General features: G+C 72.0%; 54 protein-coding genes (1 of these 54 running past the window's edge). 39 read left to right on the plus strand and 15 right to left on the minus strand.

The window, feature by feature from the left end:
- Positions 1-138 precede the first annotated feature (138 nt).
- The 6 genes from ABT095_RS30935 to ABT095_RS30960 all read left to right on the plus strand — a co-directional run bounded on the left by ABT095_RS30935 (position 139) and on the right by ABT095_RS30960 (position 5,198).
- Positions 139-1,008 carry a JmjC domain-containing protein gene (locus tag ABT095_RS30935; RefSeq protein WP_350532863.1) on the plus strand — a complete coding sequence of 290 codons (870 nt, stop codon included), beginning with the start codon at positions 139-141 and terminating at the stop codon, positions 1,006-1,008.
- A 25-nt stretch (positions 1,009-1,033) separates the two neighbouring features.
- Positions 1,034-1,906, plus strand: coding sequence for a JmjC domain-containing protein (locus ABT095_RS30940; RefSeq protein ID WP_350532864.1), 873 nt, complete (start codon positions 1,034-1,036; stop codon positions 1,904-1,906).
- A 129-nt stretch (positions 1,907-2,035) separates the two neighbouring features.
- Positions 2,036-2,428: a RidA family protein gene (locus ABT095_RS30945; protein ID WP_350532865.1), complete on the plus strand. Its 393-nt coding sequence runs from the start codon at positions 2,036-2,038 to the stop codon at positions 2,426-2,428.
- Positions 2,429-2,569: 141 nt separating this feature from the next.
- Positions 2,570-3,271, plus strand: a complete 702-nt coding sequence (locus ABT095_RS30950; RefSeq protein WP_350532866.1) for a scabin-related ADP-ribosyltransferase — start codon at positions 2,570-2,572, stop codon at positions 3,269-3,271.
- Positions 3,272-3,329: 58 nt separating this feature from the next.
- A complete protein-coding gene (locus ABT095_RS30955; protein WP_350532867.1) occupies positions 3,330-4,139 on the plus strand; it encodes a DUF817 family protein in 810 nt (269 codons plus the stop codon).
- Between the two features lie 72 nt (positions 4,140-4,211).
- Positions 4,212-5,198, plus strand: a complete 987-nt coding sequence (locus ABT095_RS30960) for a quinone oxidoreductase family protein (protein WP_350532868.1) — start codon at positions 4,212-4,214, stop codon at positions 5,196-5,198.
- 1 nt (position 5,199) lies between these two features.
- Here ABT095_RS30960 and ABT095_RS30965 read toward each other — a convergent pair whose 3' ends face one another.
- Positions 5,200-6,165 (minus strand): ArsR/SmtB family transcription factor, encoded by a 966-nt coding sequence (locus ABT095_RS30965; RefSeq protein ID WP_350532869.1) that lies wholly within the window; start codon positions 6,163-6,165, stop codon positions 5,200-5,202.
- A gap of 381 nt (positions 6,166-6,546) precedes the next feature.
- On the opposite strand from ABT095_RS30965, the gene stsA reads away from it, so the two are divergent.
- The 5 genes from stsA to ABT095_RS30990 all read left to right on the plus strand — a co-directional run bounded on the left by stsA (position 6,547) and on the right by ABT095_RS30990 (position 10,410).
- On the plus strand, positions 6,547-6,666 hold the full coding sequence (gene stsA, locus ABT095_RS30970) for a StsA family sactipeptide RiPP (protein WP_350532870.1): 120 nt from the start codon (positions 6,547-6,549) through the stop codon (positions 6,664-6,666).
- Between the two features lie 149 nt (positions 6,667-6,815).
- A complete protein-coding gene (stsB, locus tag ABT095_RS30975) occupies positions 6,816-8,294 on the plus strand; it encodes a StsB family radical SAM/SPASM domain sactipeptide maturase (RefSeq protein WP_350532871.1) in 1,479 nt (492 codons plus the stop codon).
- A 10-nt stretch (positions 8,295-8,304) separates the two neighbouring features.
- Entirely contained in the window at positions 8,305-8,595 is a 291-nt protein-coding gene (locus tag ABT095_RS30980; protein ID WP_350532872.1) for a PqqD family protein, read from the plus strand.
- Between the two features lie 91 nt (positions 8,596-8,686).
- Complete coding sequence (locus ABT095_RS30985) at positions 8,687-9,577, plus strand: ABC transporter ATP-binding protein (RefSeq protein ID WP_350532873.1); 891 nt, start codon at positions 8,687-8,689, stop codon at positions 9,575-9,577.
- The gene (locus ABT095_RS30990) at positions 9,574-10,410 is read left to right on the plus strand and encodes an ABC transporter permease (RefSeq protein WP_350532874.1); all 837 of its coding nucleotides are present in this window, start codon (positions 9,574-9,576) and stop codon (positions 10,408-10,410) included. Before ABT095_RS30985 ends, ABT095_RS30990 begins: the two co-directional genes overlap by 4 nt.
- A gap of 6 nt (positions 10,411-10,416) precedes the next feature.
- On the opposite strand, the gene ABT095_RS30995 is transcribed toward ABT095_RS30990, so the two are convergent.
- From ABT095_RS30995 to ABT095_RS31005, 3 genes are all read right to left on the minus strand, one after another.
- Positions 10,417-11,847, minus strand: coding sequence for a glycosyltransferase (locus tag ABT095_RS30995; RefSeq protein WP_350532875.1), 1,431 nt, complete (start codon positions 11,845-11,847; stop codon positions 10,417-10,419).
- Between the two features lie 215 nt (positions 11,848-12,062).
- Positions 12,063-12,602, minus strand: a complete 540-nt coding sequence (locus tag ABT095_RS31000; RefSeq protein WP_350532876.1) for an immunity protein CdiI family protein — start codon at positions 12,600-12,602, stop codon at positions 12,063-12,065.
- Positions 12,603-12,846: 244 nt separating this feature from the next.
- Positions 12,847-13,275, minus strand: a complete 429-nt coding sequence (locus ABT095_RS31005; RefSeq protein ID WP_350532877.1) for an arsenate reductase ArsC — start codon at positions 13,273-13,275, stop codon at positions 12,847-12,849.
- A gap of 93 nt (positions 13,276-13,368) precedes the next feature.
- On the opposite strand from ABT095_RS31005, the gene ABT095_RS31010 reads away from it, so the two are divergent.
- From ABT095_RS31010 to ABT095_RS31020, 3 genes are read left to right on the plus strand one after another with little or no spacing between them, the layout of a single operon-like run.
- Positions 13,369-13,680 carry an ArsR/SmtB family transcription factor gene (locus ABT095_RS31010; protein ID WP_350532878.1) on the plus strand — a complete coding sequence of 104 codons (312 nt, stop codon included), beginning with the start codon at positions 13,369-13,371 and terminating at the stop codon, positions 13,678-13,680.
- A gap of 46 nt (positions 13,681-13,726) precedes the next feature.
- Positions 13,727-14,494, plus strand: a complete 768-nt coding sequence (locus ABT095_RS31015) for an aquaporin (protein WP_350532879.1) — start codon at positions 13,727-13,729, stop codon at positions 14,492-14,494.
- A complete protein-coding gene (locus ABT095_RS31020; protein ID WP_350532880.1) occupies positions 14,491-15,540 on the plus strand; it encodes an ArsO family NAD(P)H-dependent flavin-containing monooxygenase in 1,050 nt (349 codons plus the stop codon). The genes ABT095_RS31015 and ABT095_RS31020 overlap by 4 nt, the downstream gene beginning before the upstream one ends.
- A 92-nt stretch (positions 15,541-15,632) precedes the next feature.
- Here the strand turns inward: ABT095_RS31020 and ABT095_RS31025 are convergent, their stop codons facing one another.
- From ABT095_RS31025 to ABT095_RS31035, 3 genes are all read right to left on the minus strand, one after another.
- The gene (locus ABT095_RS31025) at positions 15,633-17,438 is read right to left on the minus strand and encodes a CocE/NonD family hydrolase (protein ID WP_350532881.1); all 1,806 of its coding nucleotides are present in this window, start codon (positions 17,436-17,438) and stop codon (positions 15,633-15,635) included.
- A gap of 175 nt (positions 17,439-17,613) precedes the next feature.
- On the minus strand, positions 17,614-18,117 hold the full coding sequence (locus ABT095_RS31030; RefSeq protein WP_350532882.1) for a GNAT family N-acetyltransferase: 504 nt from the start codon (positions 18,115-18,117) through the stop codon (positions 17,614-17,616).
- Positions 18,118-18,153: 36 nt separating this feature from the next.
- Complete coding sequence (locus ABT095_RS31035; protein ID WP_350532883.1) at positions 18,154-18,516, minus strand: metalloregulator ArsR/SmtB family transcription factor; 363 nt, start codon at positions 18,514-18,516, stop codon at positions 18,154-18,156.
- Positions 18,517-18,638: 122 nt separating this feature from the next.
- Here ABT095_RS31035 and ABT095_RS31040 point away from each other — a divergent pair, with 122 nt between their 5' ends.
- On the plus strand, positions 18,639-20,009 hold the full coding sequence (locus ABT095_RS31040; protein ID WP_350532884.1) for an NAD(P)-binding domain-containing protein: 1,371 nt from the start codon (positions 18,639-18,641) through the stop codon (positions 20,007-20,009).
- 72 nt (positions 20,010-20,081) lie between these two features.
- Here ABT095_RS31040 and ABT095_RS31045 read toward each other — a convergent pair whose 3' ends face one another.
- A complete protein-coding gene (locus ABT095_RS31045; RefSeq protein WP_502885066.1) occupies positions 20,082-20,690 on the minus strand; it encodes a hypothetical protein in 609 nt (202 codons plus the stop codon).
- Positions 20,691-21,006: 316 nt separating this feature from the next.
- On the opposite strand from ABT095_RS31045, the gene hemL reads away from it, so the two are divergent.
- The 7 genes from hemL to ABT095_RS31080 all read left to right on the plus strand — a co-directional run bounded on the left by hemL (position 21,007) and on the right by ABT095_RS31080 (position 27,912).
- Entirely contained in the window at positions 21,007-22,347 is a 1,341-nt protein-coding gene (gene hemL, locus ABT095_RS31050; protein WP_350532885.1) for a glutamate-1-semialdehyde 2,1-aminomutase, read from the plus strand.
- Between the two features lie 23 nt (positions 22,348-22,370).
- Positions 22,371-23,021 (plus strand): histidine phosphatase family protein, encoded by a 651-nt coding sequence (locus tag ABT095_RS31055; RefSeq protein ID WP_350532919.1) that lies wholly within the window; start codon positions 22,371-22,373, stop codon positions 23,019-23,021.
- A 141-nt stretch (positions 23,022-23,162) separates the two neighbouring features.
- Positions 23,163-23,762 (plus strand): TlpA family protein disulfide reductase, encoded by a 600-nt coding sequence (locus ABT095_RS31060; RefSeq protein WP_350532886.1) that lies wholly within the window; start codon positions 23,163-23,165, stop codon positions 23,760-23,762.
- The gene (locus tag ABT095_RS31065) at positions 23,759-24,535 is read left to right on the plus strand and encodes a cytochrome c biogenesis CcdA family protein (RefSeq protein ID WP_350532887.1); all 777 of its coding nucleotides are present in this window, start codon (positions 23,759-23,761) and stop codon (positions 24,533-24,535) included. Before ABT095_RS31060 ends, ABT095_RS31065 begins: the two co-directional genes overlap by 4 nt.
- A gap of 2 nt (positions 24,536-24,537) precedes the next feature.
- Positions 24,538-26,235, plus strand: a complete 1,698-nt coding sequence (resB, locus tag ABT095_RS31070; protein WP_350532888.1) for a cytochrome c biogenesis protein ResB — start codon at positions 24,538-24,540, stop codon at positions 26,233-26,235.
- A gap of 3 nt (positions 26,236-26,238) precedes the next feature.
- Complete coding sequence (ccsB, locus tag ABT095_RS31075) at positions 26,239-27,372, plus strand: c-type cytochrome biogenesis protein CcsB (protein ID WP_350532889.1); 1,134 nt, start codon at positions 26,239-26,241, stop codon at positions 27,370-27,372.
- Between the two features lie 132 nt (positions 27,373-27,504).
- A complete protein-coding gene (locus ABT095_RS31080; RefSeq protein WP_350532890.1) occupies positions 27,505-27,912 on the plus strand; it encodes a hypothetical protein in 408 nt (135 codons plus the stop codon).
- A gap of 57 nt (positions 27,913-27,969) precedes the next feature.
- Here ABT095_RS31080 and ABT095_RS31085 read toward each other — a convergent pair whose 3' ends face one another.
- The 3 genes from ABT095_RS31085 to ABT095_RS31095 all read right to left on the minus strand — a co-directional run bounded on the left by ABT095_RS31085 (position 27,970) and on the right by ABT095_RS31095 (position 30,561).
- A complete protein-coding gene (locus ABT095_RS31085; protein ID WP_350532891.1) occupies positions 27,970-28,173 on the minus strand; it encodes an acyl-CoA carboxylase subunit epsilon in 204 nt (67 codons plus the stop codon).
- Between the two features lie 71 nt (positions 28,174-28,244).
- Positions 28,245-29,846 (minus strand): acyl-CoA carboxylase subunit beta, encoded by a 1,602-nt coding sequence (locus tag ABT095_RS31090; protein WP_350532892.1) that lies wholly within the window; start codon positions 29,844-29,846, stop codon positions 28,245-28,247.
- A 433-nt stretch (positions 29,847-30,279) separates the two neighbouring features.
- Positions 30,280-30,561, minus strand: a complete 282-nt coding sequence (locus ABT095_RS31095; RefSeq protein WP_350532893.1) for a PLDc N-terminal domain-containing protein — start codon at positions 30,559-30,561, stop codon at positions 30,280-30,282.
- A 116-nt stretch (positions 30,562-30,677) separates the two neighbouring features.
- Between ABT095_RS31095 and ABT095_RS31100 the strand changes: the two genes are divergently transcribed.
- The 5 genes from ABT095_RS31100 to ABT095_RS31120 all read left to right on the plus strand — a co-directional run bounded on the left by ABT095_RS31100 (position 30,678) and on the right by ABT095_RS31120 (position 35,214).
- Complete coding sequence (locus ABT095_RS31100) at positions 30,678-32,135, plus strand: menaquinone biosynthesis decarboxylase (RefSeq protein ID WP_350532894.1); 1,458 nt, start codon at positions 30,678-30,680, stop codon at positions 32,133-32,135.
- Positions 32,132-33,025 carry a menaquinone biosynthesis prenyltransferase MqnP gene (mqnP, locus tag ABT095_RS31105; RefSeq protein WP_350532895.1) on the plus strand — a complete coding sequence of 298 codons (894 nt, stop codon included), beginning with the start codon at positions 32,132-32,134 and terminating at the stop codon, positions 33,023-33,025. The genes ABT095_RS31100 and mqnP overlap by 4 nt, the downstream gene beginning before the upstream one ends.
- 37 nt (positions 33,026-33,062) lie before the next feature.
- Positions 33,063-33,434, plus strand: coding sequence for a VOC family protein (locus ABT095_RS31110; protein WP_350532896.1), 372 nt, complete (start codon positions 33,063-33,065; stop codon positions 33,432-33,434).
- A gap of 105 nt (positions 33,435-33,539) precedes the next feature.
- Positions 33,540-33,896 carry a YciI family protein gene (locus ABT095_RS31115; RefSeq protein ID WP_350532897.1) on the plus strand — a complete coding sequence of 119 codons (357 nt, stop codon included), beginning with the start codon at positions 33,540-33,542 and terminating at the stop codon, positions 33,894-33,896.
- Positions 33,897-33,966: 70 nt separating this feature from the next.
- Positions 33,967-35,214 carry an RNA polymerase sigma factor gene (locus tag ABT095_RS31120; protein WP_350532898.1) on the plus strand — a complete coding sequence of 416 codons (1,248 nt, stop codon included), beginning with the start codon at positions 33,967-33,969 and terminating at the stop codon, positions 35,212-35,214.
- Here the strand turns inward: ABT095_RS31120 and ABT095_RS31125 are convergent.
- The gene (locus tag ABT095_RS31125) at positions 35,200-35,907 is read right to left on the minus strand and encodes an MOSC domain-containing protein (RefSeq protein ID WP_350532899.1); all 708 of its coding nucleotides are present in this window, start codon (positions 35,905-35,907) and stop codon (positions 35,200-35,202) included. The two genes, ABT095_RS31120 and ABT095_RS31125, sit on opposite strands and share 15 nt — an antisense overlap.
- A 67-nt stretch (positions 35,908-35,974) precedes the next feature.
- Positions 35,975-36,721, minus strand: coding sequence for a cyclase family protein (locus tag ABT095_RS31130; RefSeq protein ID WP_350532900.1), 747 nt, complete (start codon positions 36,719-36,721; stop codon positions 35,975-35,977).
- A 60-nt stretch (positions 36,722-36,781) separates the two neighbouring features.
- On the opposite strand from ABT095_RS31130, the gene ABT095_RS31135 reads away from it, so the two are divergent.
- The 6 genes from ABT095_RS31135 to ABT095_RS31160 all read left to right on the plus strand — a co-directional run bounded on the left by ABT095_RS31135 (position 36,782) and on the right by ABT095_RS31160 (position 42,473).
- Positions 36,782-37,459, plus strand: coding sequence for a UbiX family flavin prenyltransferase (locus ABT095_RS31135; protein ID WP_350532901.1), 678 nt, complete (start codon positions 36,782-36,784; stop codon positions 37,457-37,459).
- Between the two features lie 118 nt (positions 37,460-37,577).
- Positions 37,578-38,039, plus strand: a complete 462-nt coding sequence (locus tag ABT095_RS31140) for an Lrp/AsnC family transcriptional regulator (RefSeq protein ID WP_350532902.1) — start codon at positions 37,578-37,580, stop codon at positions 38,037-38,039.
- Between the two features lie 64 nt (positions 38,040-38,103).
- Positions 38,104-39,006 carry a threonine ammonia-lyase gene (locus tag ABT095_RS31145; protein WP_350532903.1) on the plus strand — a complete coding sequence of 301 codons (903 nt, stop codon included), beginning with the start codon at positions 38,104-38,106 and terminating at the stop codon, positions 39,004-39,006.
- A 52-nt stretch (positions 39,007-39,058) separates the two neighbouring features.
- Complete coding sequence (gene mqnE, locus ABT095_RS31150; protein WP_350532904.1) at positions 39,059-40,222, plus strand: aminofutalosine synthase MqnE; 1,164 nt, start codon at positions 39,059-39,061, stop codon at positions 40,220-40,222.
- Positions 40,223-40,622: 400 nt separating this feature from the next.
- A complete protein-coding gene (locus ABT095_RS31155) occupies positions 40,623-41,393 on the plus strand; it encodes a L,D-transpeptidase family protein (protein ID WP_502885067.1) in 771 nt (256 codons plus the stop codon).
- A 138-nt stretch (positions 41,394-41,531) separates the two neighbouring features.
- The gene (locus ABT095_RS31160; RefSeq protein WP_350532906.1) at positions 41,532-42,473 is read left to right on the plus strand and encodes a beta-ketoacyl-ACP synthase III; all 942 of its coding nucleotides are present in this window, start codon (positions 41,532-41,534) and stop codon (positions 42,471-42,473) included.
- Between the two features lie 114 nt (positions 42,474-42,587).
- Here the strand turns inward: ABT095_RS31160 and ABT095_RS31165 are convergent, their stop codons facing one another.
- Entirely contained in the window at positions 42,588-43,229 is a 642-nt protein-coding gene (locus ABT095_RS31165) for a TetR family transcriptional regulator (protein WP_350532907.1), read from the minus strand.
- Positions 43,230-43,655: 426 nt separating this feature from the next.
- Between ABT095_RS31165 and ABT095_RS31170 the strand changes: the two genes are divergently transcribed.
- From ABT095_RS31170 to ABT095_RS31190, 5 genes are all read left to right on the plus strand, one after another.
- Positions 43,656-45,902 (plus strand): outer membrane protein assembly factor BamB family protein, encoded by a 2,247-nt coding sequence (locus ABT095_RS31170; protein WP_350532908.1) that lies wholly within the window; start codon positions 43,656-43,658, stop codon positions 45,900-45,902.
- 139 nt (positions 45,903-46,041) lie between these two features.
- The gene (locus ABT095_RS31175; protein WP_350532909.1) at positions 46,042-47,667 is read left to right on the plus strand and encodes a glycosyltransferase; all 1,626 of its coding nucleotides are present in this window, start codon (positions 46,042-46,044) and stop codon (positions 47,665-47,667) included.
- 157 nt (positions 47,668-47,824) lie between these two features.
- Positions 47,825-50,716: a bifunctional glycosyltransferase/CDP-glycerol:glycerophosphate glycerophosphotransferase gene (locus tag ABT095_RS31180; protein WP_350532910.1), complete on the plus strand. Its 2,892-nt coding sequence runs from the start codon at positions 47,825-47,827 to the stop codon at positions 50,714-50,716.
- Positions 50,713-51,858 carry a glycosyltransferase gene (locus tag ABT095_RS31185; protein WP_350532911.1) on the plus strand — a complete coding sequence of 382 codons (1,146 nt, stop codon included), beginning with the start codon at positions 50,713-50,715 and terminating at the stop codon, positions 51,856-51,858. The genes ABT095_RS31180 and ABT095_RS31185 overlap by 4 nt, the downstream gene beginning before the upstream one ends.
- Positions 51,859-52,240: 382 nt before the next feature.
- Positions 52,241-53,353: a S1C family serine protease gene (locus ABT095_RS31190; protein WP_502885069.1), complete on the plus strand. Its 1,113-nt coding sequence runs from the start codon at positions 52,241-52,243 to the stop codon at positions 53,351-53,353.
- A 65-nt stretch (positions 53,354-53,418) separates the two neighbouring features.
- Here the strand turns inward: ABT095_RS31190 and ABT095_RS31195 are convergent, their stop codons facing one another.
- On the minus strand, positions 53,419-54,621 hold the full coding sequence (locus tag ABT095_RS31195) for a sensor histidine kinase (RefSeq protein WP_502885070.1): 1,203 nt from the start codon (positions 54,619-54,621) through the stop codon (positions 53,419-53,421).
- A gap of 320 nt (positions 54,622-54,941) precedes the next feature.
- Here ABT095_RS31195 and ABT095_RS31200 point away from each other — a divergent pair, with 320 nt between their 5' ends.
- Positions 54,942-55,334, plus strand: partial view of an NADH-quinone oxidoreductase subunit A gene (locus ABT095_RS31200; RefSeq protein WP_350532912.1) — the 5' portion only. The gene runs 15 nt beyond the window's last position; only the first 393 of its 408 coding nucleotides appear in the window; it begins with the start codon at positions 54,942-54,944; its stop codon lies beyond the right edge, outside the window.

Consider the following 55,334-nt stretch of genomic DNA (forward strand, 5'->3'; position numbering starts at 1 on the left):
CGGCCACGTGACCACGGACTCCTGCGGCGAGTGCCACCCGGACGTGATCTGACCGTCCCCCGCGTGGGCCCCGGCGGGCGTGCCGCCGGGGCCCACCTCCCCACCTACCGAGCTGCTTCCGAGAGGAGTCGAGGCGCCATGGACTGGCTCGCCCGCTGCATCCCCGACCTGGAGAACTTCCTCCGCCACCAGTGGCGTCAGGGCCCGGCCCTGCTGCGCCCGGCCGACCCGCCGGTCGAGCTGCTGACCCCCGCCGACCTGGAGGCGCTGCTCGACAGCGGCACCCTCCGCACCCCGTACGCGGGCCTGTTCACCGTGGGCGGCAATGTCGCGGAGGAGCGGTACTGCACCCCGCGCACCGTGGCCGGCCTGCCGGTGTACGGGTACCCCGACCCGGTCAAGGTGCGGGGGCTGATCCGGGAGGAGTCCGCCACCCTCCAACTGCGCTACCTCAACCACTGGCACCCGGGCGTGCGGTCGCTGACCGAGGACCTGGGTGAGCAACTGGGCCGCCTCAGCGAGGCGTTCCTCTTCCACTCGCAGCCCGGCCGGCGCGGCCCGGTGCACCGCGACGACGGCGACATCCTGGTGCTCCAGCTCTCCGGCGCCAAGCACTGGGAGGTCTACCCGGGCCCGACCGACGCCTCCTGGCAGCCCGTCCGCGAGGAGCAGCCCGGCGCCCCGCTGTTCGAGGGCGTCGTCCGGACCGGTGAGGTGCTCTACGTGCCCAACGGCTACGCCCACCGGGCCTGGGCCACCGAGGACGGCCCCTCCCTGCACCTGACCGTGGTGCTCCGCGAGGCCGGCGCCGGCCACCTCCGCGCCCAGCTCAAGTCCCGGCTCGCCGAGGGCCTGACCCTCCCCGCTCGCCCGCTGGACGACGCCGACCTGACCAAGGCCGCTGCCGAACTCCTGGACCACCTGCGCGACCGACTCGACGAGCTCACCCCCGCCGAACTGGTCTCCGCCGCCCGCCGCAACGCCCACAGCAGCCGCCCGACCGCCTGAGCCCCTCGCAGGAGAGTGACCCACCATGACCGCCACCTGGCTCCGCCGCTGCGTCGAGGACGAGCACCACTTCCTGACCGAGCTCTGGCGCACCCGCCCCGCCGTCCTCCGCCCCACCGACCCGCCGGTAGAGGCCGTCACCTACGCCGAGATCGAACAGCGCCTGGAGGACGGCCTGTTGAAGGTCCCGTACATCGGCCTGGTGCAGCGCGACGCGCACCTGCCCACCGAGCGCTTCTGCCGCCCCCGGGTGGTGCTCGGCGAGGTGTTCGCCGACTACGCGGACGCGTTCCAGGTCCGGGCCTTGATCCGGGATGAGGATGCCACCGTGCTGCTCCGGTACGTGGACCAGTGGCACCAGGGGGCAAGGGAATTGGCGCGTGGACTAGGCGCGGAGCTGGGCCGGCAGGTGGAGGCGTTCTTCTTTCGCACCCCGCCCGGCACCCAGGGCCGGCCGGTGCACCGGGACGACGCCGACGTGCTTGCCGTCCAACTGACAGGCAGCAAGCGCTGGTTGGTTCACGGCGGCCCGGCCGACGGCCACTGGGTGCCGGACCGGGAGGACGGCGATCCGGGCGACGTGCTGCTGGACACTGTGCTCCAGCCCGGCGAAGTCCTGTACATCCCTAGGGGTTTCGCGCACAGCGCGACCGCCGTCGGCGACGAGCCCTCCACCCACCTCTCGCTGACCATCCGCGAGGCCGCCACCGCGAACCTCTACGCCTTCGCCCAGGCCGTCCTCGCCGACACCTCCTACCTGCCCGGTCGCCCGCTCGACGACCCGGCCCTGCAGGCCGCCGCCGACGACCTGCTCAGCCACGCCCGCCTCACCCTCGACTCGCTCACGCCCGAGGACCTGGTGGCCTGCACCCGGGAGGCGATGCGGCAGAGCGCCTGACACGCGGAGGCTTTCGTCGCCCAGGCCCTCGCCGTCCTGCAGGCCGCGCCCGAGAGCTGACCTAGCATCATGGTCATCGGCCCGGAGAGAACCGGGCCGGTGGCCGTGTTCGGCGTTCAGGGGGAGCAGATGCAGCACTTCGTCCGGCCCGAGGGGGCCTCGCCGGTCAACGGCTACAGCCACGCCGTGCTGTTCTCCGGCCCGACGGTCGCCGTCTCGGGCCAGGTGCCGGTGGACGCGGCCGGGCAGCTGGTGGGGGAAGGGGACGCCGAGGCCCAGATCCGCCAGGTCTTCGCGAACCTGGCCACCGCGCTCGCGGCGGCGGGCACCGACCTCGCCCATGTGGTCAAGCTGACCGTCTTCCTGACCGACCTGGCGGACCTGCCCGCCTTCCGCAAGGTCCGCGACGAGCACCAGGACGCCGAACGGCCCCCGGCCTGCTCGCTGGTGCAGGTCGGGGGCCTGGTCCACCCGCTCTGGCGGGTGGAGGTCGACGCCCTCGCGGTGCTCCCGGCGGCGTAGCAGGGCGGGTCGGACCTGGATGGTCAGTATCGGTACGACTTATCCACTCCTGCGGGTGATGACGGCGTATCGCTCCGGGCGTGCCCCGGTCGACCCGGCTATGAAGAGCGTGTCCTGTTGATCAACTGATGGGCTCTCACCATGCTGCAGGCCGCGCTGCGGATGCTCGCCGCTGTCACCCTCGTCTCGACCGTCGCCGTCACCCCGGCTGTCGCCGCACCAGCGGTGCCGGCCGCACGGGCGGCAGTCGCCGACGACCTGACCACCCCGTGCGGGCCGGTGGTCGACTACCGGGCCTGGGACTGGTGGCGGACGACCACCGAGCCGCAGATCGCCCAGACGGTCGCGGCCAAGGCCGCCGAGGAGCACTGGCAGTGGCGCAACGACGTCAACACGCTCTGGCGCGGCGACACCCGGGAGAACGTGGAGGACATCTTCCGCACCGGCTTCACGCCCCGCGGTGACCAGGTGATCCCCCTGGACCAGTACATCGTCAAGGGCGGGGGGCAGAGCAGCGCCCACCTGAGCACCAGCTGCGCGATGTGGGTGGCCCAGAAGTTCGCCACCTACGGCACGGCCAAGACCGGCTGGGTCTACGAGATCTACGCCCCCGGCGGCATCGACGTCAACGCCACCGCCCGGCTCAACGGCTACCAGTCGCCCTACCTGTGGAACAAGGAGATCGACTTCCCCGGCGGGGTCGACGGCAAATACCTCAAGGGCGCTTGCAAGTACCGCCTGACCGCCACCGACCCGGACACCAAGGTCAGCACCTTCGAGAACCTCGGCTGCAAGTCCAACCCCGATTTCGCCCCGTACCAGGCCACGGCGGCCACCCCCTGACCGAACCGGTCCACCGAGCGCGGGGAACCGGCACCGGCTCCCCGCGCATCCAGTCCGTATGGACTCGATGATCGACCACGCCCGCGGCTTCGCGGGCCAGCTGCTGCGCTTCGCCTGGCTCGAGACGCTGAGCTGCGGCTACGCCGTCGCCCTGTTCGCCGGCATGGCCGCGATCGAGCTGCTGCCGACCGCCCCGGTCGCGCACTACGACCTGCTGCTGGGGTTCGGGCTGCTGCTGACCGGGGTGGCCTGGGCCACCGGCTGGGAGCGGGGGCGCGACGTCGCCGCCATCGCCGGCTGCCACCTGCTGGGCCTGGTCCTGGAGTTGGTGAAGGTGCGGGCGGGATCCTGGAGCTACCCGCACCCGGCCCTGACCAAGCTGGGCGGTGTCCCGCTGTACAGCGGTTTCATGTACGCCGCCGTCGGCTCCTTCGTATGCACCTCCTGGCGGTTGCTGGGCCTGCGGCTCAGCGGGTACCGCCCGGCCCTGATGGTGCTGCTCGCCGCGGCCGCCTACACGAACTTCCTCACCAACCGCTGGTGGCCGGACCTGCGGTGGCCGATAGCGCTGCTGCTGGTGCTGGCCACGGCCCGCACCACGGTGCACTTCACGGTGGGGGCCCGGCGGTACCGGATGCCCTTGGCCCTGTCCTTCACCCTGATCGGCTTCTTCCTCTGGCTGGCCGAGAACCTCGCCACCGCCCTGGGCGCCTGGCGCTACCCGTACCAGCTGCACGTCTGGCACCCGGTCTCGGTGGCCGTCTGGTCCTCCTGGGCGCTGCTGATCGTGGTGGTCTTCGTCCTGGTCACCCCGGGGGCCGTCCGCCGCCGGGCCTCGGCGCGGTACACCGAGGCCCCCGCCGCCTGACCCGAACTGGCATGCGAGACCCGCCGGTTGTACTAGGTTCGGGGGCGAAGTCCATCGATGGGGGAGAGCGACATGCGCGCACTGGTCATGACGGCGCCGGGCGGTTCGGAGAACTCGCTGGTCCGGGAGGTCGAGGAGCCGGCTCCGGGCCCGGGCCAGGTCTCGGTCGAAGTGGCCTACGCGGGGCTGAACTTCGTCGACGTGATGGCCCGCCGGGGAGACGCCGGGTACGTGACGGCCTGGCCGTACCTGCCGGGCAAGGAGGTCTCCGGCACGGTCCGTGCGCTCGGCGCGGGCGTGACCGGGCTGGCGGTCGGCGACCAGGTGGTGGCCGCGCCGGCCGGCGGCGGGCTGGCGGAGGTGGTGGTGGCCGAGGCCGCGCTCACCGTGCCCGTCCCGGCCGGAGTGGCGCTGAGCAGGGCGGCGGCCGTGCCGCTCGGGCTGGCCACCGCGATGCTGCTGCTCACCGAGTCGGGCCGGTTCGCGGCGGGGGAGACCGTCCTGGTCCACTCGGCAGGCGGCGGGATCGGCCGGGGGATCGCGGAGCTGGTGCCGCAGCTCGGCGGCGGCCGGCTGATCGGCACGGTCGGCCGCCCGGAGAAGGCCGCGGCGGCCGTAGAGGCCGGTTACGACGCCGCGTTCGCCCGGGACGAGAAGCTGGCCGAGGCCGTCCGCGAGGCGGCCGGGGGCCGGGGTGTCGACCTCGTCCTCGACCCGCTGGGCACCGAGGCGCTGGAGCTCGACCTCGAGCTGCTGGCCCCCGGCGGCCGGGTCGTCCTCTTCGGCAACGCCGGGGGCGGCGAGGTCACCCCGCTGCCCCCGGCGGCCCGCCTGCTCGGCGGCAACCTCGGCATCACCGGCTTCAGTCACCGGGGCCTGACGGTCGGCGCTCCGGAGAAGGTCGCCCGCGCCGTCGCCCGGGTGCTCGCGCTGCTGGCCGAGGGCCGGCTGGACGTCCCGGTCACCGAGCTCCCGGGTCTGTCGGCCGCGCCGGCCGCCCATGACCTGCTCGCGGCCGGCCGTGGTGAGGGCAAGTACGTGGTGGCGGTGGCCGGTTGAGTCAGCCGGCTGCGGTGCGCAGGTGCCGCGCCGGGTTGCTGTGCAGCAGGTCGTGGCCGAGCTGGGTGAGGGAGTGACGGACCTGCCGCCCCTCGCGCTCGGTGGTGATCGCACCGGCCGTGCGCAGGGCGGTGGCGTGCGCGGAGGCGGAGGGGGAGGTGACGCGGAGGCGCTCGGCCAACTGCGTCGTGGTACAGGGGCCTTGGCTGATCGCGCGTAGGGCGCGGGCCCGCGGGGCGCCGATCAGGTGGGCCAGTCCGTCCGTCCGGGGCGGCGCCTGCTCGGCGGGCCGGGGGGTGACCGGGTAGTTCAGCACGGTCGGGTTTCGCCGGCTGGGGACGGCGGAGAGGCAGTCCTGGAGGAAGAAGCTGGGGCGCAGTTCGAGACCGCGGCCGCCCAGGTCGAAGGTGCCGTCCCAGTCGGGTGAGGCGTACCGCAGGACTCCGCTCTCGTGCCAGGAGAGCCGCGGGTGCAGCTGGTTCAGCATGGTGCTGGCCCCGGCCTCGGCCGAGGTCCGCGCGCGGCCTGCGATCTCGGCCTGCAGGAGGCGCAGGATGTCGGGCCAGTACGGTGCGAGGCAGGCCCGGAACAGAGCTCGGACGGCGTCCGTGAACCGGGGTAACGCCGAGGTGCCGCCCTCGCGTAACTCGGCCACGATGCGCGGCAGTTCGGGCTCCTGGTCGTAGAAGGAGAGGTCGCGGTAGAACGTCGCGTCGGAGATCTCGAGCATGGCGTCGAGTTCGTCGCCGAGCTGCTGCCCGCGGGTGGCCAGGACGAAGGCGGGCACGCCTCTGAGACTGGCATTGACCAACTCGAACACCGGCGCGGCCTGGGCGGGTACGTGCCGCCTCGCCTGGCGCCACCACCGGTCGCGGTTGACCGAGACGCCGACGCAGGAGTGCTCCGCCCGGGCCACACCACTGATCACGTGGAACAACGGCGAGATGCCGAAACGAACATTTGCCATGTCGGCCACACCGAAGTCGAGTTCGAGCACAGCGCCCCCCAGCTCCCCTGATGAGCCCCCGCGACCTTGATGGTGCCATGAACGAGATGTGAAGGCGATAGGTCGGGACGTTTCGCAACTATTAGCCCCAGGGACGAACTGCTGGCGTACCGAACGGCCCCTCGCAACCATGGGAACTGCTCGACAGTTCGTCACATCGGTTGCCGACAGCCCCTGGAGCACCGCTCGGTCCGGTTCGGTCCGGCTCGGCCGGGGAGCCGGAGTCCCTCCCTCCGCCACGGCGGCGCGAGCCGGCCGGAGCTCCGTTCCCGCTGCCTGCCGGCAACCCGTGTCCGCCTGTCCGTAGCTGCAGATCCGTCGCTTCGAACGAAGGGAATCACCATGAGGAACACCTGGTCCAAGCCGCAGATCGTCCCCACCGACCTCGAGGTCATCGACGGCTGCGCCTGTGCCTGCTCGGGTGGCGCGGGCGCCGGCGCCGGCAACAGCGCCGAGGCGTAAGTACGGCCCTGAGGGTCGTCACGTACGACGCCGGCTCCTCCCGCTCCGCAGGGCGCGGGAGGAGCCGGACACGGCGGCGCCGATGGCGCCGCCGGTTCCGTGGGCCCGCTGCCGCGGTCCGCTGCACCTCCCGACCTCCAAGGTGGAACGTGAAACTGCTGGAACAGTGGTCCGATCTGGTCGTACCCGATGACTTGGTCTACTTCACGTACGGCGAGCGCCGAATGGTCGCCAACCCCGAGATCTCCTCCTGGTGCGAACTCGGCGGTGCCGAAATGGCGGTGCTCGGCCGCCTCTCCCGCCGCGAGGGCCCGCCGCCCGGCTTCGACCAGGACCCGCGCGCGCTGGAGCGCCTGATCGGCAAGCTGGTGCTGAACTGGCTCGCCTACCTGCCCGGCCGCCGTCCGGTCCTGCGCGAGCCCGACCCGCCGCTCAAGCTCGCCTACTACGCCATCACCGACGGCTGCAACCTGCGCTGCCCGTACTGCTACGCCTCCTCCGAGAAGGCCCTCCCGGGTGAACTGACCCACGAGGAGTCGATGGACCTGGTGAGCCAGATCGCGGCGATGGGGGCGAACACCATCGTCTTCACCGGCGGCGAGCCGATGCTCCGCCGGGACTTGCTGACCGTGGCGCAGCACGCCAAGGACTCCGGGCTCCACGTCAACATGATCACCAACGGCACGGTGATCCGTACGCCCGAGACGGCCAAGAAGATCGCCGACATCTTCAGCCTGGTCACCGTCAGCATGGACGGCGGCACGGCCGAGCTGCACGAGAAGACCCGTGGCAAGGGCACCTTCGCCCGGACGTCCAAGGGCCTGCGGCTGCTCAACGAGGCCGGCGTCGTCCCGATCATCAACCACGTGGTGACCGAGGACAACGTGGACGCCATGGAGCAGATGTGCGAGTTCGTGGCCGGCTTCCAGGTCCGCATGGTGCGCCTGATGCAGCACTCCGACCTCGGCCGGGCCAACACCGACACCTACGACTTCGGGTGGACGGAGTACCAGAAGACCACCCGGTTCACCTGGACCAACGCGGCCGCCGCCAAGCTGCTGCCGGACGGCCCGCGGCCCGCGAAGCCCTGCTCGGTCAAGGGCAACTGCGGCATGGGCGGCAACGAGATCTACATCAACTCGCTGGGTGACGTGTACCCCTGCAAGCTGGTCACCGAGCCGGCGCACAAGGTGGGGAACGTACGCGAGAAGAGCCTCGCCGAGCTGTTCGCCTCGCCGCTGCTGGCGGACCTGCGGCGGAACAACGTGTTCAGCGGCACCAACCTGGAGGACTGCCGCCGGTGCTACATCCGGGGCGGCTGCGGCGGCGGCTGCCGCGGCTACCACATGGCGGAGACCGGGGACATCCACCGCAACGGACGCCACCTGTGCCGGATGCTGCGGCACAGCATGATCACCAACTACTGGCGTTCGCTCGGGGTCACCGGCCCCGAACTGGACGCGAACCAGGCCGAGATGTTCATCCCGCACCTGGTCTCAGACGACAGCATCCACCCGGTCTACGAGGACTGGAAGACCGCCGGCCGCCGGCAGCTGCCGGTCACCGTGACCACCACCGGCCGCCAGCTGCCGGGCACCGGGCGGCAGTTGCTGCCGATCGCCGACTGAAGGGCACCCCATGCGTTACGAGATCAGCGAGGACGTCGTCTGGACGCCGGGTTTCGACGAAGTCCGGCTGTACGACTCCGAGTCGGGGGAGTTCCAGACCCTCAACAGCACGGCGGCGCAGATCTGGACGCTGCTCGCCGACGGCAAGGACGTCGAGGGGATCGTCGCCGAGCTGGGCGCCGAGCACACCGACGGCAGCCCGGAGGCGCTGGACATGATCGGCTCCGACATCCGCGGGTTCCTCGCCGAACTCGCCGCCCGGGGCGTGCTGGTGGCCGAGACGGCCGCCAGCGCGTCCTGACCCTCCGCCGCCCGAGCCCGTCGCCGAGGAGCGCGCCATCACCACCGCACCCGCAGCCGAGATCGAGGATCTCGTCAAACGCTACGACGGCATGGACCGCAACGCCGTCGACCACCTCTCCTTCACGCTCGACACGGGCTCGGTCGTCGGGCTGCTCGGGCCCAACGGCGCGGGCAAGTCCACGCTCACCAAGCTGGTCTGCGGGATCGCCGTCCCCGACAGCGGCACGGTGCGGCTCTTCGGGCGCCGGCCCGACGAGCACGGCGGCCGGGCCAAGGCCGAGCTCGGGGTGGTGCACCAGTCCGCGCCCTTCGACATGATGCTGACCGCCTCGGACAACCTGCGGATCGCGACGGCCTTCAAGGGGCTGAGCTGGCGGGCCGTACGGCCGTGGGTGGACGCGAGGGCCGAGGAGTTCGGCATCGCGGGCAAGCTCTCCCAGCTGGTCTTCACCCTCTCCGGCGGCGAGCGCCGGCGCCTCCAGCTGATCCGGGCCCTGCTCGGCGGCCCGCGCCTGCTGCTCCTGGACGAGCCCTCGGCCGGGCTGGACGTGGCCGGCCGGCGGCAACTCTGGCAGCAGCTGGACCGGCTGCGCCGCGAGCGGGACACCACCGTGCTCTGGACCAGCCACTACGTCGAGGAGCTGGAGCGCAACTGCGGGCGGATCCTGATCGTCGACCGGGGGCGCCTGGTCGAGTCCGGCACCCCGCGCCGGCTGGCCGACACCTTCGGCCGCCCGAGCGCGGTCGTCCGGCCGGCCACCCCGCGCGACACCCAGGCGTTGGCGGCCGTCCTCGACCGGTACGGCCTGACCTCCGTCCGCGGTGAGGAGACCGTCCAGGTCACCGGGGTGGACGTCCGCGAACGGATCCGCGAACCGCTCGACCAGGCCCGGGCGGCGGGCATCACCATCGCCTCGGTCGAGTACCAGGCCGCATCGCTGGAGGACGCCTTCATGGAACTCGTGGGGGAGCGCGCATGAGCACCACCACCGAACCCGATCTCGCGGACGGCCGGTTCTGGACTTCGGCGGCGGTCCCCGGCGGCCGCCTCCCGCAGGACCTGGTGGCCACCCTGCACCGCGAGTACCGGCTGCTCACCCGCAACCGGACCAACCTGCTGCTCGCGGTGGTGCCTTCGGCCGTCTACCTGCTGCTCTTCGCCACCTCGCTCTCCCGCCTGGTGGGCACCGTGGAGTACGCGGGCCGTCGGACGACCTACTCGGAGTTCTCGCTGCCCGCGATCCTGCTCTCCACCATGCTGGCGGCCGCCACCACGGCCGGCGCCTCGCTCTTCCAGGAGCGCCTCGGCCAGATGGACCTCGAACTCTGGTCCTACCGGCTGCGGCGCAGCAGCTACGTCCTCGGCAAGCTGCTGGCGGGCACCATCCTGGTGCTGGCCCAGAGCCTGGCGGCGACGGCGGTCGCGCTGACGGTCTTCACCTTCTCCTGGCCGGCCACCCACTGGATCGCCCTGCTGTGCGCGATCGTCCTGGCCTCGGTGGCCTTCAACGGCCTCTACCTGCTGCTGGCCACCCGCTTCGAGGACTTCCAGCGCTTCACCGTGACCATCAACGTGCTGGCCCCGGTCCTGCTGTTCGCCAGCCCGTCGTTCTACCCCGTCCAGCAGATGTCCCCGGTGCTGCGCGTCCTGACCTGGGCCGATCCCGTCACCTACGGCATCCGCTGCCTGCGCGACGCGGCCCTGCTCGGCTTCTCCGGCGCCTGGCCGTGGATGCTCCTGCTGGCCGCCACCGGCCTGCTCACCTGCTCCCTGATCGGCCGCTCCCTGCTCAGCCGCGCCCGGCACCTCTAGCCGCCTCTAGCCGGCCTCGCCGTGCGGCGTCTTCTCCCAGCTGAACGGCGACACCACCAACTGGTGCACCGCCCGCCAGGCGGCCACCGACCACAGCACCGAGTACACCGGGGCGAACACCGCGGACCAGGGCGCCGCCAGCCCGGCCCGGCGGGCGGCCGCGTACGTGATGCCGATCCAGCAGGCGATCGACACCCCCTGGGCGAGGAGGACCGGCCCCACCAGGCTCGAGCCGCCCACCAGCGCGAGCAGCGTGAGGACGGACGCCACCGGCTGGACGGCCGAGGTGACCGGGGCGCTCGCGACCACACCGAGCAGCGACAGCAGCCCGGACGCCCGGAACCGGCGCACCGTCCGCCCCGGGCGCCGGGTGTGCACCGCCGCCGTCAGCAGGAACCCCTTGAACCACCGGGTCCGCTGCCGTACCCACGGGCCGAGGCGGTCGATCGCCTCCTCCCAGGTCACGGCCTCGATCATCTCGACCCGCTTGCCCAGTGCCGCGCACCGCATGCCGAGATCGGCGTCCTCGGTGACGTTCCAGGCGTCCCAGCCGCCGAGCTCGCGCAGGGTCTCGGTGCGGAAGTGGTTGCTGGTGCCGCCGAGCGGGATCGGCATCCCGAGGCGCACCATCCCGGGCAGCACGAACTTGAAGCGCAGCGCGTACTCCAGCGCCGACTGCCGTGTCAGCCAGTTCACTTCGGCATTTCGGAACAGCAACTGCGCCTGTACGCAGGCCAGTCGCTCATCGCTTGCCGCGAACCGCGCCGCCACCCGCCGCAGTTGGTCCGGCTCCGGCCGGTCCTCGGCGTCGAAGATCACCAGCAGCTCGCCGCGCGCCAGCATCAGCCCCAGGTTCACCGACCGGGGCTTGGTCTGCGGCGGTCCGGGCGGCAGCCGGACGATCCGGACGAACGGCGGCGGGCTTGCCGCCTGCACCGCCCGCAACGTGTCCGGGTCGTGCCGCTCCACCAGGACCAGCACCTCCAGCCGATCCGCCGGATAGTCCAGCCTGGCCAGCTGCCGCACCGTGTCCCCGATCACCGCCGCCTCCCGGTAGGCGGGCACCAGCACGGTGTAGAACGGCAACTCCCCCTCCGGCAACGGCCGGTCGGTTTCGGGTTCTTCTGCTCGCAGCCCGGCCACGGCGATCACGCCGTGCAACAGGCTGTACGCCGTCGAGAGCACCGTGAACACCGGCAGCGCCACCACCGGCGCGACCACCACCCCTACCGCCCCGGCCACTCCTGCCGCGGCAGCCGCCCACACCTGCCACCGCGCGAACCCCGACTTCGCCGCCAACTCCGGCTGCGCCCCGGCAAACCCGTCCGCCATCACCCCGGCCACCTCGGCCGACCGCTCCACCAGGATCCGGTCCTGCTCCGCCGCGTCCGCACCCCGCAGCGCCTCGACCACATCCGTGCCGACAATCCCCGCCATGACCAGCTTCCCTGACCCATCGTCGAATACCAGCCCGACGATTGTCATGGCCGGGCCGGCCGACGGGGGTGGGTCACCCTTCTCGTGATCATGACCTGCATCACGCCGCGGCCCGGCCCTCGCCAGAACATCGGGGTGATGGGCAGCGGCGGGCGCGGGTAGAAGTCGACGCCCGCGCCGAAGCAGTCGTAGTACCGGGTCGAGCTCGCGGGGTGTCAGTCGTCCAGCGCGTCGTACTCCACGGCCCACCTGGGGTCGAGCTCCTCGGTCAGCTGCTGGAACAGCAGCCTCCCCTGCGCAGCCGACTGCTGCCTCTCCGTCGCTGTCAGGTCATGCCGACTGTCGATCGCCTCGTCCAAGCCCTTGGCCCAGGCGTACAGCCGGTCGACCAGTTCGTCCGTCAGGCCGAGCGCGACCACGGGGTCGTCGGGAGCGAAGTTCACCCCGTCGTGCTCCCCGCCCACGAACCGCAGCGGGTAGCACTGGAATTCCAGCTTCAGCCGGACGGTGCGCGACCCGACCAGGGGCTCGTGCGCGTCCCGTCGCCAGTGGAATCCTCCGCAGGCCCAGCAGACGCAGTTCTCGACTCCGCGCACCACGTCGTGACAGAGCACCACCCACGACGGCCCGAGCTCGGCTGCCAGCCGAGTGGCCAGCTCGTACCCCCGACGCGTGGCCGTCCGGGCATCGTCAGGAGGGTACTCGGCACCCCAGGCGCGCAGATCGGCGGAGAGGCCGGCGGACAGCCCCAGCACCGGGTCGTCCGGCGAGAGTCCCCCCGGTGCTCCCTGCGCGGGACGGAGCGGACTGCTGGTGCCATCGGCCTGGACCCGAAGGATCCGGGGGGCAGGGTAGTTGGTGCCTGTCATACGAGGTTGGCTCCCATGAGAAATCCGCTTCCTCCGACAGTAATTGCCACCTGCCGCTCAACTCCATCGAAGATCACCCGGTAGATCGGCCTCCCGGGACCGCTCATGCCCCGGACGCCAGTCGCCAGGGTCAGTCCCTCTGTTCCGTGGTGGCCTTGGCGTCGATCTCGGCGATCAGGCCCTCGATCAGGGTCTTGATCGCGTCGCGGATCGGGCGGACGGCCTCGACGCCCTGCCCGGCCGGGTCGTCCAGCTTCCAGTCGAGGTACGTCTTGCCGGGGAAGTACGGGCAGGCGTCGCCGCAGCCCATGGTGATGACGTAGTCCGACGCCTGGACGGCCTCGGTGGTGAGGATCTTCGGCTGCTGGCCGGAGATGTCGATGCCGAGTTCGGCCATCGCGGCGACGGCGGACGGGTTGACCTGGTCGCCCGGCATCGAGCCGGCGGAGCGGACTTCGACGCGGTCCCCGGCGAGGTGGGTGAGGAAGCCCGCGGCCATCTGGGAGCGGCCGGCGTTGTGGATGCAGACGAAGAGGACGGAGGCGAGCGGCGCGGTCATGCGGGTGTCCTTCGGTGGGCGGGTGTGGGCCGGTGCCCGGTGGCGGGGGCAGGGCTCGCCAGGCGCCCCGAGCACCCGGTAACGTATCAGCCCATGGTGACGTCAGTCGACAGTGATGTATTGAAGGTCTTGGCCGACCCGCTGCGGATGCAGATCGTCCAGCTCCTCGCCCGCGAGGCGCTGTGCACGACCCACCTGGTGGAGGAGACCGGCGCGAAGCAGACCAACCTCTCCAACCACCTGAAGATCCTGCGCGAGGCCGGGCTGGTGGACACCGAGCCCTGTGGCCGCTTCACCTACTACTCGCTGCGGCCCGAAGCCCTGACCGGCCTGGCCGCCGAGTTCACCCGACTCGCCTCCGCCGCACGGCTGACCGCCGAGGCCGGCTTCAAGCGGTCCTGCTGACCACCCTTTCACCCCTGCCCCGCCCCCGTACGAGGAGCACCATCCGTTGAGCGCCACAGACGAAGCGAGACCTGAGACCACCGAGGCCGAGCCTCTCGCCGTCGAGCCCCCGGTGATCCCGCTGGTGAACCGCATCGCGGCCGAGCTGGTCGGCACCGCCGCCCTGGTCGCCGTGGTGGTCGGCTCCGGCATCCAGGCCACCGAGCTCACCAAGGACGTCGGCCTGCAGCTGCTGGCCAACTCGCTGGCCACCGTCTTCGGCCTCGGCGTGCTCATCCTGCTGCTCGGCCCGGTCTCCGGTGCCCACTTCAACCCGGTCGTCACACTCGCCGAGTGGTGGTCCGGCCGCAAGGCCCCCAAGGGCCTCGGCCTGCGCGAGGTCGCCGCCTACCTCCCGGCACAGGTCGCCGGGGCGATCGGCGGCGCGGTGCTCGCGGACGCGATGTTCGGCAAGGCGCTGGTGAAGTGGTCCACCCACGACCGTTCGGACGGCCACCTGCTGCTCGGCGAGATCGTCGCCACCGCCGGCCTGGTCCTGCTGATCTTCGGCCTGGGCAAGACCGACCACCTGCGGTTCGCCCCGATCGCGGTCGCCTCCTACATCGGCGCCGCGTACTGGTTCACCTCCTCCACCTCCTTCGCCAACCCGGCCGTCACGATCGGCCGCGCGTTCACCGACACCTTCGCCGGGATCGCCCCCGCCTCCGTACCGGGCTTCGTCGGCGTCCAGCTGGTCGGCGGTGTGGTCGGGCTGGCCCTGGTCGTGCTGGTCTTCGACGCCCCCCGCACGGCCACCGGGGCCGGTTCGAAGTGAGCGGCTTCCGGCGCACCCAGGTCCTCGTGATCGGCGGCGGCCAGGCCGGTCTCGCCGCCGGCTACCACCTGCGGCGCACCGGACTCGACTTCGCGATTCTCGACGCCGCCCAGGCTCCCGGCGGGGCCTGGCAGCACTACTGGGACACCCTGCGGCTGTTCTCGCCCGCCGCCTACTCCTCGCTGCCCGGCCGCCCCATGCCCGCTCAGCCCGGGCACGACGCGCCGGATGCCGCGCACGTCGCGGCCTACCTGGCGGAGTACGAGAAGCGCTACGAGCTGCCCGTCCACCGCCCCGTCCAGGTCCGCACCGTGGTGGATGCGGGGGACGGCGGGCTGCTGGCGACAACCGACGACGGCACCTGGCACGCCCGCGCGCTGATCAGCGCCACCGGCTCCTGGACCCGCCCCTTCCTCCCCGCCGTCCCCGGCCGGGAGGTGTTCGGCGGGCGCCAGCTCCACACCACCGGCTACCGCGACGCGACCGAGTTCGCCGGTCAGCGAGTCGTCGTCGTGGGCGGCGGCAACTCCGGCGCCCAGATCGCCGCCGACCTGGCCGGGCACGCCGCCGAGGTGCGCTGGGTCACCCGCCGACCGGCCCGGCTTCTCCCGGACGAGATCGACGGCCGGGCCCTGTTCGAGATCGCCACCCGCCGCGTCAACGACGGTGGCCCGCGCATCTCCGACCTCGGCGACATCGTCGCCACCGCACCCGTACGCGCCGCTCGTGTCGCCGGGCTCCTCGCCGACCACCACATGTTCGACCACCTCGACGCCGACGGCCCGGTGTGGACGGCCGGCGAACGGTGGCCGTGCGGCACCGTCATCTGGTGCACCGGCTTCCGCCCCGCCCTCGGCCCGCTCGCCGGCCTCGGCCTACGCGACGCCGACGGCCGCATTCCCACCGACGGCACCCGCGCTGGCGCCGACCCCCGCGTGCACCTGCTCGGCTACGGCGACTGGACCGGCCCCGCCTCCGCCACCCTCATCGGCGTGGGCCGCACCGCCCGTGCGGCCGTCACCGAACTCGCCGAGCTGCTGGGCTGACCCGCTGTCGTACGGCCCCGGCGACACCCGTGCGGCAGCCCGCCGTACACCGATCGGCGGGCTGCCGCACGGGCCGTGGAGCCCTGGGGCTGTCAGCCCAGCGGCAGTTCCAGCCGGGCCTCGCTCCCGGTCACGGAGCTGACCGTGGTGGTGCTGAGGGCGGGGAGGTCGGATCCCGCGTAGGAGTACAGCGGGTCACGGCTGTTGACCACCAGGGCGAGCCGGTGGCCGTCCGGCAGGTCGTAGGAGGCGGCCTGGAGGTTCCAGCTGACGGTGGTGTTGACCCTCGGGGTCAGGTCGGTGACCGTCAACGGCTCGTGGGTGATGATCCGGGCGGTGCCGTCCGGGGCGACGTCGTACAGGTAGGCGATCACGGTGGCGGTGTCGACGCTGCTGCGCACGGTGAGCTGCACGGTGGCGGTGCCCCGGATCCGGCGGGCCACCTTGTCGGAGCCGGTCAGCGGGTCGGTCGACCAGACCAGCAGCTGACCGCGCTCGAACTTCGCCGGCTCGTAGGACTTGGGGTTGCCGAACCACTCCTGCTGCCCGGTCTTGAGCAGCTCGCCCGCGACGGAGGAGGTCAGGGCGCCGGCCTCGAAGTCCCGCGACCACCCGACGGTCGGCTTGTCGGTGAGCGTGCCGTCACCGCCGTCGTCGGCACCGGTGAGGTACCAGGCCTCGCTGCCGGTGGTGACCTCGTGCCAGGACCCGTACGTCTCGCGGCGCGCCGGGACGGTGATCAGCTTGGTGCCGCCCGGGATGGGGACCGTCCGGTAGGTGAACATGCTCTGGCTGTTCACGGCCGGCCAGTTCGGCACGTCGTTGTCCGCGCCGAGCAGGAAGTGGTCCAGCCAGTCGTAGGCCTCCCGCGTCGGGACCGCCAGCCCGGGGAACGGCGCCCCGAGCACCAGCCCGGCCAGGCCGGGGCCCTCGGGGGCGCCGTGGTCGCCGATCCACAGGTTCAGCCGCTTCGGGACGGTGAGCCGCTCGAAGAGGTCGACCACCGGGTTGACCGGGAACAGCGTCTCGTGCCAGGTGTTCGAGATGAACGTCGGGATGCCCCGCTCGTTCGTCCGGTCGACGTGGGTCTCCGGGGAGCGCGGGGTGCCCCACTCGACCACCTCGTCGAGGTCCCGGCCGCTGAGGAAGTTCTTGAGGATCCGCTGGGTCTCTTCGTCGAACTTCTCCTCCAGCGGGCCGCCGGTGAAGTCGATCAGCGCCTGCACGGCCTCCAGGTGCCGGGTGCCGTTGTTGTACAGGCTGGTGGCGAGGTTCCCCCAGGTGCTCAGCGCGACCACGGTGGAGACGCGATTGCCCGGGTCGTTCGCGGCGACCAACTGGCTGATCCCGGAACCGTACGACTCGCCGAGGAAGCCGATCCGGCTGGGCTCAAGGGCCTCCTGCGCGTAGTCGATCACGGACGAGCCGTCGGCCCAGTCCTCGGGCCCGGCCACGTTGACGAAGCCCTCGGAGGTCGACAGCCAGCCCTTGATGCCGATGCCACGCGGGGAGTAGGCGAGGACGTGGTAGCCGCGCTGCGCCAGCTTGAGGTACGCGTAGAGGAAGGGCAGCCAGCCGTACGGGTTCCACCCGGCGGGCACGATCACCACGGGGTGCGGGGCGCCGTCCGTCAGCTTGATGCTGAACGCCGACAGCCGGACACCGTCGTTGGCGGTGATGCGGGGCAGTGCGATCGTGGCGATCCGCTGGACTTCGGCCACCAGCTCCGAGAGCTCCGGCGGGAGTTCGACGCCCTCCTCGCCCTGCAGGGAGGCGAGCAGCGCCCTGGACACGTCGACGACGGCCTGGCTGACGCTGTGGCCGGGGCCCCAGATGCCGTTGGTGGCGATGTCGGTGAGCGTTGCTTCGGTGACCGACGAAATCGGGTCACTGGTCATTCGGAACCACCTTCTCTGTATACGGACGCTGACCGCCATCCTGATCAGAGCGGGGGAAAGTAAACTGATGCACCGTCAATGTTCATCAGAAACAGTGATGTTGGGGTGACGGACACTCCCGCACGTCACGCTTGTGCTAAGTGGTCCGGAGCGCCGACGCGATCCGAGGAGCCGGTCAGTGGATGACGGGGCTGCGGCGCTCGATCAGCAGCACGTCCCGCCAGAGGCCGCGATGGCGGCCGATGCGCTCGCGGGTGCCGATCACCCGGAAGCCGGCCTTGGCGTGGACGGCGAGGCTGGCGGCGTTCTCCGGGAAGACGCCGGACTGGATCGTCCAGATCCCGGCCGCTTCCGTCGAGGTGATCAGCTCCCGCAGCAGCAGGCCGGCGATGCCCCTACCCTGGGCGTCCGGGTGGACGTAGACGGAGTGCTCCACCACCCCGGCGTACGCGCACCGGTCCGAGACCCGGCTCGCGGCGACCCAGCCCAGTACCCGGCTGCTGCCGTCGAGAGCGACGAAGCGGTGCTCCCGCAGCCTCCCGGTGTCGAACGCCTCCCAGGTAGGCGCCGCGGTCTCGAACGTGGCGTTGCCGCCGTCGATTCCGGCCTGGTAGACCGCCAGCACCTCCTCGGCGTGGTCGGCGGTCATCGGCGCGACAGTCGCGGCGGACTCGGGCATGAGGGGCGGGCTCCAGGGCGGGGCGGCGGGGCGGGGTCAGCCGGCGGCGGTGAGCAGGGCGGCCAGGCCGGCCAGCACCCCCGGCGCGACACGGTAGTAGACCCAGGTGCCGCGCCGCTCGGAGGTCAGCAGCCCGGCCTCGCGGAGCTTCTTCAGATGGTGGGAGACGGTCGGCTGCGAGACGCCCACGTCCTGGATGTCGCACACGCACGCTTCGCTCCCGGTGTGCGAGGCGACCTTGGAGAACAGTCGCAGCCGCACCGGGTCCGCGAGCGCCTTGAACATCGCCGCCATCTTCACCGAGTCGGCCTCCGACAACTCGGCGGAGGTGAGCGGCGGGCAGCACGGCACAGCCTCGGGCTCGATGACCGGCAACTCTGCCCTCTGCGGATTCGACATGCGCCTATATTGACATCTGTCGATACTGGCGGCAAGCTCGGCATCACATCAACAAACGTCGAATCAGCGGGTGGATGCAGAGGCAGCCACTGTCCGCAGTCTGACCAGCTCGGAGACCTGAGATGAGCGAGAACACCCCCGTCGGCCTGCCCGTCGTCGTCATCGGCGCGGGCCCCGTCGGCCTGGCCGCTGCCGCCCGCCTGATCGAGCGCGGCCTCGATCCGCTCGTCCTGGAGGCCGGTCCCGCCGCCGCCACGGCGGTGCGCCAGTGGAGCCACGTCCGGTTGTTCTCGCCCTGGGCCGAGCTGGTCGACCCGGCCGCCGAGAAGCTCCTCGCCCCGACCGGCTGGACCCGTCCGGACGGGGCGGCCTGTCCGTCCGGCGGCGACTGGGCCGAGCTGTACCTCCAGCCGCTGGCCGACGCGCTCGGTGACCGGGTGCGCTACGACACCCGGGTGACCGGCGTCGCCCGCGCGGGGCGTGACCGCATCGTCGACTCCGGTCGCACCGAGCAGCCCTTCACCGTCCACCTCGAGCACTCGGACGGCACCGAGGGGCGGATCGCGGCCCGCGCCGTCATCGACGCCTCCGGCACCTGGTCCACGCCGAACCCCCTCGGCGCCGACGGCCTGCCCGCCCTCGGCGAGCGCGCCGCAGGCGACCGCATCACGTACCGCATCCCCGACCTGGCCGACCCGGCCGTCCGTGAGCGGTTCGCGGGCAGGCGCACAGCCGTCGTCGGTACCGGCGCGTCCGCGTTCACCGCCCTGGCCTACCTCGCGGACCTGGCCGAGGACGAGCCCGGCACCCACACCGTCTGGGTCCTGCGGCGCGGCATCACCGGCAGCACCTACGGTGGTGGCGAGGCCGACCAGCTCCCGGCGCGCGGAGCATTGGGCCAGCGCGCCAGGAAGGCCGTCGAGGACGGCCACGCCAGTGCGCTCACCGGCTTCCGCACCGCCGCGGTCGAGGCCGACGGCGAGCGCCTGGTCCTCGTCGCCGAGGACGGCCGCCGCAGCGAACCCGTCGACCGGATCGTGGTCCTGACCGGCCTGCGACCGGACCTGTCCATCCTCTCCGAGCTCCGCCTCGGCCTCGACGAGCGTCTCCAGGCCCCGATCGCGCTCGCCCCGCTGATCGACCCCAACCAGCACTCCTGCGGCACCGTCTACCCCCACGGCGCCACCGAACTCACGCACCCAGAACGGGACGTGTACGTGGTCGGCATGAAGTCCTACGGCCGCGCCCCCACCTTCCTCGCCATGACCGGCTACGAGCAGGTCCGCTCCGTCGCCGCCGCCCTCGCCGGTGACCAGGAGGCCGCCGCCCGCGTCGAACTCACCCTCCCCGAGACGGGAGTCTGCGGCGGGGCCGGCCTCTTCGACGAGCCCGAGACCGCCCAGGACGGCGGCTGCTGCTCGACGCCGACCGGGCCGCAGCTGATCACCCTGGCCGGCCCCGCGTCCGGTGCGTCCTGCTCGACCACCGGGTAGGGGAGTTGGGGAGCGCTCCAGACCGGCGCCGGCGGTGAACGGTGATGAGCGGGGTGCCAGCCGGCCCGGCGGTCAGGGCCAGACCAGGCAGTACAGCTGGTGCCCCGCGTCGTGGAGGCGGTTCGCGAAGTCCTGCCACTCGTGGAGCATCGTGTAGATGACGAAGGCGTCGCGCGGGCCCCGGCGGTCGGGGACGGTGGACCAGATGAAGGCGGCGGCGCCGAGTTCGGTCTCGTCGGCCTTGCGGAGGGGCTCGACCACGGTGTGGGGGAGCTGGACGACGGCGTAGTCGGGGTGGAGGACGACCAGCTCCAGCGGCGGGACCTGGTGGAGGGGGACGCCGGTGATGCCGGTGAGGACCATGGCGCTCATGGTCTCCGGCTTGATCTTGGTGGAGAGGTGGCCGCCGAGCGATCCGCTGGTCTCCATCAGGTCGCCCAGGCGCCCCAGGGTGCCGAGCTCGCCCGCGTCGAGGCCGAGGCCGCCGGGGCCGAGCGCGGTGGGGACTCTCGCGGCGGTGGCCCGGTCGGGTGCGCCGAAGTACTTGTAGGTCACCCCCACGCGTCCTTCACCCCGCTTTCCCCTGCCCGAACCAGCTCCCCCGCCAGCAGCGCCGGTGGGCCGCCGGGAAGTACCCGCGGCCTCCTCGAAGCCGTCCTGCGCCTCGGACACTCGGACCATCCTCACCGGAATTCGCCGGAATCGACAGACCCCCGCACGCTCGGTGTCCCTCCGAACGTGCCCATTACCCCGTCTAGTGCAGCTGTAACACGTACTGCTGGCACACCTCACGGCCCACTGTGCCGCCACCGCGCACCACAGCCGTCCACGGACAGTCTGACTGATCCGTCAAGCGGATGAGAACAAGCGGATGAGAACGCGAGCGCAGGGAGCGAGGCGAGGAGCGAGCAGGTAGCACGACAGTACTCGGATCATCGTTCCAGATGTTCGGGTCCGACATGCGGAGGTGAAGGACACGATTTGAGACCATGTGCGGGTGACGAACCCCAAGAGCTACCCGTACGAGGCCCCCAAGTCCCAGTCGCTGTTCGACCGAGCCTCGGTCGTGACCCCCGGCGGCGTGAACTCGCCGGTGCGCGCCTTCCGCGCCGTCGGCGGCACGCCGCGCTTCATGGTCTCCGGCAGCGGCCCCTACCTGACCGACGCCGACGGCCGTGAGTACGTCGACCTGGTCTGCTCCTGGGGCCCGATGCTCCTGGGCCACGCCCACCCGGCCGTGATCGAGGCCGTGCAGCAGGCCGTGACCCGCGGCACCTCCTTCGGCACGCCCGGCCAGGGCGAGGTCGAGCTGGGCGAGGAGATCGTCGCGCGGGTCGCGCCGGTGGAGCAGGTCCGCCTGGTCTCCAGCGGCACCGAGGCCACCATGTCGGCGATCCGGCTGGCCCGCGGCTTCACCGGCCGCGCCAAGATCGTCAAGTTCGCCGGCTGCTACCACGGTCACGTGGACGCGCTGCTCGCCGCCGCCGGTTCCGGCGTGGCGACCTTCGGCCTGCCCGACACGCCGGGCGTGACCGGCGCCCAGGCCGGCGACACCATCGTGCTGCCGTACAACGACCTCGAGGCGGTGAAGCGGGCCTTCGCGGCGCACCCCGGCCAGATCGCCTGCGTGATCACCGAGGCGAGCCCCGGCAACATGGGCGTCGTCCCGCCGCTGCCCGGCTTCAACAAGGGCCTGGCCGAGCTCTGCCAGGCCGACGGCGCGCTGTTCATCTCGGACGAGGTGATGACCGGCTTCCGCGTCTCCAGGGCGGGCTGGTACGGCCTGGAGGCCGCGAACGAGGGCTGGGCGCCCGACCTGCTCACCTTCGGCAAGGTGATGGGCGGCGGCTTCCCGGCCGCGGCCTTCGGCGGGCGGGCCGACGTGATGGCCCACCTCGCCCCGGCCGGCCCGGTCTACCAGGCGGGCACCCTCTCCGGGAACCCGATCGCCACCGCCGCCGGCCTCGCCCAGCTGCGGAACTGCACCGACGAGGTGTACGCCACCGTCGACCGCGTCTCGGCCGAGATCTCCGGCCTGGTGAGCGACGCGCTGACCAAGGAGGGCGTGGCCCACCGCCTGCAGACGGCGGGCAACATGTTCTCGGTCTTCTTCACCGAGGCGCCCGTCACCAACTACGACGAGGCCCGCACCCAGGAGGCGTTCCGCTTCAACGCCTTCTTCCACAGCATGCTCAGCCAGGGCGTCTACCTGCCGCCCTCCGCCTTCGAGTCCTGGTTCGTGTCGGCCTCGCACGACGAGCGCGCGGTCGAGTGGATCGCCGCCGCCCTGCCCGCCGCCGCCCAGGCCGCCGCCGCTGCCCGCGAGGAGTCCAAGTGAGCGAGACCACCGTCGTCCACCTGATGCGGCACGGCGAGGTGCACAACCCGGAGGGCATCCTGTACGGCCGCCTGCCGGGCTACCACCTCTCCGAGCTGGGCCGGGAGATGGCCGACCGGGTCGCCGAGCACCTGGCGGACCGCGACATCACGTACGTGGTCGCCTCCCCGCTGGAGCGCGCCCAGGAGACGGCCGCGCCGATCGGCAAGTCCCACGGCCTGGAGATCGCCGCCGACGAGCGGCTGATCGAGGCCGACAACATCTTCCAGGGCAAGACCTTCGGCGTCGGCGACGGCTCGCTGAAGAACCCCGGGTACTGGCGCTACCTCACCAACCCGTTCAAGCCCTCCTGGGGCGAGCCGTACATCGAGCAGGCGGTCCGGATGATGGCCGCCCTCGCGGCGGCCCGGGACGCGGCGCGCGGGCACGAGGCGGTCTGCGTCAGCCACCAGCTGCCGATCTGGACCGTCCGCTCCTTCGCCGAGAAGCGGAAGCTCTGGCACGACCCGCGCAACCGCCAGTGCTCGCTGGCCTCGCTCACCAGCTTCACGTACGAGGGCGACAAGCTCGTCTCGGTCGGGTACTCCGAGCCCGCCCGCGACCTGCTCCCGGCGCACCTGATCGGCAAGGGCAAGAAGGGCGACAAGCCCGTCGGCAAGAGCTTCGGAGCCTGACGGATCCGCCGGTGGATCCGCTGACGGTCCTTTAGGGGACATAAGCGGATCATAAGTGCGAGAACCGCAGGTCAGCGGGGGTCCGGCCGACAAGGACGGACCCCCCTCCGAGGGCCTGAAGTCCCATGCGAAACTTTTCACATGTCTGGGACGAATCGCCGCCGCACCATGCTCGCCGCCGTGGTCGCGGCCACCGCCGCGCTGGCTCTGAGCGCCTGCTCCTCGGGCTCCTCCGGCGGTGGCGGCCAGACCGGCTTCATCACCGGCAAGAGCGGGCTGGACACGGCGCAGGCGGGCCACCGCAAGGACGCCCCGGAGATCTCCGGCATCACCATCGACGGCGGCAAGGCCTCCCTCGCCGACTACAAGGGCAAGGTCGTGGTGCTCAACGTCTGGGGCTCCTGGTGCGGCCCGTGCCGTGCCGAGGCCGCGGGCCTGGAGCAGGTCGCCCAGAAGTACCAGGGTCAGGGCGTGCAGTTCCTCGGCATCAACACCCGGGACACCGATCCGGGCAACGCCGTCGCCTTCGAGAAGAACTTCGGCATCAGCTACCCGAGCCTGTACGACCCGGACGGCACCCAGATCCTGAAGTTCCCCAAGGGCAGCCTCAACCCGCAGGCCATCCCCTCCACCATCGTGGTCGACCGGGACGGCAAGCTGGCCGCCCGCTCGCTGCGCGCGCTGTCGGCGGAGGACCTGGAGAGCCTGATCAAGCCGATCGTCGCCGAGAAGTCCCAGTGAGCGCCGCGCTCCTCGCGGAGCTGGGCCCCAACCAGACGGTGCTGAGCGGGGCGATCCTGCTCGCGATCCCGGTCGCGCTGCTGGCCGGGCTGGTCTCCTTCTTCTCGCCCTGCGTGCTGCCGCTGGTCCCCGGTTACCTGAGCTACGTCACCGGCTTCTCGGCGGTCGACCTTGCCGACGCCAAGGGGACCAAGCGGGGCCGGATGGTGCTCGGATCGGCGCTGTTCGTGCTCGGCTTCTCGGCCGTGTTTGTCTCCGGTGGCGCCTTGTTCGGCTACTTCGGGGACACCCTCCGGGAGCACCGCGAGGCCATCAACATCGTGATGGGCGCGGTGACGGTGTTGATGGGCCTGGCCTTCATGGGCCTGCTGCCCGGCTTCACCATGCGGGAACTGCGCACCCACCGACGTCCGGCTGTCGGTCTGGCCGGGGCGCCGCTGCTCGGCCTCGTGTTCGGGCTCGGCTGGACCCCCTGCCTCGGGCCCACGTACTCCTCGATCAACGTCCTGGCGATGAACGGGGCCGACCCCTGGCGCGGTTCGCTTCTCGCTGCCGTCTACTGCCTGGGCCTCGGCGTACCGTTCATCGTGGCTGCGCTCGCGTTCCGCCGCGCGCTCGGCGCGTTCGGCTGGATCAAGCAGCACTACCAGTGGGTCATGCGGATCGGTGGCGGCATGCTCGTCGTCGTCGGCCTGCTGCTCCTCACCGGCGCCTGGGACGACCTGGTCAGCCAGATTCGTTACGCCTTCGCCGACTTCTCGATCGGAATCTGACCGTGAGCGACACCCGTACCCGTCCGGAGGACGAGCTCTCGGCCGAGCGGCTGAGCAGCGCCCCGACCGAGAGCGACAGCCCCGCCGGGATAGGGGTGCTCGGCTGGCTGCGCTGGACGTGGCGTCAGCTGACCTCGATGCGGGTCGCGCTGATCCTGCTGTTCCTGCTGTCGGTCGCGGCCATCCCCGGCTCGCTGATCCCGCAGAACAGCCAGAACAGCTTCAAGGTCGAGACCTGGAAGGCCGCGCACAAGGGCATCACCCCGGTCTACGAGAAGCTCCAGCTGTTCGACGTCTACAGCTCGGTCTGGTTCTCCGCGATCTACCTGCTGCTGTTCATCTCGCTCGCGGGCTGCATCATCCCCCGCACCTGGCAGTTCGTCGGCGTGCTGCGCGCCCAGCCCCCGGCCGCGCCGGGCAACCTGACCCGGATGCCGGTCTACGCGGCCTGGCACAGCGCCGCCGACGCCAAGGCGGTCAACGCCGCCGCGTACCAGCACCTCAAGAGGCGCGGCTTCCGCGCCAACCTGGGCAACGGCGCCGTCGCCTCGGAGAAGGGCTACCTGCGCGAGGTCGGCAACCTGCTCTTCCACTTCTCGCTGTTCGCCCTGGTGGCCGGCTTCGGCTGGGCCGGGCTGGCCAGTGGACAGGGCGGCAAGCTGGTGATCGAGGGCCAGGGCTACTCCAACACCACCACCCAGCTGGACGACTTCACGGGCTCGGCCCTCTACACCTCCGAGGACCTGGACAGCTTCGGCTTCAAGCTGGACGGCTTCACCGCCAAGTACCAGACCAGCGGTGACCAGATGGGCAGCGCCCGCCAGTTCACCGCCCACATCCGGTACTGGACGGGCGACGACAACACGAAGCTGACCAAGGGCGACATCGAGGTCAACCACCCGCTGGAGATCGGCGGCAGCAAGGTCTTCCTGATCGGCCACGGCTACGCCCCGGTGGTGACGGTCCGCAAGGCCGACGGCACCAAGGTGTACTCGGGCCCGACGGCCTTCCTGCCGCAGGACGGCAACCTCACCTCCACCGGCGTGATCAAGGTCAACGACTACGGCGAGAAGGACGGCGCGAAGACCCAGCTGGGCCTGAACGGCTTCTTCCTGCCGACCGCCGCGCCGAACTTCGAGAAGACCGGCCCGGTCTCGCTCTTCCCGGATACGGCGGACCCGGCGCTGGTGCTCAGCGCGTGGGCCGGCGACCTGCGCACCAATGCCGGGACGCCGCAGAACGTCTACCAGCTCGACACCAAGGGCATGACCCAGCTCAAGGTGAACGGCCAGCCGGCCATCGTGAAGCTCAAGCCGGGCCAGGGCTGGACCCTGCCGGACAACTACGGCTCGGTGACCTTCGAGGGCTACCAGCAGTGGGCCAGCTTCACCGTCTCGCACCGGCCGGGCAACGCCGTCGCGCTGACCGGCGCCGTCTGCGGGATCCTCGGCCTGATCGGCTCGCTGTTCGTGCAGCGCCGCCGGATCTGGGTCCGGGCCACCGCCACGGCGGACGGCCGCACCCTGGTCGAGGTCGCCGGGCTGGCCCGCAGCGAGTCGGCGAAGATCGCCGAGGAGCTGGCCGAGATCGCCGTCGACCTCCAGGACGAGGCCCCGGCGCTGGACGACGAGGCCCCGGCGTTCGACGAAGCACCTGAAGACAAGCCCGAACACCCCGCTGACCAGGACTCCAAGGAGTAGACGGTGCCTCTCGCAGCAGGGGTCGACCTACAGCTGGCCGACCTGTCCAACAAGCTGATCTACGCGGCCATGGCCGTGTACCTGCTCGCCATGTTCGCCCACATCTTCGAGTGGACCTTCGGCAGCAAGGGCGCCGTCGCCGTCCGCTCCACCGAGCAGGCGACCCTCGCCGAGACGGTGGCCGCCACGGCTCCCCAAGGGGCCAAGAAGGTGACGGTCACCGTCGCCTCCGCCGGGGGCGGCACCACCACGCTGACCCGCACCGCCCTCGCCGACGCCGGCGCGACCGTGGTCACCAGCGGCCGCGGCGACGAGGACCAGGTCGACGGCCTCGGTGCGGCCGGCACCAGCGAGAAGGGCGACCTGGCCGGCCGGATCGCCATCTCGCTGACCGTCCTGGGCGCCCTGCTGCACATCGGCGGCGTGCTCACCCGCGGCCTCTCGGTCGAGCGCTGGCCGTGGGGCAACATGTACGAGTTCTCCTGCGCCTTCGCGCTGACCACCGTGCTGGCCTACCTGGGCCTGCTGGTGAGCGGGAAGAAGGTCCGCTGGCTCGGCCTACCGGTCACCGTCGCCGTGGTGCTGACGCTGGGTCTGGCCGTCAGCGTGCTGTACACCGAGTCCGAGCAGCTCGTCCCGGCCCTGCACTCGTACTGGCTGGCCATCCACGTCTCCGCCGCGATCATGTGCGGCGGCGCGTTCTACGCGGCCTTCGCGGCCACCGCGCTCTACCTGGGCAAGGACTGGTACGACCGCCGGATGGCCGAGGGCCTGACCACCGGCCCGTTCGGCACCTCGGCCTCGATCTGGCAGCGCCTGCCCGCCGCGTCGACCCTGGACAAGCTCTCGTACCGGATCAACGCGCTGGTCTTCCCGCTCTGGACGTTCACCATCATCGCGGGCGCGATCTGGGCCGAGGCGGCCTGGGGCAAGTACTGGGAGTGGGACCCGAAGGAGACCTGGTCCTTCATCACCTGGGTCGTCTACGCCTGCTACCTGCACGCGCGGGCCACGGCCGGCTGGAAGGGCCGCAAGGCCGCCTACCTGGCGCTGCTGGCCTTCGCCTGCTTCCTGTTCAACTACTACGGCGTCAACATCTTCGTGACCGGCAAGCACAGCTACGCGGGTGTCGGCTGACGGCCGACCGGACGAGAGTTCAGCTCCGAGTCGGCGTAGTCCCGGGCCGGGAGGTTTCGGGACACGCCGAGCGGAGCACTTGTGCCGATGATCGGGTCACCGTGAGGGAAGCCGCGAGGAGAGGGCCGCGCTATGGAGTGCGACGAGGTCATGCTGACCGTCCGGATCACCGCGGGAGAGCGTGCGCTGCTGCGCCGCCTGGCGCAGGGGCACCGCAGCGACGTGTCGGAGGTGGTCGCGGACGGCCTCCTGGACGTCCTGCCGATGGTGGCGGCCACCACCGCCGACGCCTACCGCTTCCTGGCAGCACTCACGCCACCCGCGCCGTGCGCGCAGACCGTCTGGCTGCCGACCGCGCTGAGCGACCTGCTGGTGCTGGCGGCAGCCAGGGTGGCCCAGGCCACCGGTGTCCGCCTGGGCTCGGCCAGCGCCGTCCTCGGCGCGGCCGTCCGCCTCTGGCTCAGCCAGGACCCGCAGCGCCTGGCCGCGAACCTGCACACGATGCACGAGGGCCGTTCGGCCGCCCTGACAGCGGCGTGACGGGTACGACGAAGGGGTGGCCCGCGCATCACAGCGCGGGCCACCCCTTCGTCGTTGTCAGGCCGCCTGCTGCCAGCTGACGGGGGAGTAGTACGCCGGGCGGCGCTCGAGGCGCTGCCAGCGGGCGATGGGCTCGACGGTGGCGAGGGCGGCGCTGCACTGGGCGGCGGCCGCGCGGGCCATCAGGACGGCGGTGAGGGCGGCCAGCTCCTCGTCATTGAGCGAGCCTCGGGTGATCCGGATATCGGCAGAGATGCTCATGGTGTGGGTTCTCCCCCGGTGCGAAGTGAACGGCGGGCAGGTGCCTGGTGCTGTGGGTGGAGCGGCCCGTGCTACATGGGCGGGTTGCCGTGCTTGCGGCTCGGCAGGTCGGCGTGCTTGGTGCGGAGCATGGCCAGCGAGGAGGCGAGCACCGCGCGGGTCTCGGCCGGGTCGATGACGTCGTCCACGAGGCCGCGCTCGGCCGCGTAGTACGGGTGCATCAGCTCGCTCTTGTACTCCTTGATCTTCTGCGCGCGCATCGCCTCCGGGTCCTCGGCCCCGGCGATGTCGCGGCGGAAGATGACGTTGGCGGCGCCCTCGGCGCCCATCACGGCGATCTCGTTGGTCGGCCAGGCGAAGGACAGGTCCGCGCCGATCGAGCGCGAGTCCATCACGATGTACGCGCCGCCGTAGGCCTTGCGCAGGATCAGCTGGATGCGCGGCACGGTGGCGTTGCAGTACGCGTAGAGCAGCTTGGCGCCGTGCCGGATGATGCCGTCATGCTCCTGGTCCACGCCGGGCAGGAAGCCGGGGACGTCGAGCATGGTGACCAGCGGGATGTTGAAGGCGTCGCACATCTGCACGAAGCGGGCGGCCTTCTCGGAGGCGTTGATGTCCAGCACGCCGGCCAGCGACTGCGGCTGGTTGGCGATGATGCCGGTCACGTGGCCGTCGATCCGGGCCAGCACGCACAGCACGTTGGTGGCCCAGCGCTCGTGCACCTCGAGGTACTCGCCGTGGTCGACGATCTCCTCGATCACCTTGCGCATGTCGTACGGGCGGTTGCCGTCCACCGGCACCAGGTCGAGCAGTGCCTCGTTGCGGCGGTCCACCGGGTCGTCGTTGCTGACGGCCGGCGGCATCTCGCGGTTGTTCTGCGGCAGCAGCGAGAGGAGGTAGCGGACCTCCTCGATGCAGGACTGCTCGTCGTCGTAGGCGAAGTGCGAGACGCCGGAGACGCCGGAGTGCACGTCGGCGCCGCCGAGGCCGTTCTGGGAGATCTTCTCGCCGGTCACGGCCTGGACCACGTCCGGGCCGGTGATGAACATCTGCGAGGTCTCGCGGACCATGAAGACGAAGTCGGTCAGCGCGGGGGAGTAGGCGGCGCCACCGGCGCACGGGCCGAGCATCACGCTGATCTGCGGGATGACGCCCGAGGCGCGGGTGTTGCGCTGGAAGATGCCGCCGTAGCCGGCCAGCGCGGTGACACCCTCCTGGATGCGGGCGCCGGCGCCGTCGTTGAGCGAGACCAGCGGGGCACCGGCCGCGATGGCCATGTCCATGATCTTGTGGATCTTCTGGGCGTGGGCCTCGCCGAGGGCTCCGCCGAAGATCCGGAAGTCATGGGCGTAGGTGAAGACGGTACGGCCGTGGACCTTGCCCCAGCCGACGATCACGCCGTCCGTGTGCGGCTTCTTGGCCTCCAGGCCGAAGCCCTGCGCGCGGTGGCGGCGCAGCGGCTCGATCTCGTTGAAGGTGCCCTCGTCGAGGAGCAGTTCGATCCGCTCGCGGGCCGTCAGCTTGCCCTTGGCGTGCTGCGCCTCGGTCGCCTTCTCGCTGGGGCCCTGCTTGACCTTGTCCCGAAGGTCCCGCAGCTCCGCGACCCGCCCGTGCGCGTCGGCCGGGATCTCGGGGATCTCGTCGCCGGGCGGCGCCTCGTGCAGAACCGTCATCTCGAACCACTCCAAGTGTGAGGGAACTGTCCGACGCGGCCGGCCTGCTGTGGCGGCAGCCGCGGCTGCGAACACTTCTTCACCTACGACACTACGAGGGATCGCACCCCGAAATCGGCGTTGATTCCGTACAAGGTCAAGGCCCAGAACCTGTAAGAGCCTGACAGAAGGCGCACGCCCCGCGAAGGCGTCGAACAGGCGCTTCGACCTATGCACAGGTGGCTTGTGAATCGCCGCCCGTTTTGCTTGAACCGCAGGTCAGAGCGGTTGCGAATCGGCGTGTCGGGGGCGCGCGGCGCTGGCGTGCGCAGGTGCGGGCGTGACAACGGCGCCGAGCGGGGAACGGGGCGTTTTCGGCGCCGGATCGTAGGGATGCACCAAACGGGGGTGCGGCGGTCGAGACCACCGCACCCCCGCCGTCGGCTTCCCGTCGTCAGGGCTTCTCGGGGTCTTCGCGCTCGCGCAGCTTGTCCAGGGAGGCGAGGAACTCGGGGTTGTCGTCCGGGGCCACCATCGGCCCGGTCGCGGCCCGCGGCCGCCGGCGCCGCCCGGCCACCACCCAGGCCGCGGAGCCGACCAGCGGGAAGAGCAGCACCACGATCACCCAGACCACCTTGGGCAGGTGCCGCACCTCCTGCTCCGGCGTGGTCACGCAGTCGATGAAGGCCCAGATCCACAGGGCGATGACGAGCAGTGACGGCAGAATCCTGAGCACGGCGGCGGTCTCCCCCGGAAGCGGTCGGTACGGGCGGCCCCCAGGCTAGTCCTTGGAGCCTTCGGACACTGCCCCGCGTGCAAGGCCGGACGGGCGAGTATCGGATACTGACACGCATGGCATACGACGATCTGCGCTCATTCCTCCGGGCCCTGGAGCGTGAGGGCGACCTCAGGCGGATCAAGGCCGAGGTCGACCCCCACCTGGAGATCGGCGAGATCGTCGACCGGGTCCAGAAGGCCAAGGGCCCGGCGCTGCTGTTCGAGAACGTCAAGGGCTGCTCGGTGCCGCTCGCGATGAACGTCTTCGGTACGGAGCGCCGGCTGGCCAAGTCGCTCGGCCTCAAGTCGCCCGACGACATCGCCGAGAAGATCGCCGGCCTGCTCAAGCCCGAGCTGCCGCAGGGCTTCACCGGCTTCCGGGACGCCTTCGGCAAGCTCGCCTCGATGGCCCACGTGCCGCCGAAGAACGTGAAGTCCTCCGACGCGCCCGTCCAGGAGGTCGTGCTCACCGGTGAGGACGTCGACCTCGACGACCTGCCCGCGCTCTTCACCTGGCCGCTGGACGGCGGCTCCTTCTTCAACCTGGGCCTGACCCACACCAAGGACCCGGACTCCGGCATCCGCAACCTCGGTCTGTACCGCCTGCAGCGGCACGACAAGCGGACCATCGGCATGCACTGGCAGATCCACAAGGACAGCCGCAACCACTACGCGGTGGCGGCCAAGCGCGGCGAGAAGCTCCCGGTCGCGATCGCCTTCGGCTGCCCGCCCGCCGTCACCTACGCGGCCACCGCGCCGCTGCCCGGCGACATCGACGAGTACCTGTTCGCCGGGTTCGTCGCGGGCGAGCGGGTCCGGATGGTGGACTGCAAGACGGTGCCGCTGCAGGTGCCTGCGGACGCCGAGGTGGTCCTGGAGGGCTGGCTGGAGCCGGGCGAGATGCTGCCGGAGGGCCCGTTCGGCGACCACACCGGCTTCTACACCCCGCAGGAGCCCTTCCCGGCGCTCACGATCGACTGCGTCACGATGCGCAAGCGGCCCATCCTGCAGTCCATCGTGGTCGGCCGCCCGCCGACCGAGGACGGCCCGCTGGGCAAGTTCACCGAGCGGTTCTTCCTGCCGCTGCTCAAGATCATCATCCCGGACATCGTGGACTACGACCTGCCCGAGGCCGGCGGCTTCCACAACTGCGTGATCGTCTCGATCGACAAGAAGTACCCCAAGCACGCCCAGAAGGTCATGCACGCCATCTGGGGCGCCCACATGATGTCGCTGACCAAGCTGATCATCGTGGTGGACGCGGACTGCGACGTCCACGACTACCAGGAGGTCGCCTGGCGGGCGCTGGGCAACACCGACTACAGCCGCGACCTCTCGGTGGTCGAGGGCCCGGTCGACCACCTCGACCACGCCTCGTACCAGCAGTTCTGGGGCGGCAAGGCGGGCATCGACGCCACCCGCAAGCTCCCCGAGGAGGGCTACACCCGCGACGGCGGCTGGCCCGAGATGGTCTCCTCCGACCCGGCGACCGCCGCCCTGGTCGACCGCCGCTGGAAGGAGTACGGGCTGTGAGCACGGCCGCCGTCACCCCGGGCCCGGCCAAGGCCTTCCTGCGCCTGGTCATGATCGAGCACTCGGTCTTCGCCCTCCCCTTCGCCTACATCGCCGCCCTGACCGCGATGTACCTGGACGACCAGCGGGTGCACTGGGGCCAGCTGCTGATCGTCACCGTCTGCATGGTCGGCCTGCGCACCTTCGCGATGGCCGCCAACCGGATCATCGACCGCGAGATCGACGCCCGGAACCCGCGCACCGCCGGCCGCGAGCTGGTCACCGGCGCGGTCTCGCTGCGCACCGCGTACGCCGGCTCGGCCGTGGCCCTGCTGGTCTTCCTCGGGGCCGCCGCACTGCTCAACCCGCTCTGCCTGGCGCTGGCGCCGGTCGCGGTGGTGCCGATGGTGGTCTACCCGTACGGCAAGCGGTTCACCGACTTCCCGCACGCGATCCTGGGCCTGGCCCAGGCGATGGGCCCGATCGGGGCCTGGCTGGCCGTCACCGGCAGCTGGTCCTGGGAGGCCGTGGTGCTGGGCCTGGCCGTCGGCGTCTGGATCGGCGGCTTCGACCTGATCTTCGGCTGCCAGGACGTCGCGGCCGACCGCGCCGAGGGCGTGCGCTCCGTCCCGGCCCGCTTCGGCATCGCCGGGGCGCTGTACGGCGCGCGGGCCTGCCACGTGGTGACCACCGGTCTGCTGGCCTGGTACGGCGTGCTCACCGGCGCCGGCGCGGCCTTCTGGGCCGGCATCGCCGTGGTGGTCGGCGCCTTCCTGTACGAGCACTCGATCGTGAAGCCGGGCGACCTCTCCCGGCTGAACCGGGCCTTCTTCACCACCAACGGCTTCGTCGGCGTCTCGCTCTTCCTGTTCGCCCTGCTCGATCTGGTGATCCGGGGCCTGGGCGTGTGACAGCCGCCCGGCGGGCCAAACTGCCTATCCTGGAACGGTGATCGGCAGACTGCAGTGTGTGGTGCTCGACTGTCACTACCCGGCGGGGCTGGCGCACTTCTACGCCGCCCTGCTCGGGGGTGAGGTGGACCGGCCCGACCCGCGCTGGTCGCTGGACTCCGAGTGGTCGACGGTGCACGCGCCCGGCGGCCTGGTGCTCGGCTTCCAGCGGGTCGAGGACTTCCGCCCGCCGCGCTGGCCCGACCCGGCGCACCCGCAGCAGCTCCACCTCGACCTGGAGGTGGACGACCTGGACGCGGCGGAGGCGCGGGTGCTGGAGCTCGGGGCCGTCCGCAAGGACGCCGAGACCGACTTCCGGGTCTACGTCGACCCGGCCGGCCATCCGTTCTGCCTGGTCAGGGCCCGGTAGAAGAATTTCCGGGATTTCTTCGGCGGAGCTGTCGATCCGGCCCGCCCCCGTTCGACACACGGGTGAGAGCGGGGGCCCGCCCCGCTCCCCTACCGAGGAGTCACCATGCCGCGCTTCCTTTCGATGATCCGGGTCGACGAGAGCCAGCTGCCCCCGAAGGACTTCCCCGCCGACTTCGAGCAGAAGATGGGCGCCCTCCTGGAGGAGATCACCAAGGCCGGCGTCATGCTCGACACCGCCGGCCTCACCCCCACCTCCCAGGCCACCCGGATCACCTGGTCCGACGGCAAGCTGTCCCACACCGACGGTCCCTTCACCGAGACCAAGGAGGTCGTCGGCGGCTACGCCATCATGCAGTGCAAGGACAAGGCCGAGGCCCTCGAGTGGACCCACCGCTTCCTCGAGATCCACCCCGCCGAGTGGACCGTCGCGGCCGAGCTGCGCGAGATCGCCGGCCCCTGACCGACCTGGCAGGCAGCCGGTCGCAACCGCCCCCGGGGTGGTGCGACCGGCTGTCCGTCAGAATCGCACCGTGAACGAGTCCAGCGCCGCGGTCGAAGCCCTCTACCGGATCGAGTCGGCGAAGATCATCGCTGTCGTCACCCGGATCGTCCGGGACGTCGGGATCGCCGAGGAGCTCGCGCAGGACGCGCTGGTGGCGGCGCTGGAGCAGTGGCCCCGCGACGGGGTGCCGGCCAAGCCGGCCGCCTGGCTGATGTCCACCGCCAAGCACCGGGCCGTCGACCTCGTCCGGCGCAAGGAGACGTACGCCCGCAAGCTGGCCGAGGTCGGCCGCGCCCTCACCGACGTCCCACCCCCGCCGGAGCCGGCCGACCCGGAGGACATCGACGACGACCTGCTGAGGCTGATCTTCACCGCCTGCCACCCGGTGCTCGCCACCGAGGCCCGGATCGCGCTGACCCTGCGGCTGCTCGGCGGTCTGACCACCGAGGAGATCGCCCGCGCCTGCCTGGCCGCCGAACCGACGGTGGCCCAGCGGATCGTCCGCGCCAAGCGTGCGCTCGCCAAGGCCGACGTCCCGTACGAGGTGCCGTACGGGGCCGACCGGGCGGCCCGGCTCGACTCCGTCCTCGAGGTCATCTACCTGATCTTCAACGAGGGCCACTCCGCGACGGCGGGGGACGACTGGCTGCGGCCCGCCCTCTGCGAGGAGGCGCTGCGGCTGGCCCGCGTGCTGGCCGGCCTGATGCCCGCCGAGCCGGAGGTGCACGGCCTCGCGGCCCTGCTCGAGATCCAGGCCTCCCGCACGGCGGCCCGGACCGGCGCCGACGGCGAGCCGGTCCTGCTCGCCGAGCAGGACCGCACCCGCTGGGACCGCCTCCTCATCCACCGCGGCTACGCCGCCCTGGCCCGCGCCACCGAACAGGGCCGGCCGCTGGGCCCGTACGGTCTGCAGGCCGCCATCGCCGCCTGCCATGCCCGGGCCGTCCGCTACGGGGACACCGACTGGCCGACCATCCTGGCCCTGTACGACCGCCTCGCGGCCCTCACGCCGTCCCCCGTGGTCGAGCTCAACCGCGCCGTGGCGGTCTCGATGACCGAGGGCCCGGCCGCGGCCCTCGCCCTGGTCGACGCCCTGGCCCCGGCCCTGAAGGACTACCACCTGCTCCCGAGCCTGCGCGCCGATCTGCTGGTCCGCCTCGGCCGCCCGGCCGAGGCCCGCACCGAGCTCGGCCGCGCGGCGGCTCTGGCCCGCAACGCCAGGGAGCGGGAGCTGCTGCTGCGGCGGGCGGCGGAGCTGGGGTCAGACCAGGCGTAGCTCGTCCCCGACCGCGATCCGGCCGGGGGCGGTGACGTCCGCGAGGGCGTCCAGGCGGTTGCCGTGGTGGGTGGCGACGGCGCGCAGGATCTCGGGGGCGTGGGGGAGGCCGGGCTGCGGGGCGGCGGTCATGACGCAGCGTTCGCTCGCGCGGATCAGTGCCAGGCGCAGCCCGCCGCCGGCCGCCTCGCGGCCGAACCAGGTGTCCTCGACGAACGGCGGGGTGCCGGGCGGGGTGCGCAGCAGCAGGTTGGGGCGGAACCGGCGTTCGTCGACCGCCGCCGCCGGGCAGGCGGCGCGGACCCAGTCCAGGGTGGCGGTGGTGAGCAGGCTGACCGGCAGCTGGTCGAAGTGGGAGACGGCGTCCTCGCGGGCCAACTCGACGTCCTCGCGGCCGAGGTAGGCCCGCAGGAAGGCGTCGGGGTCGGCGACGGGGCTGCCGAGCGGGTCGAGCAGGACGGGGGCGTCGAGCCGGTGGCCGAGGCGGGCGGAGAGGCGGAGCAGGCCGTCCATGCGGCGGAACCGGCGGGTGGTCTTGCCGGAGCCGAACTTGCCGTGGCCGTCCCGGACGGCGTAGAGCCGGTCGCCCGCGAGGCCGCGCGAGTCCACCTCGACGGAGTCGAGCCGCTCACCACCGGTGGATTTGACCGGATAGCGCCAGATCCGCTCCACCACGCCGATGATCTCTGCCATGCAGCGAGGGTATCGGCGCCCCGCAACTTGGTCTAGACCTATAGGGCCGACCGCCGCTGACGCGCACTCAGCCGGTGACGGTGGCCACCGCCCGCACCGGAGCCCCGTCGGCGGCCACCAGCCGGAGCGGGAAGAGCGAGACACCGACCTCCTGCCCGGCGGCCTGCGCGTCGAGCAGCGGGGTGAGGTCGGTCAGGTTCTCCGCGATCACGGCTCCGCCGGGGGCGCCGAGCAGGGCCCGGTGCGCGGCCAGCGAGAAGGCCTCGCCGGGGGCCGCGTCGTGCTCGTCGGTCAGGTCGGCGAGCAGTGCGGCCACCCCGGGGTCGGCCGGGCCCGGGTCGGGGGTGCGGTCCACGTTGAGGGCGTCGACGCCGACGGTCCGCACGCCCGCCGCCGCGATCCTCCCGGCCGCCTCCGCCGAGAGATAGGGGTGCGCCAGGTAGTGGTCGGTGCCCCAGTGCCGGGCCCAGCCGGTGGCGAGCAGCAGGACGCACCCCGGCGTCACCCTGGCCAGCGCCTCCTCGAGCAGCTCGGCGCCGATCTCCGTCCGAGGCGCGAGCCCCCGCAGGTCGGCCAGCACGGCCGGCCCGGTGAACAGCCCGAGCGGCAGCCCGTCCAGCGTGGGCCAGGTGACGTCCACGTGGTACGGCGCGTCCACGTGCGTACCGGACTGCGACCCCAGATGCAGGGCGAGCACATTCACCCCGGCCGTCCCGGTGGTCAGCGCGGGAGCGAGCAGCACCTCCGGATCGCCCGGGTACACGGGCATGCCGGTGGTCACGGGATGGGTGAGATCGAGCAACTCCGTCGACATGGTCCCTATCCTGCCGCGCCGGGCACAGCCGCACCCACCACCCGGGCGAAGATGGCCGTCATGAACACCGAGCAAGGAAGTACGGAAACCGAGCACAGCACCCCGCCCCCGCCCCGCCGCCCCTGGGTGGTCGGCGTCTCCGGGGCCTCCGGCACCCCGTACGCGGCGGCGGTGATCCGGGCCCTGCTCGCGGCGGGTGAGGCGGTGGACCTGGTGGTCAGCCGGGCGGCCCGGCTGACCGTCCTGGACGAGACCGGGATCTCCTTCCGGGACGCGCACTGGCGGCAGGACCTGACGGAGTGGATCGGGGTCGAGGAGTTGGACGGCGTCCGGTACTGGCCGGCCGGGGATTTCGCGGCCGGACCCTCCAGCGGCTCGTACCCGGCCAAGGGCATGCTGATCGTCCCCGCGAGCACCGGCTCGGTGGCCGGGGTCGCGCTCGGGCTGAGCAAGGACCTGCTGCAGCGGGTGGCCAGCGTGACGCTCAAGGAGCGCCGCCCGCTGGTGGTGTGCGTCCGCGAGACCCCCCTCAATGGGGTGACGTTGAAGCACCTGGTGGAGCTGGACGCCCAGGGCGCCGTCGTGCTCCCGGCCTCGCCGGGCTTCTACGCGGGCGGTTCGACGGCCCGCGAGATGGTGGACTTCGTGGCCGGGCGGGTGCTGGACGCGGTCGGCGTGCCGCACGGGTTGTACCGGCGCTGGGAGGGGGAGTTGGGTTCAGGAGGCAAGGTCGCGTAAGCCGGGCGGTTACGGGAGAGTATGTTCTCTGTGATATCCGGGTCGATCCGCGCATGACGCCTTCGAATCCGGATACTGATCTGTGGGTCTGGTGAGGTTCGGAAGGACGCGGGCGGATATGGACAGCGTGGACAGACAGCTCATCCAGGCGTTGCGGGAGAACGGGCGCGCTTCGTACGCCGAACTCGGCCGCCTCGTCGGGCTGTCGGGCCCCAGCGTGACGGACCGGATCAACCGGTTGGAGCAGGCCGGGGTGATCACCGGGTACCGCGCGACGGTCAACCCGGCCTCGCTGGGCTTCGGCGTCACGGCCCTGATCGGCCTTCAGCTGACCGACGCGGCCGACCACGACGACGTCGCGCGCCGTCTCAAGGAGCTCGGCGAGGTCGAGGACTGCTGGTTCATCGCCGGCGACGACTCCTTCATGCTCAAGGTGCGGGTCTCCAACGTCGAGGGCCTGGAGTCGGTGGTCAAGCGCCTCTCCGGCACCAAGGGCGTGGCCCGCACCCGCACCACCGTCGTCCTCTCCACCAAGTGGGAGAACCGAGTGAGTGACCTGCCGATGGCCGAAGGGGAGTGACGCGTTGGCGTTGGTCGGTGTAGAGGAACTGCGTGCGGCCCAGCGGCGGATCGCCGGGGTCGCAGTGAGAACGCCCCTGCTGCCCAGCCCCTGGGCGGCCACCGAGGGGCGCGCGCTCTGGCTCAAGCCGGAGAACCTGCAGCCGACCGGCGCCTTCAAACTGCGCGGCGCCTACAACCGGCTCGCCGCGCTGAGCGAGGCCGAGCGGGCCCGGGGCGTGGTCGCGCAGTCCAGCGGCAACCACGCCCAGGCGGTGGCCTACGCCGCCGGGCTGCTCGGCATCAAGGCCGTCATCGTGATGCCGGACAGCTCCCCGGCCGTCAAGGTCGCCGCCACCCGGGCGTACGGCGCCGAGGTGATCCTGGTGCCCCCGGCCGAGCGGGACGTGCTGCCCGCCCAGCTGGCCGCCGAGCAGGGCTACGTCTGGGTGCCGCCCTACGACGACCCGTACGTGATCGCCGGTCAGGGCACCGTCGGCCTGGAGATCGGCGAGGACGCGCCGGACGAGCTGGACACCGTGCTGGTGCCGGTCAGCGGCGGCGGTCTGATCTCCGGTACGGCGGCCGCGCTCAAGCTCACCTGCCCGGGCGTGCGGGTGATCGGCGTCGAGCCCGAGCTGGCCGCCGACGCCCAGGCCAGCTTCCGGGCCGGCGAGCGGATCACCTGGCCGGTGGCCGACACCCACCGGACCATCGCCGACGGGCTGCGCACCACCTCGGTCGGCGCGCTGCCCTTCGAGCACCTGCTGGCCTACGTGGACGACATCGTGACCGTCTCCGAGAAGGAGATCCGCGACACGGTGGCCGTCCTGGCCCGCCGCGGCCGCCTGGTCGCCGAGCCCTCCGGGGCGGTCGCCACGGCGGCCTACCTGCACCGGGGCGCCGAGCTGGACGGCCGCTGCTTCGCCGCCGTGGTCAGCGGCGGCAACCTCGAACCGGAGCTGCTGGCAGAGCTGCTCGCGGGGTAGGCGTAGGCTCGGACCGGTCAATCGGCACGGTTATGAGGAGGCGGGCAACCGCATGGACGCAGGGCTGAAGCGCGAGCTCGAGGCGAAGGTCCACTCGGGCGAGCGGCTGACCCGCGAGGACGGCATCGCCCTCTACGAGAGCGACGACCTGGCCTGGCTGGGCGGTCTGGCACACCTCGTCCGGACGCGGAAGAACGGCGACGTCGTCCACTTCAACGTCAACCGCCACCTCAACATGACCAACGTCTGCGCGGCCTCCTGCGCGTACTGCTCGTTCCAGCGCAAGCCGGGCGAGAAGGACGCGTACACCATGCGGATCGAGGAGGCCGTCCGCCTCGCGAAGACGATGGAGAGCGAGTCGCTCACCGAGCTGCACATCGTCAACGGCCTGCACCCGACGCTGCCCTGGCGCTACTACCCGCGCTCCCTGCGCGAGCTCAAGGCCGCCCTGCCGAACGTCTCGCTCAAGGCCTTCACCGCGACCGAGATCCACTGGTTCGAGAAGATCAGCGGGCTGAGCGCGAGTGAGATCCTGGACGAGCTGATCGACGCCGGCCTGGAGTCGCTGACCGGCGGCGGCGCCGAGATCTTCGACTGGGAGGTCCGCCAGCACATCGTCGACCACGAGACCCACTGGGAGGACTGGTCGCGGATCCACCGCCTGGCGCACGAGAAGGGGCTCAAGACCCCCTGCACCATGCTCTACGGCCACATCGAGGAGCCCCGCCACCGGGTCGACCACGTGCTGCGGCTGCGCGAGCTGCAGGACGAGACCGGCGGCTTCCAGGTCTTCATCCCGCTGCGCTACCAGCACGACTTCCACGACTCCAAGGACGGCATCGTCCGCAACAAGCTGATGGCGCGCACCGAGATGGCGACCGGCGCCGAGGCGCTGAAGACCTTCGCGGTCTCCCGGCTGCTCTTCGACAACGTCCCGCACGTCAAGGTCTTCTGGGTCATGCACGGCGTCACCACCGCCCAGCTGGCGCTCAGCCACGGCGCCGACGACATGGACGGCTCGGTGGTCGAGTACAAGATCACCCACGACGCCGACAACTTCGGCACCCCCAACAAGCTCGGCCGCGACGACCTCCTCGGCCTGATCCGCGACGCCGGCTTCCGCCCGGTCGAGCGCAACACCCGCTACGAGATCATCCGCGAGTACGAGGGCCCGGACCTGAACCGTCGGGAGACGCCGCAGGCCATGCGCCTCTGAATGAGCAGCAACCCCAGGGGCGCGGGGAACGGCGCGGCCCGCCGTGCACTTCGCCGTACCGACGCACTCCGAGTGGGTTGCACTATCAGGGCGCGAGGACCTGCAGTGCCTGGCTGGTCGCGCAGTTCCCCGCGCCCCTGGTGGTGCAGCCCTGGGTAGTGCACAGCTTTCCGTCGGTGCGCAAGCGCGGCAGCGTCCATCGGACGGGCCGCGTATGCTCACAGGCTCACCACACGCCACGGGTATCGCACCGACCGGTGGCTTTGGAAGGATCGTCCGCATGTCCGGTTCTCGCCGTGCCCCCAGCAAACGCCACCGTCGGGCTGCCCCGCCCGCCCCGGCGGCCGGTACCGGGCGCGGGCGCCGCCGCAGGGCGCCGAAGCGGCGGACGGGCAAGCTGATGGGCAGTACGGCGATGCTGCTGGCCGCCGCCGCGAGCTGGTTCACCCTCGGTGCCGGGAAGAGCGCCCCGAGCGTCACCACGGCCGGCGCCCCGGACCTGACCCCGATAGAGGCCGCCCTGCCGGGTGCGGCCCACACCGATCCGCCCGCCGCCGACCGGTCGACCCGGGCCCCGGCCGCGCTGGGCGCGATACCCGGGCTCGGCCCGGCCTTCGCCGCGAAGATCCCGGCCACGACGAACCAGGTGCTGCTCGCCTCCGGCAACGGCAAGGACTCCTCGGACAGCACCGTGACCCTCTGGACCCGCACCGGCACCGGCTGGTCCGCGGGCGCCTCCTGGCCCGCCCACAACGCCTACAAGGGCTGGACGGACGACCACACCTCCGGTGACCTCCGCAGCCCGATCGGGGTCTTCGCGCTCACCGACGCCGGCGGCCGCTCGGCCGACCCGGGCAGCAAGCTCCCGTACGACCGCAACGACGACTTCGTGATGGGCGGCACCGGCTTCAACGGCGAGCCGCTCGCCGGGTCCTTCGACTACGTGGTGGCGATCAACTACAACCGGGTGGCGGGCACCTCGCCGCTGGACACCCGGCAGCCCGAGGGCGCGGCCAAGGGCGGCGGCATCTGGCTGCACGTCGACCACGGCGGTCCGACCCACGGCTGCGTCTCGCTGACCGAGGACCACATGGCCGAGCTGATCCGCACGCTCGACCCGGCCGCGCACCCGGTGATCGTGATGGGCGACGCCACCAGCCTGGCCGCCTGACCACGGATCCTTACCGATCCTTACAGCCCACGGCCCTTGCCGGGCCTGGCCTGTTGTCCGCCTCCTACAGCTTCCGGGGCCGGACCTTGTGTCAGGGCGTTACCGGCCGACTCGCCGGTAACCGGGTTGAGTGGCTGTATGACCGCCTCCCGCATCGTGGCGCTCGGCCACTACCAGCCGCCCAAGGTCCTCACCAATGACGACCTGGCGAAGCTGGTCGACACCGACGACGAGTGGATTCGCAGTCGGGTCGGCATCCGTACCCGGCACATCGCGGTCGACGAGACCCTGGTCGACCTCGCCACCGAGGCCGCGCAGAAAGCGCTGGCCCACAGCGGCCGCCATGCCCAGGAGATCGACCTGGTCGTGGTCGCCACCTGCACCGCGATCGAGCGCAGCCCCAACACCGCCGCCGCCGTCGCGGCCCGGCTCGGGGTGCCCAGCCCGGCCGCCTTCGACATCAACACCGTCTGCTCCGGCTTCTCCTACGCGCTGGCCACCGCGGACCACGCGATCCGGGCCGGTTCGGCCACCCGGGCGCTGGTGATCGGCGCCGAGCGGATGTCCGACACCCTCGACTGGACCGACCGGACCACCTGCGTGATCTTCGGCGACGGCGCCGGGGCGGCCGTGGTGGAGGCGGTGCCGGACGAGCAGGCCGGGATCGGCCCGGTGGTCTGGGGATCCGAGCCCGAGAAGGGCGACGCCGTGGTGATCACGGGCTGGGACCCGACGATCAGCCAGGCCGGCCAGACCGTGTTCCGCTGGGCCACCACCAAGATCGCCCCGCTGGCCCGGGAGACCTGCCTCAAGGCCGGCATCGACCCGAGCGAGCTCAAGGGCTTCGTGCCGCACCAGGCCAACCTTCGGATCATCGACGCGATCGCCAACAAGCTCGGCGCCCCGAACGCGGTGGTCGCCCGCGACGTGATCGAGTCCGGCAACACCTCGGCCGCCTCCATCCCGCTCGCGCTCAGCAAGCTGGTCGAGCGCGGTGAGGTCGAGTCGGGCGATCCGGTGCTGCTGTTCGGCTTCGGCGGCGGGCTGGCCTACGCCGGCCAGGTCGTCCGCTGCCCGTAGGAAGGCCGGGAAACGCAGTCAGCCAGTTGCGCACGGGCGCAACTGGCTGATGGCGTCGGCGAACCTCCCCCGAGACACGGCCGACACCGCTGCTTCGCTCGGCAGGTGGTCTGGTTACTTGGGCGGCTTCTTCCCGGTCACACCCAGGTAGACCTGGAGGGCCAGATTGGGCTTGAGGTCCTTGACCTTGACGCCCCAGGAGGTGAACGCCTTCGAGTGCTCGGCGGCCGAGGCGAGCAGCGAGACCAGGGCCCCGGCCACTGCCGCCGGATCGACCGTCTTGTCGGTCTTGCCCTGGTTGCCCCTCACCGCCTCGGTCAGCGGCGCGACCACCGAGTTGAGGACCTTCATGCGGATCTTGAAGAACCGCTTGTCCCCTTCGGCTGCACCGAGAGTGACCACTCGGAGAATGGCGTCGTTCTTGCGCCAGAAGGCGAGGAATCCGTCCACCAGTTCTTCCGAAGTGGTGAAGCCGGTCTTTCCCGCCCAGGACTTTCCATCGACGAGCTCTTTGAGCCCGCCGCTGTCCTCGGCCATTTCCTCGGCGATCTCAAGGACAGCGCCCTCGACATCGGGGAAGTACTGGTAGAAGGTCGCGGGGGAGGTACCCGCCATACGGGCGACGTCGATGACCTTGACGTCCCGGTACGGCGACGTGCTGAGCATCTCGCGGAGGCAGTCGAGCAGCTTCTGCCGCGTCTCCTGTCCGCGTCGCCCGGCGACGCGACCGTCGACGGTGCGAACTTGTCCTGTCATGCCGTCAGCTTACCGTGGCACGATCTTGCCGCGATTCGGTGATGCGACTATTACTCCGGCCGGGGGTGGATAGGGAGCGTGGACCCGAATATTCACGGCGCTCTCACATCGGGTTTCGGAGCCCCCCCGTGTGCTGATGAACCCACAGCGTGACGAAGGGTCGGCTGAGCCCCGTTCGAGTCGCGCAGAGTGATCGTCAGCTCGCATCCCGCCGCCTCGTCAACGCCGCGCCGCGCGCCGTCCCCTCCGCCGCGGGCCGCCGCGCCCCCGGTCGGTTGGTATCGATCCGGGCTCGGCGGGGCGCCGGGCGGCGGGGGAGATTGGCTCCGGTGGGGCGGGCATTGGAGAATCGGGGCGGCCCACCGCTCGGGGTGGCGGCCCCGCCCGGAAGACGAGGCGGAGCGACGGCGGGGAGGTGGCAGCGGAGTGGACCAGCTGACGGCGCACGATCCGCGCAGGATCGGGCCCTTCGAGGTGCTGGGGCGGCTCGGCGCGGGCGGGATGGGGCTGGTCTACCTGGCGAGGTCGGCCTCCGGCCGCCGGGTCGCGATCAAGACCGTCCGGGGCGAGCTGGCCGAGGACGAGCTGTTCCGGGTCCGCTTCGCCCGGGAGATCGCCGCCGCCAAGACGGTCGGCGGCTTCTACACCGCCGCCGTGGTGGACGCCGACGCGGACGCCCGGGTGCCCTGGCTGGCCACCGCGTACGTGCCGGCGCCCTCCCTGGAGGACTTGGTCACCGAGTGCGGCCCGCTGCCGGTGGACGCCGTGCGCTGGCTGATCGCCGGGATCGCCGAGGCCCTGCAGTCCATCCACGCCGTCGGGCTGGTGCACCGTGACCTCAAGCCCTCCAACGTGCTGGTGGTCGAGGACGGCCCCCGGGTGATCGACTTCGGCATCGCCGCCGGTGTCTCCAGCTCCCGGCTGACCATGACCAACGTGGCCGTCGGCACCCCGGCGTACATGTCCCCCGAGCAGGCCCGGGACAGCCGCAGCGTCACCGGCGCCAGCGACGTCTTCTCGCTCGGCTCGCTGCTGGTCTTCTGCGCCACCGGCCACGCGCCGTACCACGGTGCCAACCCGGTCGAGACGGTCTTTCAGCTGCTGCGCGACCAGCCGGACCTCTCCGGGCTGCCGGTGGAGCTGGTCGACCTGGTCCGGGCCTGCATGCGGCCCGCCCCCGAGCACCGGCCGACGCCCGCTCAGATCCAGTCCGAGCTCGCCCCGCACCTGTTCTCGCGGGACGACGCGGCGGGCGACGCGGGCGACTGGCTGCCCGCCAGCGCGCTGGACCTGATCGAGCGCAGGCGCGGCCGCCGGGTCGTACCGGCCCAGCCGCCCGCCGCGCCGGTGGCTCCGCCCGTACCCCGGCAGCCGCCCCGCCCGGTGCAGCCGAGCGCGGTGCTCGACGCCGAGGCCGCCACCGAGAAGCTGGCCGGCCGCCGCCGGAGCGCCGAGCCGAGCGCCGCGGAGGTGCAGCTGCCGGGCGACGTCCGGATAGGGCCCGGGCCCCGGGCCGAGCAGCCCGGCGGCTCGGCCGCCGCCGCACCCCCGGCCACCGACTGGGTCCGCCGGGCCACTCCGGCCACCCGCTGGCGGCCCTGGCGGTTCCGGATGTCCAACGACGTCTGGGGCACGCCCGTGGTCGCCGACGGCACCCTGTTCGTCTCCAGCTTCGAGGTGCACGCCCTGGACATCGGCTCCGGGCAGCGCCGCTACAAGACCCGCGACGTCGCCTGGGCCCTGGCCGTGGACGCCGGCCGGGTGCACGCCGCCGACGGCCCGCACCTCTACACGGTGGACGTGGCCGACGGCACCGAGCGCTGGCGCAGCTCGCTGGACGGCTGGGTCTACGCCCTGGACGCGGCCGACGGCGTGCTCTGCTGCGGCACCCGCGGCGGCGGCGTACAGCTGCGCTCGGCCGCCAGCGGCGCCGAGCTCTGGCGGGCCGACGACGCCCAGCAGGACTACGAGAACCCGCAGTCCGGCCCGGCCCTGGTGGCCGGCGCGGCCTACTACTACGGCGGCGGCCGGCTGCGCTGCGTGGACCCGCGCGGCGGCGGGCTGCGCTGGTCCTTCCCCGTCGGCGAGGACGTGCCTTCGCGCCCGGTCGAGCGCGGCGGGGTGCTGTACGTCACGGCGGGCCACCGGGTGCACGCGCTGGACGCGGCCACCGGGGTGGAGCGCTGGCGCTTCGAGGCGGCCGTGGTGCTCTTCACCCCGCCGGCCCTGGACGAGTCGGCGGTCTACGTGGCCGACTACCTCGGCACGGTGTACGCCCTGGACGCCGCCACCGGGCGGGACAGGTGGCGCGGGCGCACCGGCAGCCGCCAGGGCGCCGAGCCGGTGGTGCTCGCGGCGGGCACCGCGCTGGTCGCGGCGGGGGACACCCTGCACGCCTTCGACACCGTCTCGGGCCGCGAGCGCTGGCGCTACCGGGCCCGCGGCGAGATCGTCGGCGCCCCGGCCGCCGGGGAGGGCCTGGTGCACGTCGGCAGCCGGGACCACTCGCTGCACACCCTGGACCTCACCACCGGCCGCCTGCGCTGGGAGCTGGGCACCAAGGGGGAGCTGACCGGCTCTCCGGTCGCCGTCGGCGGCCGGGTCTTCGTCGGCAGCAAGGACCGGTGCGTCTACGCGCTGGACGCCTTCTACGGGACGGCCGTGCCGTCCTGACGCGCGGTGGTGGGGAACAGACGGAACGCCCGATAATCGGACAGGTGAGACGAAGGGTGGCATTCGGGCAGCCGGCAGGTACCGTCCGGTACGATCGCGTACGCCGAGCGCGGACGGAACGAGGGGGCAAGGGTCGCGGATGACCGGCAGTAGCCCCGGCGAGTCGCCGCAGGTCACCGTCGTGGTGATCGTCCACAACGACGCCGACCTGATCGCTCAGGCGGTGCACTCGGCGCTCACCCAGGGCAGCTGCGTGGCCGAGGTGATCGTGGTCGACGACGCCTCCACCGACGCCACCCCCGAGCGCCTGGCCAGGCTGGCCGCCGAGGACTCCCGGGTCCGGGTCATCACCCGCACCGAGAACAGCGGCGGCTGCGGCACCCCGAGGAACGAGGGCCTGGCCGCCGCCCGTACCCCGTACGTGATGCTGCTCGACAGCGACGACGTGCTCGCCCCCGACGCCGCCCGCACCCTGCTGGCCACCGCGCTGGCCGAGCGGGCCGAGGTGGTGGCCGGGGTCTGCGTGCGCCGCGAGCTGCCCGCCGGGACGGACACCCCCTGGCAGCGCGACCTCTTCCCCGCCGAGGGCGCCCCGCCACGCGCGTACCAGGGCATCAGCGGCCGCCCCGACTTCCTGCGCGACACCCTGTGCGTCAACAAGCTCTACGACCGGGCCTTCCTGGAGCGGCACGACATCCGCTTCGCCGAGGGCGCCGTGCACTACGAGGACTTCGCCTTCACCGCCCGGCTCTACGCCGCGGGCCCCCGGCTGGTCGCCGTCGGCGACACGGTCTACCTCTGGCACGTCCGCCGGGAGGCCGGGCGGCAGTCCATCTCGCTGCGGCGGGACGAGATCCGCAACTGGCAGGACCGGGTCGACGCCCACGCAGAGGTGGTCCGGGTGCTCGCCGCCGCCGGTGAGCCGGAGCTCGCCACCGCCGCACAGACCAAGTTCGTCGACCACGACCTGCGGATGTACGTCCGTGAGCTGCGGCACAAGCCCGCCGCCTACCGGGCCGCCTGGTGGCCGATCGCCCGGGCCCACCTGGCCGGCTTCGAGCCCGCCGCCCTGGCCGCCGCCACACCCGCCGGGCAGTGGGTCAGCGCCCTGCTGCTGGCCCGCCCCGCCGCCGTCCCGGGCACCGAGCTGGTCCGCCTCGCCGAGCTGGCCGCCACCCCGCCGCGGCTGCCCCCGCCGTACCTGACCGCCCCGGACGGCGCCCCGCTGCTCGCCGAGGGCGTCCCGCTCACCGGGCTGACCGCCCTGCCCCCGGCCCGGCTGCCGCTCGCCGTGGACGGCACCGCCCGGCTGGCCCGCGCCATCGGCCTGACCCTGCGCCTGCACGACCCGTACGGCCTGGTCTCCGCCGCCCACCCGGTCTCGGCCGAGCTGGAGCTGCGCACCCGGGTCGGCCCCCCGTTCACCCTGCGGCGCCCCCTCAGCCTCGCCGACCACCCCGACGGCGGCTGGACGGCCGGCGCCGTGGTCGACGCCTTCGAACTCCGCGACGTCGGCGAGATGACCTCCTGGGCCCTGCGGCTCACACTGCGCTACGCCGACGGCTCCACCGCCACCACCGCCGTCCGCGCCCCCGCCCCGGGCAAGCAGCACATCGTCGTCTACCGCCCGCCCACCCGCATCGCCCTGGTCCAGTCCTACGAGACCAACAACGGCGAGCTCGGGCTGCGGGTGGCCGACGGCATCCGCGGCGGCTGGGAGGTCGTCCGCGCCCGCCTCCGGCGCGCCCTCGCCCGCAGAGGCTAGTTGCAACACCCAGGGGCGCGAGGAACTGCGCGAGGCCGGAAGAGGCCGACCTGCCCACTCCCGCAGTTCCCCGCGCCCCTGGCGGTGCAAGTCACGCTAATCAGAAAAAGTGGCAGAATCGGTGGGATTGCCCGCAGACAGCAAGGACTCCCGCTCCATGCCCTCCAGCCAGCAGGCCCCGCTGGTCAGTGTCGTCGTCATCGTCTACAACGACGCCGCCAGGCTGCCCCGCGCCGTCCGCTCGGCCCTCGGCCAGTCGCTCCGCGGCGTCGAGGTCCTGATCGTGGACGACCGCAGCACGGACGACAGCTACGCCGTGGCCCAGCGGCTGGCCGCCGAGGAGCCCCGCGTCAGAGCGCTCCGGCTGCCGGAGAACAGCGGCGGCTGCGGAGCGCCGCGCAACCGCGGCGTCGCCGAGGCCCGCGGCCGCTACGTGATGTTCCTGGACAGCGACGACGAGCTCGACCCGCACGCCTGCCGCAACCTCTACGAGGCGGGCGAGCGGACGGGTGCCGAGCTGGTCTCGGGCCTGAGCGTGCGCCGCTTCCTCGGCAGCCGGCACGGGAAGACCGACGCCTGGTACCCGTGGATCTACCGCCGCACCCGCACCCTGGACTCGATCACCGAGCTGCCCGACCTGCTGGTCTGGGACACCCTCTCCACCAACAAGGCCTACCGCCGCGACTTCCTGCTCCGGGCCGGCCTCGAGTTCCCGGTCGGCATCCTCTACGAGGACCTGCTCTTCTCCGCCCAGGCCTACCTGGCGGCCGAGCGGATCACCCTGATCCCCAACCGGGTCTACTGGTGGGACGTGGCCGCGCCCGCCAAGGGCAGTGAGCGCTCACTCTCCAACCGCCGCCACGAGATCCGCAACTTCACCGACCGGCTGGAGATCCACCGCCGGATCGACGCGCTGCTGGCCGACCGCGGCATGGTCGAGCTCAAGTACCGCAAGGACCTGAAGTTCCTCAAGCACGACCTGGTGCTGCACCTGCGCGACCTGCCCTTCCTCCCGGAGAGCTTCCGCGCCGACTTCGCCGAGCACGCCCGCGCCTACCTGGCCGGCCTCGACCCGGAGGCGGTGGCGGAGACCCCGGCCATCCAGCGGATCTGCGCGTACCTGCTGCGCAAGGACGACTGGGCCGAGCTGCTGCCCGCGATCGACACCCTGCTCAACCGGGACAAGCTCTCCAGCCCGCTGACCGAGCACGACGGCCGGGTCTACTGGAGCGGCCGCCACCTGGACGACCCGGAGGGCCGCCGCGTCCTCGACGTCACCGACGCCGGGTACCACGCGGCGCCGCTGAACAGGCTCTTCCTGCGCAACCAGCTGACCGGCTACCTCCTCGGCCCGTACGGGGTCGAGCTCTCCGGGCGGCTGGTCAACCCGCTGGGGCGGATCCCGGCGGACGCCAAGCTGGCGGCCAAGCTGGAGTTCTCCCCCCGGCGCAAGGGCATGCAGGGCTTCTCGTTCCCGGTGGCCGAGGTGCGGCACGACGGCGACGGCATCCGCTGGCGCGGCCGGGCGGACCTCGCCCGCAAGCTGCGGCCCGTCGGCGTGCTCGACGCCGTCTGGGACGTCCGCCTGGTGCTCACCGCCAACGGCGAACGGACGATCACCCGCCTCACCGTCGGCTCCTACGACCTCGCGGGCGCCGCCGCCTCGCCGGTGCGGCCCCGCCTCACCCGGCTGACCGGCGACCGGCTGCGGCCCGAGCGCTCCGACCGGGACCACCTCACCTTCGAGCTGGCCGCCGAGAGCGCCCCGGCCCGCCGGGGCACCGACCTGATCCACCGCGCGGTGCGCGGCGAGGCCGGGGCGGTGGCCAACGCCGCCGCCGACCGGGCCCGCCGGGCGGTGGCCGGCGGCCTGCGGCTCAAGCGCAGGCTGGCCGGCGGCGACACCAAGCTGAAGGTCTACCACCAGGTGCTGCAGAAGCTGCCGGTGACGAAGGGCCAGGTCGTCTTCGAGAGCCACCAGGGCCGGCAGTACAGCGACAGCCCGCGCGCCGTGTACGAGGAGCTGGTCCGGCGCGGGGCGCCGATGACCGCCGTCTGGTCGTACGCGGGCAGCTCCGAGGGCTTCCCCTCGGGCGCCAAGCTGGTCAAGCGCTGGTCCTGGGAGTACCTGCGGGCGCTGGCCCAGGCGGAGTTCTGGGTGGACAACCAGGGGTACCCGTACCGGCTGCGCAAGCGGCCCGAGACCACCTACGTGCAGACCTGGCACGGCTCGGCGCTCAAGAAGATGGGCTACGACCTGGCCTCGCTCAAGCGGCAGACCCTCGCCCAGCAGGCCGAGTACCAGGCGGGCCTGGACCGCTTCGACCACTTCGTGGTCCGCTCCGAGCACGACGTGCGCACCCTCGCCCCGGCCTACCGGCTGAGCGAGCGTCAGCTGCTGCGCACCGGCTACCCGCGCAACGACGTGCTGGTGCACGAGGGCGTGGTGAAGGACCGCCAGCTCGCCGGGGAGCTGGGCATCGACCTCACCCGCCCGGTGGTGCTCTACGCCCCGACCTTCCGCTCCGACGCGCGCGGGGTGGCCCGCCCGTTCGAGCTGCCCTTCGACGTGGAGCGGTTCGCCGAGCGGTTCGGCGACCGGCTGACCCTGCTGGTGCGCTGCCACTACCTCGACAAGGTGGTGCTGCCGCCCTCGGTGCGCGGCCGGGTGATCGACGTCTCGCACGTCCAGGAGGTGACCCCGCTCTACCTGCTCTCGGACGCGCTGATCACCGACTACTCCTCCCTGATGTTCGACTACGCCCTGCTCGACCGGCCGATGCTGTTCTTCGCCCATGACTGGGAGGAGTACGCGGACTCCACCCGCGGCACCTACTTCGACCTGCTGCAGGAGGCCCCCGGGCCGGTGCTGCAGGACGCCGAGCGGCTCTTCGAGGCACTGGAGGAGCTGGACGCGGTGGGCAAGGAGTACGCGCAGGAGCGGCAGCGCTTCGTGGCGGAGTACGGCGAGTACGACCGAGGGGACGCGGCGGCGCGGATCGCCGACCTGCTGTTCCCGTCGGCCAGGGGTACGGAGGACGGCCGGTGAGCCGCGACATCTTCATCGTCAGCAACAGCGTGGACGAGCTGGGCGGCGTCTCCAGCTGGTCGCACCGGATGGCCGGCCTGCTCACCGAGCGGGGCCACCGGGTGCAGCTGATCGGCATCACCCCGGCGGTGCTGCACCGCGACTTCGGCGACGACCTGCCGTACGGGATGACCACCCTGTACGACGGGCACCCGCCGCAGGCCTGGTCGCCCAAGCTGCCCTGGCAGCGGCTCGACGCCCGGGCCCGCCGCCGCGAGGCGGAGCGCGAAGCGGGGGTGCGGGCCGCCGCGGAGCGGATGAGCGAGCTGTTCCGGGCCGCCGGGCCCGGGGCGGTGGTGATCGTCACCCAGGTCTGGGCGATGGAGTGGGTGGCGCGGGCCGACCTCAAGGGGCTCCAGGTGATCGGCATGAGCCACGAGTCCTTCGACACCTGCAAGGCCTCCTCCCGCTTCGGCCGGGTCAAGCGCTACTACGCGGACGTGGACCGGCTGGTGGTGCTCACCGAGGAGGACTCGGACGCCTGGATCCGCGAGGGGATGAACTCCACCTGCGGCATCCCGAACCCGCTGCCGTTCGCCGTGCGGCCGGCCTCCGGCCGACCGGCCGAGCGGGTGGTGGTCAGCATCGGGCGCCTCTCCGAGGAGAAGGGCTACGACCTGCTGCTCGAGGCCTGGGCCGAGGCCGTGGACCGCCGGCCCGGCTGGCGGCTGCGGATCTTCGGCCTCGGCGAGTCGGAGGCCGACCTCAAGGCCCGGTGCACGGCCCTCGGCCTGGACGAGTCGGTCGAGTTCGCCGGCCGCACCGACGACGTGCCGGCCGCCCTGGACGGTGCCGCCGTCTTCGCCCTCTCCTCCCGCGGCGAGGGCTTCCCGCTCTCCCTCATGGAGGCGATGGCCTGCGGCGTCCCCTGCGTCGCCTTCGACTGCGCCCCGGGCGTCCGCGAGATCATCCACGACGGCGAGGACGGCCTCCTCGCCCCCACCGGCAGCACCACCGCCCTCGCCCGCCAGCTCGGCCGCCTGATGGACGACCAGGAGCTCCGCGAAGCCATGGGCGAACGCGCCCGCCAGGCCATCACCCGCTACTCACCCGACCACGTCACCGAACGCTGGGAGCACCTCTTCGACCTCCTGGACGCCTGAGCCGGTTGCACTGTCCAGGGGCGCGGGGCTCTGCTCGTCAACTGCGTGCGCGAAGCGGGAGGCTGCAGGCCGGGGCCTCCCGCTTCGCGCAGTTCCTCGCGCCCCTGTTGTGGCTGAGGCCTCCCGCCGGCCGCGCCCCGCCGGAGGCGTCTCCTCTCTCCTCCCCGCCACCCCCGCCGGAGGCGTCTCCTTTCTCTTCCCCGCCCACCCCCGCCGGAGGCGTGGTGTCCGGGCGAGTCGAGCTGCAGAAACGGACATAAAGGTGAAATGCTGACAAAGTCCGGCCGTCTGCCTCGACCTGAGGCGCCATCCCCTCGGGCCGGTCGTGCGCACGGAACCGGAGGCAGCCCAGGTGCACCGCAAGAAGGAACCCACCCGCCCGATCCCCGCCGGCCCGCGTCCTACCGGGCCCCGGCTGCTCCTGGCCGGTGCGGCCCTCGCCCTGGCCGGGCTGGTGGTGACCGGCTGCACCAGCAGCTCCTCCAAGTCCTCCTCCGCGTCGTCCTCGACGGCGGCCGGCTCCTCCGTGTCCCCCTCGCCCTCGGCCTCCGCGGCCCCCGCCCCGAGCAGCAGCAACCAGCTGCAGGACGACTACGAGCGGGTGATCGCCAACGTGCTGCCCTCGGTGGTCCAGATCAACACCGCCTCGGGCCTGGGCTCCGGCATCGTCTACGACACCAAGGGCGACATCGTCACCAACGCCCACGTGGTGGGCAGCGCCACCACCTTCTCCGTCACGCTGGCCAACAGCACCAAGGCCCTGGACGCCACCCTGGTCGGCAGCTACCCCGACTCGGACCTCGCGGTGATCAAGTTGAGCAGCCCGCCGGGCGGTCTCAAGCCGGCCACCTTCGCTGACAGCGGCAAGGTCGCTCTCGGCCAGATCACCCTCGCGATGGGCAGCCCGCTCGGGCTCTCCAGCAGCGTGACCCAGGGCATCGTCTCGGCCACCGGCCGGACCGTCTCCGAGCCGAGGAGCGCCGACTCGCCCGGGGCGACCCTCGGCAACATGGTGCAGACCTCCGCCGCGATCAACCCCGGCAACAGCGGCGGCGCCCTGGTGAACCTCTCCAGCCAGGTGATCGGCATCAACACCCTGGCCGCGGTGGACCAGGAGATGAACGGCAGTGCGGCCCCCGGGATCGGCTTCGCGATCCCGTCCGCGACCATCACCGGCATCGCCGATCAGCTGATCAAGGACGGCAAGGTCAGCAACTCCGGCCGGGCAGCCCTCGGCATCACCGCCCGGACCTACTTCAGCGGTGACTTCCAGCCCGCGGGCGCCGTGATCGTGACCGTCACCTCCGGCGGAGCCGCCGCCAACGCCGGCCTCCAGCCCGGCGACGTGATCACCAAGCTGGGGGACACTCAGATCACCACCCTCAGCTCCCTCACCACCGCCCTGGCCTCCCTCCAGCCGGGCGCCAAGGTCACCGTGACCTACCAGCGCGACGGCCAGGCCAAGACCGCGGACGCCACCCTCGGCAGCCTCTGAGTCAGTTGCACTGTCCAGGGGCGCAGTTCCTCGCGCCCCTGGGGTAGTGCGACTGACTCGCTTGCCTACCGGCGGGCCGCCCGGGTGTGCCAGGGGAGTTCGACCGTCACGGCCGTCGGCCCCCCGTCCGGGCTGTCGACCAGGAAGACGCCGTCCACCGCGCCGACCCGCTCGGCGAGCCCGGCCAGTCCGCTGCCGGGGTGGGCGGCCGCTCCGCCGCGACCGTCGTCGCGGACCTGCACCATCAGCCGGTCCCCCTCGCGCCAGGCCTCCACGCTCGCGGTGCGGGCCCGGGCGTGCTTGGAGACGTTGGTGAGCAGCTCGCTCACGGTGAAGTACGCGATCCCCTCCACCGCCGAGTCCGGCCGGGCCGGCGCCCCGTCCGGCCCGGTCAGCTCCACCTCGACCCGCACCCCGCCGGGGACGGTGCACCGCGCCGCCACGGCGGAGAGCGCCGGCCCCAGCCCGCGGTCGGTCAGGACCGCCGGATGGATGCCCCGGGCCAGGTCCCGCAGCTCCTGCAGGGCGAGCTTCACCTCGCCGTGCGCGGCGCCGACCATCTTGGCGGCCGCCGCCACGCTCTCCGGCGACTCGGCCTCGGCGAGGCGCTCCTTGGCCAGGCCGAGGTCCATCGAGAGCGCCACCAGCCGGGCCTGGGCGCCGTCGTGCAGGTCTCGCTCGATCCGCCGGAGGTCGGCGGCGGCGTTGTCGACCACCGCGCCCCGGTCCTCCTCCAGCTCGCGGACCCGGACGGAGAGCGCCGTCGGGCAGAGCAGGCTGTCGATCAGCATCCGGTCGACCGCCGCCAGGGCGCCGATCGCCCAGGGCAGCACCGGCCAGCCGACCACCAGCAGCACCAGGGTGAGGACGAAGCTGAGCACGCCCCAGGGGAGCAGCAGAAAGCTGTAGAGCAGCGAGCGCCAGCTCAGACCGTCCGTCAGCTGCGCGATCACCCAGCCCGCCGGCCCCGGCCGGGCGGCCGCCACCGGTGCGGGCTCCTCGACCTCCACCCCGAGCGCCAGCCGGGCCCGCTGCCGGGCCAGGCGTCCGAAGGCCCGGCAGCCGGCCAGGCCGAGCGCCAGCAGGGGGAAGCCGAGCACCGTCACGGCGAGCCCGAGCCCGGTGGAGAGTGTCACAACGGTGAAGACGAACCCGGCCACGCCGAGCGGGAAGTTGAGCAGCAGGTGCTGCACCTGCCCCCAGAGCCGTGCCCCGTACAGCGGGGGCTTGCGCCGCACCCCGGATTCGGCCATCCGCGCCGTGTCCATCACCTGCACCCGCCCTCGTCCTGTCGGTCCCGTTCCGCGGTCACCAGCATCGCTGCTGGGGCGGGCCCCGGACCATGGTGGTGGTCAGTGTCTCGATAGGGGGGTTAACCCCACCCCGGCAGGGGCACTGTGGCCGGAGCGGACCCCGGGGAGGGGTGTCCACGGAGTGTCTTGCGGGCCGAACAGGGTGCAGGGAGACTTCAGCGCTGCACTTAGACTCACGCCTGAGTCATGGTTATGGATCTGTAAAGAACCGAGCTGAGTCCCACCCCGCCGGGTGGGCCGGACCGCCCGACGTACCGCGATGTGGAGGCGAAGGCATGGAGAGGCAGTTGACCGCTGCCGACCCGGCAGTGGGCAGTGGCTACTTCGACGCGTACGCGGCGGTCGGCCTGCTGCTCGTCGTCGGCGTGCTCTTCATCACGGTGTCGTTCACCGCGAACCGCCTGCTCCGACCGGTGGTGCTCACCCCGGAGAAGCTGCTCAGCTACGAGTGCGGCGTCGATCCGGTGGGGGAGGGCTGGGCCCACACCCAGATCCGCTACTACGTCTACGCCTTCCTGTACGTGATCTTCGCGGTGGACGCGATCTACCTCTTCCCGTGGGCCACGGTCTTCGCCGCGGCCGGGTTCGGGATGGCCACGCTGGTGGAGATGTTCATCTTCATCGGCTTCCTCGCGGTCGGGCTGCTCTACGCCTGGAAGAAGGGCGTT

This window comes from Kitasatospora sp. NPDC002227, assembly GCF_040296285.1.
Lineage (GTDB): Bacteria > Actinomycetota > Actinomycetes > Streptomycetales > Streptomycetaceae > Kitasatospora.

Excerpts from the sequence above, each read along its gene's own strand:
- ABT095_RS31165 (WP_350532907.1), bottom strand. The coding sequence starts at position 43,229 with ATGACAGGACAAGTTCGCACCGTCGACGGTCGCGTCGCCGGGCGACGC.
- ABT095_RS30935 (WP_350532863.1), top strand. The coding sequence starts at position 139 with ATGGACTGGCTCGCCCGCTGCATCCCCGACCTGGAGAACTTCCTCCGC.
- ABT095_RS31125 (WP_350532899.1), bottom strand. The coding sequence starts at position 35,907 with ATGGCAGAGATCATCGGCGTGGTGGAGCGGATCTGGCGCTATCCGGTC.
- ABT095_RS31195 (WP_502885070.1), bottom strand. The coding sequence starts at position 54,621 with ATGGACACGGCGCGGATGGCCGAATCCGGGGTGCGGCGCAAGCCCCCG.
- ABT095_RS30990 (WP_350532874.1), top strand. The coding sequence starts at position 9,574 with ATGAGCACCACCACCGAACCCGATCTCGCGGACGGCCGGTTCTGGACT.
- ABT095_RS31085 (WP_350532891.1), bottom strand. The coding sequence starts at position 28,173 with ATGAGCATCTCTGCCGATATCCGGATCACCCGAGGCTCGCTCAATGAC.
- ABT095_RS31130 (WP_350532900.1), bottom strand. The coding sequence starts at position 36,721 with ATGTCGACGGAGTTGCTCGATCTCACCCATCCCGTGACCACCGGCATG.
- mqnE (WP_350532904.1), top strand. The coding sequence starts at position 39,059 with ATGGACGCAGGGCTGAAGCGCGAGCTCGAGGCGAAGGTCCACTCGGGC.
- ABT095_RS30995 (WP_350532875.1), bottom strand. The coding sequence starts at position 11,847 with ATGGCGGGGATTGTCGGCACGGATGTGGTCGAGGCGCTGCGGGGTGCG.
- ABT095_RS31100 (WP_350532894.1), top strand. The coding sequence starts at position 30,678 with ATGGCATACGACGATCTGCGCTCATTCCTCCGGGCCCTGGAGCGTGAG.
- ABT095_RS31175 (WP_350532909.1), top strand. The coding sequence starts at position 46,042 with ATGACCGGCAGTAGCCCCGGCGAGTCGCCGCAGGTCACCGTCGTGGTG.
- ABT095_RS31180 (WP_350532910.1), top strand. The coding sequence starts at position 47,825 with ATGCCCTCCAGCCAGCAGGCCCCGCTGGTCAGTGTCGTCGTCATCGTC.
- ABT095_RS30940 (WP_350532864.1), top strand. The coding sequence starts at position 1,034 with ATGACCGCCACCTGGCTCCGCCGCTGCGTCGAGGACGAGCACCACTTC.
- ABT095_RS31135 (WP_350532901.1), top strand. The coding sequence starts at position 36,782 with ATGAACACCGAGCAAGGAAGTACGGAAACCGAGCACAGCACCCCGCCC.
- ABT095_RS31040 (WP_350532884.1), top strand. The coding sequence starts at position 18,639 with ATGAGCGAGAACACCCCCGTCGGCCTGCCCGTCGTCGTCATCGGCGCG.
- stsA (WP_350532870.1), top strand. The coding sequence starts at position 6,547 with ATGAGGAACACCTGGTCCAAGCCGCAGATCGTCCCCACCGACCTCGAG.
- ABT095_RS30985 (WP_350532873.1), top strand. The coding sequence starts at position 8,687 with ATGGACCGCAACGCCGTCGACCACCTCTCCTTCACGCTCGACACGGGC.
- ABT095_RS31140 (WP_350532902.1), top strand. The coding sequence starts at position 37,578 with ATGGACAGCGTGGACAGACAGCTCATCCAGGCGTTGCGGGAGAACGGG.
- ABT095_RS31055 (WP_350532919.1), top strand. The coding sequence starts at position 22,371 with ATGCGGCACGGCGAGGTGCACAACCCGGAGGGCATCCTGTACGGCCGC.
- ABT095_RS31045 (WP_502885066.1), bottom strand. The coding sequence starts at position 20,690 with ATGGTCCGAGTGTCCGAGGCGCAGGACGGCTTCGAGGAGGCCGCGGGT.
- ABT095_RS31060 (WP_350532886.1), top strand. The coding sequence starts at position 23,163 with ATGTCTGGGACGAATCGCCGCCGCACCATGCTCGCCGCCGTGGTCGCG.
- ABT095_RS30945 (WP_350532865.1), top strand. The coding sequence starts at position 2,036 with ATGCAGCACTTCGTCCGGCCCGAGGGGGCCTCGCCGGTCAACGGCTAC.
- ABT095_RS31115 (WP_350532897.1), top strand. The coding sequence starts at position 33,540 with ATGCCGCGCTTCCTTTCGATGATCCGGGTCGACGAGAGCCAGCTGCCC.
- ABT095_RS31025 (WP_350532881.1), bottom strand. The coding sequence starts at position 17,438 with ATGACCAGTGACCCGATTTCGTCGGTCACCGAAGCAACGCTCACCGAC.
- ABT095_RS30980 (WP_350532872.1), top strand. The coding sequence starts at position 8,305 with ATGCGTTACGAGATCAGCGAGGACGTCGTCTGGACGCCGGGTTTCGAC.
- ABT095_RS31005 (WP_350532877.1), bottom strand. The coding sequence starts at position 13,275 with ATGACCGCGCCGCTCGCCTCCGTCCTCTTCGTCTGCATCCACAACGCC.
- ABT095_RS31035 (WP_350532883.1), bottom strand. The coding sequence starts at position 18,516 with ATGTCGAATCCGCAGAGGGCAGAGTTGCCGGTCATCGAGCCCGAGGCT.
- ABT095_RS31030 (WP_350532882.1), bottom strand. The coding sequence starts at position 18,117 with ATGCCCGAGTCCGCCGCGACTGTCGCGCCGATGACCGCCGACCACGCC.
- ABT095_RS30960 (WP_350532868.1), top strand. The coding sequence starts at position 4,212 with ATGCGCGCACTGGTCATGACGGCGCCGGGCGGTTCGGAGAACTCGCTG.
- ABT095_RS30955 (WP_350532867.1), top strand. The coding sequence starts at position 3,330 with ATGGACTCGATGATCGACCACGCCCGCGGCTTCGCGGGCCAGCTGCTG.
- ABT095_RS31155 (WP_502885067.1), top strand. The coding sequence starts at position 40,623 with ATGGGCAGTACGGCGATGCTGCTGGCCGCCGCCGCGAGCTGGTTCACC.
- ABT095_RS31010 (WP_350532878.1), top strand. The coding sequence starts at position 13,369 with ATGGTGACGTCAGTCGACAGTGATGTATTGAAGGTCTTGGCCGACCCG.
- ABT095_RS31080 (WP_350532890.1), top strand. The coding sequence starts at position 27,505 with ATGGAGTGCGACGAGGTCATGCTGACCGTCCGGATCACCGCGGGAGAG.
- ABT095_RS30965 (WP_350532869.1), bottom strand. The coding sequence starts at position 6,165 with ATGGCAAATGTTCGTTTCGGCATCTCGCCGTTGTTCCACGTGATCAGT.
- ABT095_RS31160 (WP_350532906.1), top strand. The coding sequence starts at position 41,532 with ATGACCGCCTCCCGCATCGTGGCGCTCGGCCACTACCAGCCGCCCAAG.
- ABT095_RS31090 (WP_350532892.1), bottom strand. The coding sequence starts at position 29,846 with ATGACGGTTCTGCACGAGGCGCCGCCCGGCGACGAGATCCCCGAGATC.
- ABT095_RS30950 (WP_350532866.1), top strand. The coding sequence starts at position 2,570 with ATGCTGCAGGCCGCGCTGCGGATGCTCGCCGCTGTCACCCTCGTCTCG.